At 43.1% G+C, this 47,905-nt stretch carries 49 protein-coding genes; 10 read left to right on the plus strand and 39 right to left on the minus strand.

What is annotated here, in order from left to right; all coding sequences use genetic code 11:
- Nucleotides 1–364: 364 nt before the first annotated feature.
- The 31 genes from prfA to rplC form a co-directional block, all read right to left on the minus strand.
- Complete coding sequence (gene prfA / locus H6G18_RS19210) at nt 365–1,465, minus strand: peptide chain release factor 1 (protein WP_190408703.1); 1,101 nt, start codon at nt 1,463–1,465, stop codon at nt 365–367.
- Nucleotides 1,466–1,567: 102 nt separating this feature from the next.
- Nucleotides 1,568–1,807 (minus strand): 50S ribosomal protein L31, encoded by a 240-nt coding sequence (gene rpmE / locus H6G18_RS19215; RefSeq protein ID WP_190408704.1) that lies wholly within the window; start codon nt 1,805–1,807, stop codon nt 1,568–1,570.
- Nucleotides 1,808–1,909: 102 nt separating this feature from the next.
- The gene (gene rpsI / locus H6G18_RS19220) at nt 1,910–2,326 is read right to left on the minus strand and encodes a 30S ribosomal protein S9 (protein ID WP_190408705.1); all 417 of its coding nucleotides are present in this window, start codon (nt 2,324–2,326) and stop codon (nt 1,910–1,912) included.
- Nucleotides 2,326–2,781: a 50S ribosomal protein L13 gene (gene rplM, locus H6G18_RS19225; RefSeq protein ID WP_190408706.1), complete on the minus strand. Its 456-nt coding sequence runs from the start codon at nt 2,779–2,781 to the stop codon at nt 2,326–2,328. The genes rpsI and rplM overlap by 1 nt, the downstream gene beginning before the upstream one ends.
- A gap of 72 nt (nt 2,782–2,853) precedes the next feature.
- A complete protein-coding gene (truA, locus tag H6G18_RS19230) occupies nt 2,854–3,702 on the minus strand; it encodes a tRNA pseudouridine(38-40) synthase TruA (protein WP_190408707.1) in 849 nt (282 codons plus the stop codon).
- A 70-nt stretch (nt 3,703–3,772) separates the two neighbouring features.
- A complete protein-coding gene (gene rplQ / locus H6G18_RS19235) occupies nt 3,773–4,123 on the minus strand; it encodes a 50S ribosomal protein L17 (RefSeq protein ID WP_190408708.1) in 351 nt (116 codons plus the stop codon).
- Between the two features lie 34 nt (nt 4,124–4,157).
- Nucleotides 4,158–5,105: a DNA-directed RNA polymerase subunit alpha gene (locus tag H6G18_RS19240; RefSeq protein WP_190408746.1), complete on the minus strand. Its 948-nt coding sequence runs from the start codon at nt 5,103–5,105 to the stop codon at nt 4,158–4,160.
- 320 nt (nt 5,106–5,425) lie between these two features.
- Nucleotides 5,426–5,821, minus strand: a complete 396-nt coding sequence (gene rpsK / locus H6G18_RS19245) for a 30S ribosomal protein S11 (protein ID WP_190408709.1) — start codon at nt 5,819–5,821, stop codon at nt 5,426–5,428.
- A 54-nt stretch (nt 5,822–5,875) separates the two neighbouring features.
- The gene (rpsM, locus tag H6G18_RS19250; RefSeq protein ID WP_011317575.1) at nt 5,876–6,256 is read right to left on the minus strand and encodes a 30S ribosomal protein S13; all 381 of its coding nucleotides are present in this window, start codon (nt 6,254–6,256) and stop codon (nt 5,876–5,878) included.
- A gap of 115 nt (nt 6,257–6,371) precedes the next feature.
- Nucleotides 6,372–6,485 carry a 50S ribosomal protein L36 gene (gene rpmJ, locus H6G18_RS19255; RefSeq protein WP_010998333.1) on the minus strand — a complete coding sequence of 38 codons (114 nt, stop codon included), beginning with the start codon at nt 6,483–6,485 and terminating at the stop codon, nt 6,372–6,374.
- Nucleotides 6,486–6,601: 116 nt separating this feature from the next.
- Complete coding sequence (infA, locus tag H6G18_RS19260) at nt 6,602–6,826, minus strand: translation initiation factor IF-1 (protein WP_006276978.1); 225 nt, start codon at nt 6,824–6,826, stop codon at nt 6,602–6,604.
- Between the two features lie 176 nt (nt 6,827–7,002).
- The gene (locus H6G18_RS19265) at nt 7,003–7,557 is read right to left on the minus strand and encodes an adenylate kinase (RefSeq protein ID WP_190408710.1); all 555 of its coding nucleotides are present in this window, start codon (nt 7,555–7,557) and stop codon (nt 7,003–7,005) included.
- Nucleotides 7,557–8,870, minus strand: a complete 1,314-nt coding sequence (gene secY / locus H6G18_RS19270) for a preprotein translocase subunit SecY (protein WP_190408711.1) — start codon at nt 8,868–8,870, stop codon at nt 7,557–7,559. Before secY ends, H6G18_RS19265 begins: the two co-directional genes overlap by 1 nt.
- A gap of 71 nt (nt 8,871–8,941) precedes the next feature.
- Nucleotides 8,942–9,388: a 50S ribosomal protein L15 gene (gene rplO, locus H6G18_RS19275; RefSeq protein ID WP_190408712.1), complete on the minus strand. Its 447-nt coding sequence runs from the start codon at nt 9,386–9,388 to the stop codon at nt 8,942–8,944.
- A gap of 129 nt (nt 9,389–9,517) precedes the next feature.
- A complete protein-coding gene (rpsE, locus tag H6G18_RS19280; protein ID WP_010998337.1) occupies nt 9,518–10,042 on the minus strand; it encodes a 30S ribosomal protein S5 in 525 nt (174 codons plus the stop codon).
- 93 nt (nt 10,043–10,135) lie between these two features.
- Entirely contained in the window at nt 10,136–10,498 is a 363-nt protein-coding gene (gene rplR, locus H6G18_RS19285; RefSeq protein WP_190408713.1) for a 50S ribosomal protein L18, read from the minus strand.
- Between the two features lie 2 nt (nt 10,499–10,500).
- On the minus strand, nt 10,501–11,049 hold the full coding sequence (rplF, locus tag H6G18_RS19290; RefSeq protein ID WP_190408714.1) for a 50S ribosomal protein L6: 549 nt from the start codon (nt 11,047–11,049) through the stop codon (nt 10,501–10,503).
- A gap of 147 nt (nt 11,050–11,196) precedes the next feature.
- Nucleotides 11,197–11,598, minus strand: a complete 402-nt coding sequence (rpsH, locus tag H6G18_RS19295) for a 30S ribosomal protein S8 (protein ID WP_190408715.1) — start codon at nt 11,596–11,598, stop codon at nt 11,197–11,199.
- Between the two features lie 20 nt (nt 11,599–11,618).
- Nucleotides 11,619–12,167: a 50S ribosomal protein L5 gene (rplE, locus tag H6G18_RS19300; protein WP_190408716.1), complete on the minus strand. Its 549-nt coding sequence runs from the start codon at nt 12,165–12,167 to the stop codon at nt 11,619–11,621.
- 103 nt (nt 12,168–12,270) lie between these two features.
- Nucleotides 12,271–12,624: a 50S ribosomal protein L24 gene (gene rplX / locus H6G18_RS19305; RefSeq protein WP_190408717.1), complete on the minus strand. Its 354-nt coding sequence runs from the start codon at nt 12,622–12,624 to the stop codon at nt 12,271–12,273.
- Nucleotides 12,624–12,992: a 50S ribosomal protein L14 gene (gene rplN, locus H6G18_RS19310; protein WP_010998343.1), complete on the minus strand. Its 369-nt coding sequence runs from the start codon at nt 12,990–12,992 to the stop codon at nt 12,624–12,626. The genes rplX and rplN overlap by 1 nt, the downstream gene beginning before the upstream one ends.
- 38 nt (nt 12,993–13,030) lie before the next feature.
- Entirely contained in the window at nt 13,031–13,276 is a 246-nt protein-coding gene (gene rpsQ / locus H6G18_RS19315) for a 30S ribosomal protein S17 (RefSeq protein WP_190408718.1), read from the minus strand.
- Between the two features lie 12 nt (nt 13,277–13,288).
- Nucleotides 13,289–13,513: a 50S ribosomal protein L29 gene (gene rpmC, locus H6G18_RS19320; RefSeq protein WP_190408719.1), complete on the minus strand. Its 225-nt coding sequence runs from the start codon at nt 13,511–13,513 to the stop codon at nt 13,289–13,291.
- 3 nt (nt 13,514–13,516) lie between these two features.
- Nucleotides 13,517–13,945: a 50S ribosomal protein L16 gene (rplP, locus tag H6G18_RS19325; protein ID WP_190408720.1), complete on the minus strand. Its 429-nt coding sequence runs from the start codon at nt 13,943–13,945 to the stop codon at nt 13,517–13,519.
- 104 nt (nt 13,946–14,049) lie between these two features.
- Nucleotides 14,050–14,811, minus strand: coding sequence for a 30S ribosomal protein S3 (gene rpsC / locus H6G18_RS19330; RefSeq protein ID WP_190408721.1), 762 nt, complete (start codon nt 14,809–14,811; stop codon nt 14,050–14,052).
- A 52-nt stretch (nt 14,812–14,863) separates the two neighbouring features.
- Complete coding sequence (gene rplV / locus H6G18_RS19335) at nt 14,864–15,223, minus strand: 50S ribosomal protein L22 (RefSeq protein WP_190408722.1); 360 nt, start codon at nt 15,221–15,223, stop codon at nt 14,864–14,866.
- 84 nt (nt 15,224–15,307) lie between these two features.
- Nucleotides 15,308–15,586, minus strand: coding sequence for a 30S ribosomal protein S19 (gene rpsS / locus H6G18_RS19340; protein WP_190408723.1), 279 nt, complete (start codon nt 15,584–15,586; stop codon nt 15,308–15,310).
- A 117-nt stretch (nt 15,587–15,703) separates the two neighbouring features.
- The gene (gene rplB / locus H6G18_RS19345; RefSeq protein ID WP_190408724.1) at nt 15,704–16,567 is read right to left on the minus strand and encodes a 50S ribosomal protein L2; all 864 of its coding nucleotides are present in this window, start codon (nt 16,565–16,567) and stop codon (nt 15,704–15,706) included.
- Between the two features lie 6 nt (nt 16,568–16,573).
- Nucleotides 16,574–16,888, minus strand: a complete 315-nt coding sequence (locus H6G18_RS19350) for a 50S ribosomal protein L23 (protein WP_190408725.1) — start codon at nt 16,886–16,888, stop codon at nt 16,574–16,576.
- Nucleotides 16,881–17,513, minus strand: a complete 633-nt coding sequence (gene rplD / locus H6G18_RS19355) for a 50S ribosomal protein L4 (RefSeq protein WP_190408726.1) — start codon at nt 17,511–17,513, stop codon at nt 16,881–16,883. Before rplD ends, H6G18_RS19350 begins: the two co-directional genes overlap by 8 nt.
- 64 nt (nt 17,514–17,577) lie before the next feature.
- On the minus strand, nt 17,578–18,213 hold the full coding sequence (gene rplC, locus H6G18_RS19360) for a 50S ribosomal protein L3 (protein ID WP_190408727.1): 636 nt from the start codon (nt 18,211–18,213) through the stop codon (nt 17,578–17,580).
- A gap of 891 nt (nt 18,214–19,104) precedes the next feature.
- On the opposite strand from rplC, the gene ndhN reads away from it, so the two are divergent.
- Nucleotides 19,105–19,593, plus strand: coding sequence for an NAD(P)H-quinone oxidoreductase subunit N (ndhN, locus tag H6G18_RS19365; RefSeq protein ID WP_190408728.1), 489 nt, complete (start codon nt 19,105–19,107; stop codon nt 19,591–19,593).
- 15 nt (nt 19,594–19,608) lie between these two features.
- On the opposite strand, the gene H6G18_RS19370 is transcribed toward ndhN, so the two are convergent.
- From H6G18_RS19370 to H6G18_RS19390, 5 genes are all read right to left on the minus strand, one after another.
- Nucleotides 19,609–20,094: a GNAT family N-acetyltransferase gene (locus H6G18_RS19370; protein WP_190408729.1), complete on the minus strand. Its 486-nt coding sequence runs from the start codon at nt 20,092–20,094 to the stop codon at nt 19,609–19,611.
- 66 nt (nt 20,095–20,160) lie between these two features.
- Complete coding sequence (locus tag H6G18_RS19375; RefSeq protein ID WP_190408730.1) at nt 20,161–20,619, minus strand: hypothetical protein; 459 nt, start codon at nt 20,617–20,619, stop codon at nt 20,161–20,163.
- 141 nt (nt 20,620–20,760) lie between these two features.
- Nucleotides 20,761–21,588 (minus strand): ABC transporter permease, encoded by an 828-nt coding sequence (locus tag H6G18_RS19380; RefSeq protein ID WP_190408731.1) that lies wholly within the window; start codon nt 21,586–21,588, stop codon nt 20,761–20,763.
- Nucleotides 21,589–21,886: 298 nt separating this feature from the next.
- Nucleotides 21,887–22,345 carry a pentapeptide repeat-containing protein gene (locus H6G18_RS19385; RefSeq protein WP_190408732.1) on the minus strand — a complete coding sequence of 153 codons (459 nt, stop codon included), beginning with the start codon at nt 22,343–22,345 and terminating at the stop codon, nt 21,887–21,889.
- Between the two features lie 312 nt (nt 22,346–22,657).
- Entirely contained in the window at nt 22,658–23,521 is an 864-nt protein-coding gene (locus H6G18_RS19390; protein ID WP_190408733.1) for an alpha/beta fold hydrolase, read from the minus strand.
- Between the two features lie 177 nt (nt 23,522–23,698).
- Here H6G18_RS19390 and H6G18_RS19395 point away from each other — a divergent pair, with 177 nt between their 5' ends.
- On the plus strand, nt 23,699–23,998 hold the full coding sequence (locus H6G18_RS19395) for a hypothetical protein (RefSeq protein WP_190408734.1): 300 nt from the start codon (nt 23,699–23,701) through the stop codon (nt 23,996–23,998).
- Between the two features lie 23 nt (nt 23,999–24,021).
- Here the strand turns inward: H6G18_RS19395 and H6G18_RS19400 are convergent, their stop codons facing one another.
- Nucleotides 24,022–25,722 (minus strand): putative bifunctional diguanylate cyclase/phosphodiesterase, encoded by a 1,701-nt coding sequence (locus H6G18_RS19400; RefSeq protein WP_190408735.1) that lies wholly within the window; start codon nt 25,720–25,722, stop codon nt 24,022–24,024.
- A 524-nt stretch (nt 25,723–26,246) separates the two neighbouring features.
- On the opposite strand from H6G18_RS19400, the gene H6G18_RS19405 reads away from it, so the two are divergent.
- Complete coding sequence (locus tag H6G18_RS19405; protein WP_190408736.1) at nt 26,247–26,753, plus strand: DUF2335 domain-containing protein; 507 nt, start codon at nt 26,247–26,249, stop codon at nt 26,751–26,753.
- On the opposite strand, the gene H6G18_RS19410 is transcribed toward H6G18_RS19405, so the two are convergent.
- The gene (locus tag H6G18_RS19410; protein ID WP_190408737.1) at nt 26,750–27,574 is read right to left on the minus strand and encodes a M90 family metallopeptidase; all 825 of its coding nucleotides are present in this window, start codon (nt 27,572–27,574) and stop codon (nt 26,750–26,752) included. The two genes, H6G18_RS19405 and H6G18_RS19410, sit on opposite strands and share 4 nt — an antisense overlap.
- Nucleotides 27,575–27,841: 267 nt before the next feature.
- Between H6G18_RS19410 and ilvA the strand changes: the two genes are divergently transcribed.
- Complete coding sequence (gene ilvA, locus H6G18_RS19415) at nt 27,842–29,353, plus strand: threonine ammonia-lyase, biosynthetic (protein WP_190408738.1); 1,512 nt, start codon at nt 27,842–27,844, stop codon at nt 29,351–29,353.
- Nucleotides 29,354–29,385: 32 nt separating this feature from the next.
- Here the strand turns inward: ilvA and H6G18_RS19420 are convergent, their stop codons facing one another.
- Complete coding sequence (locus tag H6G18_RS19420) at nt 29,386–30,852, minus strand: AAA family ATPase (protein ID WP_190408739.1); 1,467 nt, start codon at nt 30,850–30,852, stop codon at nt 29,386–29,388.
- A gap of 309 nt (nt 30,853–31,161) precedes the next feature.
- Here H6G18_RS19420 and argJ point away from each other — a divergent pair, with 309 nt between their 5' ends.
- The 6 genes from argJ (at nt 31,162) to H6G18_RS19450 (ending at nt 47,683) form a co-directional block, all read left to right on the plus strand.
- A complete protein-coding gene (gene argJ, locus H6G18_RS19425; RefSeq protein ID WP_190408740.1) occupies nt 31,162–32,325 on the plus strand; it encodes a bifunctional glutamate N-acetyltransferase/amino-acid acetyltransferase ArgJ in 1,164 nt (387 codons plus the stop codon).
- A gap of 366 nt (nt 32,326–32,691) precedes the next feature.
- Complete coding sequence (locus H6G18_RS19430) at nt 32,692–35,871, plus strand: 5'-nucleotidase C-terminal domain-containing protein (RefSeq protein WP_190408741.1); 3,180 nt, start codon at nt 32,692–32,694, stop codon at nt 35,869–35,871.
- A gap of 107 nt (nt 35,872–35,978) precedes the next feature.
- The gene (locus tag H6G18_RS19435; protein ID WP_190408742.1) at nt 35,979–41,456 is read left to right on the plus strand and encodes a phytase; all 5,478 of its coding nucleotides are present in this window, start codon (nt 35,979–35,981) and stop codon (nt 41,454–41,456) included.
- 285 nt (nt 41,457–41,741) lie between these two features.
- On the plus strand, nt 41,742–44,753 hold the full coding sequence (locus H6G18_RS19440) for a peptidase domain-containing ABC transporter (RefSeq protein ID WP_190408743.1): 3,012 nt from the start codon (nt 41,742–41,744) through the stop codon (nt 44,751–44,753).
- A 61-nt stretch (nt 44,754–44,814) separates the two neighbouring features.
- Nucleotides 44,815–46,386 carry an HlyD family efflux transporter periplasmic adaptor subunit gene (locus H6G18_RS19445; RefSeq protein ID WP_190408744.1) on the plus strand — a complete coding sequence of 524 codons (1,572 nt, stop codon included), beginning with the start codon at nt 44,815–44,817 and terminating at the stop codon, nt 46,384–46,386.
- A gap of 451 nt (nt 46,387–46,837) precedes the next feature.
- Nucleotides 46,838–47,683 (plus strand): DNA/RNA non-specific endonuclease, encoded by an 846-nt coding sequence (locus H6G18_RS19450; RefSeq protein ID WP_190408745.1) that lies wholly within the window; start codon nt 46,838–46,840, stop codon nt 47,681–47,683.
- Nucleotides 47,684–47,905 lie beyond the last annotated feature (222 nt).

Genomic DNA, 47,905 nt, shown 5'->3' on the forward strand with positions numbered 1-47,905 from the left:
ATTTCCTGCCCTTTAATCAGATATAGGGCTTGTATTCGTTCTTTGCACCGAGACTGTTTTTGATGTCTGAGCCACTCCTCTAGTTCCTCGACACTTTCTTCAATCTCAATATGCGTTACCCCTGCCATCACATACCCTGAATACTACTTCTGTCTATATTTACCATCTGTCGCATTCTTTTTTCAAATTGGTATTACCAATAGTTCTTCTTTGCGTTTCTGCGCGACGGACACTTTGCTCTCTTCGAGACGCTTTGCGAACAAGTCGGGAGACCCGCCCACGCAAGTGTCCTCCTCTGCGTGAAGCAAAACAAAAACCGCCTGTTACTCACAGACGATTTAAACATAATTTATTCAACTAGATATTAGCCAGCCGCGCTAGAAGTTGCTAACTCCGCCAACCGTTCCTGCTGGTCTTGAGAAATACAAGATTGGATGACCGTCTCTAAATCGCCTTCCAAAACAGGATTAAGCGAAAAGTTTTGACCTAAACGGTGGTCAGTCGCACGGCTATCTTTATAATTATAAGTGCGAATTTTTTCTGATCGCGATCCTGTTCCCACTTGCGATCGCCTCATCGAAGTCACTTCTTCTTGTTGTTCTCGTAGTTTGATCTCATACAATTTCGCGCGCAAAATCTGCATCGCCCGTTCTTTGTTTTGCAACTGGCTACGTTCTTCTGTACAGAAAATTCGTATTCCCGTCGGTTTGTGCATTAAGTCAACAGCAGTTTCCACCTTGTTGACGTTTTGTCCACCAGCACCACCAGAACGAGCCGTAGTCATTTCAATATCTTTCGGGTCAATGTGGATTTCTACTTCATCAACTTCTGGCATAATTGCCACTGTCGCCGTTGAAGTATGTACCCTTCCCCCAGCTTCCGTTGCTGGTACACGCTGCACGCGATGAACTCCGGCTTCAAACTTCAGCTTACTGTAAACGCTCTCACCTTGAATTTCCAGGATAACTTCTTTGAAGCCACCCATTTCACCAAGGGACTCACTCACCAACTTCACCCGCCAGCCTTGAGTATCAGCATAGCGAGAATACATCCGCAATAAATCTCCAGCCCAAATACTCGCTTCATCGCCACCAGTACCAGCGCGAATTTCCAACATGATGTTTTTATCATCGTTGGGGTCACGGGGTAGGAGCAACACCTTCAAGCGCGTTTCTAAATACTCTATTTTTTCTTCTAATTCTTTTACTTCCAGAGCTGCCATTTCGTGCATATCTGGATCACCGTTGGCCTCTTTAAGTACCTGACGCGCCCCAATTAATTCTTCTTGGGCGATTTTCCAATTATCATAAGTCTCTACAACTTCTTCTAAAGAAGAACGGGACTTAGCAATCTTTTGATACTCATCGGGGTTTTTAGCCGTGTCAGGGTCGCCCAGGCGACGAGTCAGTTCATTGAAGGTTTGTTCAACGGATTTTAGTTTCTCCAGCAGGTATGATTCAGCCATAATGAGTGCGATCGCTCCTTTAAAAAATAACCAGTTGGCTCGGCAAAAAATGACAATCGACCCAGCAGACGCAGGGTCGTCGTTAACAGCAGAGCCAAACCGCTACTTTTTCTTTTGTTCGCCGGAGCTTTGAGTGCTGCTCATACCGTACTTACGCAAGAAGCGCTCTACTCTACCCTCAGTATCAATAATTTTCTGAGTACCAGTATAAAAAGGGTGGTTGCCAGACCAAACATCAACGTGTAATTCTGGTTTAGTAGAACCAACGGTCATCACAACTTGACCATTGCAATACACTTTTGCGTCTGGATACCACTTGGGATGAATATCAGATTTAGCCATTGTTCCTTTTGTGGTGAATCTATATAAATTATAACTTTTTAGAGGTTATGGGCTAGAGATTAGATAGTTTATAGCCAATCCCCAGCACCTCATCCCCATCTCCTATCGTTTGGAGTATTGAGGAGCTTTCCGGGCTTTGTGCAAACCATACTTTTTCCGTTCTTTTGCCCTGGGATCGCGTGTTAAGTAGCCTTCGGTTTTTAAAGGTGGACGATTTTCGGGGTCTAATTGGCATAAAGCACGGGCAACTCCCAAGCGCACGGAGTCAGCTTGTCCAGTTAAGCCACCGCCTTCTGCTTTTACCAAAATGTCGTATTCGTTTTCTAGCCCCAGGGTTTCCAAGGGGGCTTTGATAACGCCCAAATAATTGGCGTTGAATTGGAAGTACAAGTCTCCGGGCTTGCCATTCACAATCAACTGTCCACTACCGGGAACTAGACGCACCCGTGCTACTGATGATTTTCGGCGACCAGTACCCCAGTACACGGCGCGACCGCTATTCGCTTCTGCTACTACCATTAACTTTCTGCTCCAGGGATTGTATTAATGTTGAGTTCTTTAGGTTTTTGGGCGTCGTGGGGATGAGTAGGCCCAGCGTAGACTTTTAGTTTAGTGAACAACTGCTTACCCAAGCTATTTTTGGGTAGCATACCTTTGACTGCGTGTTCAAGAATTCTTTCTGGTAAGCGTTGTTGTAGTTTGGCGAAGGTTTCTGTCTTCATCCCACCAGGACGGCCAGAGTGCCGACGGTAGAGTTTTTGGGTACGTTTTTTACCTGTAACTGCTACTTTTTCAGCATTTACGACAATAACGAAGTCACCTGTATCCATGTGGGGTGTATAGTGAGCCTTATTTTTGCCTCTTAAAATCATGGCAATTTCGCTGGCAAGGCGACCGAGGCGTTTGTCCGTAGCATCTACTACGTACCAATCACGCTCAAGGGACTCTTGAGGAGGAAGGTATGTTTTACTCATTTTTATTTGTCCTTTGTCATTTTTTTCAGAGTCCATAGTCTATAGTCCATAGTCCATAGCAAAAGCTTTTGACTAATGACTCTTGACTAATGACTCTTGACTAATAACTAACTTTGGCATGGTGTCATACCAAACGTCAGGGGTAAAGGGAAAATCTGGATAGCCGACCCGTAAGAGGCATAAACCTTGTGACGGCGCGGCGTGTTTTACTTCTTCCCGGCGTTGTTCTTTCCAGAGTTCGGTGAAGTTAGTCAGAGTTCTTTGTCCAGAACCTACCTGTGCTAACATTCCTACCAACAGTCGCACCATGCCATATAAAAATCCATCTGCCTGAATTTCAATATGGATAAACGGCCCACTACGATGACACTCTACTGCTTGCACCTCTACCCAAGAATGCGATCGCTTTGAACCTGCACGGTGAAATGCAGCTAGATGATGCTTTCCCATCAGAGGTTCGAGGGCAGCCTGCATGAGAGCTTCATCAAGGGGTGCATAATAATAATGCCAACTGAAGGGTGTCACGAACAAATTCGGTCGATCTTCAGTGTAAATTGTGTAGCGATACCGCCTGTAAGCTGCACTAAAGCGAGCGTGCCAACGGTTTCCTACACTTGCTGAAGCCTTTATTAATATATCCTTGGGCAGATAACTATTGAGAACCGATGCCCACTTGTGTGCAGGAATCAAACCTGTCGCTTCAAAATGGGCTACCTGAGCAGCAGCATGGACTCCGCTATCAGTACGTCCTGCACCATGTAGTGTGACATGATGCCCCAAAATTTTAGCGATCGCTGTCTCAATTTCTTCCTGAACTGTTCGATGCTGCTTTTGTCTTTGCCAGCCATGAAAGTGAGTGCCAAGGTATTGAATTACCAAGGCTACTCGCTGAGTTTGTTTAGGCTGGTGACTATCTAACATAGAATCTTTTACTAAAGGCTGAAGTAGGTGCTATTGAGCAAAGGATTTACCCTTTGGACTTCTGCCTTCTTTAAACCAGCTCAATAATTGCCATCTCAGCATTGTCTCCCCGACGAGGTACAGTATGCAGGATGCGTGTGTATCCACCTTGACGATTACTGTATCGAGAGGGGACTTGCTCAAACAGCGCATGGACTAGCTGTTTATCGTATATGTAGCCCAAAGCTTCCCGACGTGCTGCCAATGAGCCATCTTTTGCTAAGGTGATCATTTTTTCTACTTCGCTTCGCAACACTTTTGCACGAATTAGAGTAGTAGTAATCCGACCATGACGGATTAACTCAGTAGTCAACGCTCGTAACAGGGCGCGGCGCTGATCTGCTGGTTTACCAAGTTTTTTGACCCGATTCCGGTGACGCATAACAATACTACAGTGAACTTTGAACGATTTAAAATTAGCTGTGTTTAGAGCTTCTTTCTTGGGGCAAGGTAATGCCCAAACGTCGCTGTAAAGCTTCAACGACCTCTTCTGCTGACTTCTGACCGAAGTTTTTAATTTCTAACAAGTCTTCTTGGGTGTAATCCAACAAGTCAGCCACAGAATTAACCTGCGCCCGCTTGAGACAGTTGTAGGCTCTTACAGAAAGCTGCAACTCTTCGATAGGAATCTGGGCAGTTGGATCATCTGGAATATCGGAATTTGTATCTGTTGGTTCTAGTGAAATGTCTTTCAACGGGTTGAACAAATCTACTAGAATTCCTGCTGCTGATGATAGTGCTTCTTGAGGAGAAATACTACCATTTGTCCAGACTTCTAACAGTAGTCTGTCTTTGGTGATCGAACCATCTGCTCGTACTTCCTCGACGCTGTAGTTAACTTTTCGCACTGGCATAAATATCGAGTCGATTTGCAAAAAGTCCAAAGATGTAGCTTCTTCGCGTCCTCTTTCTACTGTGCGATATCCTTTGCCCCTCTCAATGCGAAATTCCATTTCCAGTTTGCCGCCCTCAGCAATAGTAGCTACGTACTGAGTAGGATCGATAATTTCTACTTCACTTGGCAAATCAAAATGGGATGCAGTGATTGTTGCTGGCCCGTTAACTAATAATCTGCCAATCTGGGCTTGAGACGAATAGCTCTTGAGGATGACTTCTTTCATCCGCATGATGATTTCTAAAACATCTTCTCGTACGCCCGGAACCGTGGCAAACTCGTGGGAGACACCCGCAATCCGCACTGCTGTGACTGCTGTTCCCTCTAGATTGGACAGTAAAACTCGCCGCAACGCATTGCCGACTGTTGTTCCTTGACCACGTTCTAGAGGTTCTAGGATAAATTTACTGTAATGATTCCGACTTTCCTCTGTATTTGACTCTACACATTCAATTTGAAACTGCGCCACGGAGTAGCCTCCCTTAATTAAGGTGCTGCTAGCAGGCAAAATATTTGCCTCTCGAATTTACTTTATTGCCTTGGGCTGGCTTAGGTGTATCAAACTGCCAACATCTAGTGGTAGTGGGGTTTGACACGCCTATTGAGCTTGCAGGCATTCATTATATTTTGGGTGATTTGGAGTATAACAGCCCTCCCCAATGGAAGAGCTGACACGCTTGTTATCGTCCCAGCCGTTTGAAGTTCTTTTACATTTACTTCACTTGCCAAGCAATCGCATGTGATTTTCTTTGCTAAAACTTCTTGCCCTCACCAGTCAAAGCTGTTGACTTATACGCGACGACGCTTTGGTGGACGGCAACCATTATGAGGAATTGGGGTAATGTCCCGGATCAGGGTAATTTCTAGCCCTGCTCCTTGGATTGCCCGAATCGCAGTTTCTCTACCCGCGCCTGGGCCACTAACCATTACTTCAATTTGGCGCATTCCTTGATCCATAGCTCGTCTGGCTGCACTCTCAGCTGCGGTTTGCGCTGCAAAAGGAGTTCCCTTTTTCGCGCCTTTAAAACCACTAGAACCAGCACTAGCCCAGGAGATCACATCTCCATTTTGATCGGTGATGGTGACAATGCTATTGTTGAAAGTAGACTGGATGTAAGCCATTCCGTTAGGAACGTTCCGTTTCTGCTTCTTACTACCAGATTTTTTTGTTGGTTGTCTCGCCATATTATTTCAGTTAATCTCAGGTAAAACTTGCTATTGGTAGCAAGTAAAGAAATATTACTTGCCAGGAGCCTTCTTCTTACCGGCCACTGTCTGCCTTCTCCCACGACGGGTTCTAGCATTAGTCCGCGTCCTTTGTCCTCTGACTGGTAAGCCCATCCGATGACGACGGCCTCTGTATGTACCAATGTCTACCAGGCGCTTGATGTTCATTGCTTCCAAGCGCCGCAAGTCACCTTCAACTTGATAGTTGCTTTCGACTTCGCCTCGCAGGGCTGCTACATCAGCATCGCTGAGGTCTTTAACGCGGGTATCTGGGTTAACCCCGGTAGCCGCAAGAATTTCTTGCGACCGTGATAGTCCAATTCCGTAGATATAAGTTAGACCAATTTCAACGCGTTTGTCGCGTGGAAGGTCTACACCGGCAATACGTGCCACGATGAGTACTCCCTATTTTTCTCGCAGTTGCTGATCGAAAAACGCGTTTAACCGCGTCTGTTGTGTTTTGGTTGGTGATGATATGGATGCGCGTCACTCTCACCGTTGAGGAATGTTATCCTTGACGTTGCTTATGTTTGGGATTGACACAGATCACCATAACGCGTCCACGACGGCGAATCACGTTACACTTTTCACAAATTTTCTTGACTGAGGCTCTGACTTTCATGCCTTTAAAAATTGACTCCAAATATTAAATTATAGCATTTCTAGAAAATTTTATGCAATTAAGTAAATGGGTAACACCCAAATAAATTGTTTTATGGTAGACTTCCTTACATATATCTACTTCTTCCGCAGTCTGTACGTGATTCTGCCTTTTGTGAGATCGTAGGGAGTCAGTTCAACTTTGACGCGATCGCCAGGCAAAATCTTGATATAGTTACGCCGAATCTTGCCAGATATGTGTGCCAAAACGTTGAAACCGTTATCTAGATCAACGCGAAACATGGCATTAGGCAAAGACTCAGTGACAGTGCCTTCCATTTCAATCAAATCTTGTTTAGACAAGTCTTTTCCTCAATTCAACAACTTTTTGTTCGGTTGCAGCACTCATCTGCAAAAGAACACATTTTAAGAAATATATCAACTGTTTATTAATATATCTTAGCTAAATTTGACAACATCTTGAGTTAAGGAGGGAGTGATGAATATCTTATTCCCTACTCCCTAGGCTTTAGTCTCGGTTATGAACCTAAAGTTTTTTTCAATTCGTGAGTGACATCTTCTTGGGATTGGTCGCCATTGATAGTTAAAAGTTTTTGGCGATCGCTGTAATAATCAATTAGAGGTGCAGTATCATTGCGGTAGATTTCTAGGCGGCGACGGATTACCTCTTCGGTGTCATCTTTCCGGCCTCTGGATAACAAGCGCGTCACCACAACATCATCTGGTGCATCTAAATTGACTACTCTTTCGCCACCTTGACCTATTTTTTGCAGCAATTCTTCCAGAAAAGCGGCTTGTGTAACTTTACGAGGAAAACCATCTAATATCCAGCCAGATTTGGCATCTGATTGATCAAGACGTTCTTCTACTAAGTCTTGCACTAACTGGTCAGGAACCAACTCACCGCTATCAACATAGCCTTGAGCTTTGATTCCTAAAGGAGTTTGCTCTTTCATGGCTTGCCGCAATATATCTCCAGTGGAAATATGCGGAATATGCAAATGCTCTGCCAAAATTTGAGCTTGTGTTCCTTTACCTGCTCCAGGCGGTCCCAAGAAGATTAGTCGGGTCACTATTGTTTCACCATTCCTTCATAACGCTGAGAAATAACATAAGTTTGGACTTGTTTAGCGGTTTCAATCGCCACACCAACCAGAATTAGCAAAGAGGTTGCACCAAGTCCTCTAAAAGTTGGTACTCCTAGAGCTCTTTCCACGGCGGTAGGAATAATTGCCACCAAGCCCAAAAAGATTGCACCCAAGAAAGTTAGTCGGTTAATTACCCGCTCGATATATTCACTAGTTGCTTTACCTGGACGAATACCCGGAATACTAGAACCCATTTTTTTCAGGTTCTGGGCTACATCAACAGGGTTAACAATCAAAGACGAATAGAAGTAGCTAAAGAAAACAATGGAAATTAAGTACACCAACGCATATACCCAAGACCCAGAACCACCGGGACTCAGATAGGTGTTGACTATGTTTGCCAATTCTGGGTTTTTGGTAAAATTAGCAATCAAAAGAGGTAGGCTCAGGATGGCTGCTGCAAAAATGATGGGCATTACACCACCGGAAATGAGGCGTAAGGGTAAGTAGCTACGCTGTTCTGCTAACACGCGACGACCTACTTGACGACGAGCTGAGATGATCGGGATGCGACGGATACCTTCCTGAACAAATACGATACCCACGATTGTTGCCAGGAATACCAACACTAGCACAATTACGCGACCAACGATTTCTCTACCGCCAACTTGCACCAAGTCAATGGTGTCACCCAAGGATTTTGGTAAGGAAGCGACAATGTTGACAAAAATCAACAAAGATGCGCCATTACCAATACCCCGTTCTGTGATCAGTTCCGATGCCCACATGACAAACATAGAACCAGCAGTCAGTGAGATCGCTGTTTCTGCTACAAATATTGGACCTGGCTGTAATGCAAATTGTTGAAGAAACAATGCAGAAAAAGCCACGCTCTGAAAGATTGCCCAGCCAACAGTTACATAGCGAGTAATTTGGGAAATTTTCCGTCTGCCCGCTTCACCCTCATTTTTTTGTAAATTTTCTAAAGATGGTATTGCCGCAGTCAGTAATTGGATGATAATTGACGCATTAATAAAAGGCAAAATCCCTAAAGCGAAGACACCTAAAGTGGAAAGTCCTCGTCCAGAAAATATATCCAATAAACCGAATATGGCATTATTGCTTGAAATGGCTTCGGCAAATCTAGTTCTATCAATTCCTGGTACTGGTAAAAAGATACCCAGGCGAACCAAAATTAAAATACCGACAGTTACAAGCAGCCTGCCTCTCAGCCCAGCCGCTTGTGCCATCTGCATAAAAGTTTCTTGAGCCGTTGGGGCTTTATCTCGACTGATCATAGAGTGCTACCTTTATCATGAACCAGGCGCTGGAAGCGAGTTTGCTAGCTTTCAAGTGCGCTGTTGGGCAATCACCCTAAAACTTCACAACTCCCTCCAGCAGCCTCAATTTTGCTACGAGCTTGACCTGTAAAAGCTGCTGCTTTGACGTTGAGGGCTACGCCTAAATCTCCATTACCCAAAATCTTCAATGGGCCTTTGACAGCAGTCAAAATACCTGCCGTTTTCAAAGATTCCAAAGTTACTTCTGTATTTGCAGGAAGAGAGGCTAGCTTCTCTACATTAATCGTAGTGTAAATTTTCCGATTAACTACAGGAAAGCCCTTCAACTTAGGTATCCGTCGGTACAATGGCTGCTGACCACCTTCAAAACCAGGTCTTGTACCGCTACCAGAACGAGATTTTTGACCTCTCATTCCTAGACCAGCACTAGCACCTTGACCAGCAGAAATACCTCTACCTACACGGCGGCGGCGTTTTTTTGAGCCTTTTTGGGGCTTAACATCGTTGAGTCTCATAATCTTACTCTGTGTTTGTCAGTTGTCAGTTGTCAGTTGTGAGGCAGTGCGTTGGGCGGTTTCCCCGACTTAAAGCAACTGGTGAACCCGTAAAGGTCAGCTGCTTCGGAACTACAAACAAATGACTACTTAAATATAGAGTTTTTCGATGGCAATGCCTCTGTCTTCAGCGACTTCAGCTAAGGTACGTAGTGTAGATAAGGCATTAACAGCCGCTCTGGCGTTGTTGAGTGGGTTGTTAGAGCCGAGTTGCTTGGCTAAAACGTTACGAACTCCTGCCAATTCCAATACTGTACGGACAGCACCACCAGCAATTACACCAGTACCAGGGGCGGCCGGGCGCATCATTACCTTAGCGCCACCACCGACACCATCAATTGGATGAGGGATGGAGTTAGATTTGGTGATGGGGATGTCAATCAGGTGTTTTTTACCGTCAGCTACACCTTTTTTCACAGCACCAATAACATCAGAGGCTTTGCCTACTCCAACTCCAACTTGACCACGTTCGTTACCAACTACCACGATCGCTCGGAAGCTGAGTTTTTTACCACCTTTAACGACCTTGCTCACACGTCGGATTTGAATTACCCGCTCTTGCCAGTTAGTTTCTTCTTTTTTCGTGCGGTTAGCTTTACGACGACCTGTTGCCATAATTTATGCTCTCTTTTTGTCAGTTGTCAGTTGTCAGTTGTCAGTTGTCAGTTGTCAGTTACTACTGACTATTGACCATTGACTACTGACAAATTAGAAATCTAACCCAGCTTCGCGCGCTGCTTCGGCTAGTGCTTTGATTCTACCGTGGTATAAGTTGCCACCGCGATCAAATACGACTTTGGTGATACCTTTTTCCAGTGATCGCACTGCAATCAATTTACCAATTTGTGCTGATGCTTCGCAGTTAGCACCGGAAGCCAAGCTAGATTTTACTTCAGGCTCTACAGTTGATGCTGCAACTAGCGTGTGATGTTGTGTATCATCTATCACTTGGGCATAAATATGCTCATTGGATCGGAATACAGCTAGTCGTGGGCGTTCTGGAGAACCTTGAACTTTTCCACGAACGCGTCTATGGCGACGCTCTTTTGATTCTCTACGAGTAAGTTTCATGTTTACTTCTTACCACCCTTACCAGTCTTACCAGCTTTACGTCTGACCACCTCACCGGCATAGCGAATACCTTTACCCTTATAAGGTTCTGGTGGACGAACGGCACGAATTTTTGCTGCTGTGTTACCTACTATTTCTTTGTCGTAGCCACTGACTATAACGTTAGTGTTATTTTCAACAGCAAATTGAACTCCCTCTGGTGGGTCAATTTGAACTTGATGGCTGTAACCCATGTTTAAGACTAGGTTACGGCCTTGAACTTGGGCCCTATAACCTACACCTTGTATTTCCAAACGGCGTTGGAAACCTTGAGAAACTCCCTCTACCATATTGGCCACAAGAGTCCGGCTTAAACCGTGCAGTTGCCTGGAAGTACGAGTTTCATCTCGACGGGTTACTTGTAAGGTTTCCCCTTCTTGGGTAACTATGACATTAGGGGGTAGATTCCGAGAAAGTTCGCCTTTAGGGCCTTTAACCACAACCTTTGTGCCATCAATGGTGACTTGCACTTTGGCGGGTACAGTAATTGGACGTTTACCAATACGAGACATGAATTTTTTTCCTTTGTCAGTTGTGAGTCAGTGCGTTCTTGGGGGTTTCCCCCATGAGTAACTGACGAACCCACTGGGTCAGTTGCCAGTTGTCAGTTTTCCTTGGTTTTTACCAATGACGAATGACCAATGACCAATGACTAATAACTACCAGACGTAGCAGAGTACTTCACCACCCAAGTTCTGCCGCCGCGCTTCGCGGTCGGTCATGATTCCACTGGATGTAGAGATAATGGCAATACCAATACCGCCTAATACTCTTGGTAATTCTTTTCGGTTGGAGTAAACACGCAAACCGGGTTTACTTACACGCTTGAGAGCAGTAATCAAAGGCTGGCGATTTTTACCCTTATATTTCAGAGCAATCACCAAGTTACGCTTTACACTGTCTCCTTCTTCAGAGAATTCAGCAATAAAACCTTCTTCTTGTAGCACTTTAGCAATGCTACGCGTCATTTTTGTGGCTGGCACTTGTGTAGTTTGATGCCTTGCCATATTGGCATTGCGGATGCGCGTCAGCATATCTGCAATTGTGTCGTTAGCCGCCATCGTTCCCTCTTTAGATGAACTTATTGATCGCGAAAGGGCATTCCAAATTCTTTAAGTAAGGCGCGGCCCTCTTCGTCGTTTTTCGCTGTGGTGATAATAGAAATATCTAGACCACGGATTTGATCGATGCTGTCGTATTCGATTTCTGGAAAGATTAACTGTTCTCTTACGCCTAGAGTATAGTTACCGCGACCATCAAAGCTTTTGGGGCTGATCCCACGGAAGTCTCTAATTCTTGGCAATGACAAGCTAATCAGTCTGTCGAAGAAGGCATACATTCGTTCGCCTCTGAGTGTCACCATGATGCCAACTGGCATACCTTGACGAATTTTAAAGCCAGCGATCGCTTTTTTCGCCCGTGTGACCACTGGCTTTTGACCAGTAATAGTGGCAATTTCGCTTAAAGAAGCTTCTAGGGATTTAGCATTTTGAGCCGCTTCTCCCAAACCTCTGTTCACAGTAATTTTCACCAATTTTGGTACTTGATGAACGTTAGAGTACTGAAACTGTTGAGTTAATTTGGGGACGATTGTCTCTTGATATAAGGTTTTGAGTCTTGTTGTCGCCATAGTTTTTTCCTGATGCTCCCTGGGCTTTGTCAGGGAAACTTTAATTTCCGATTTTAGACTGTCAATTTAATTCCACATCTAAAATCTCAAGTCGGCTCATTCTCTAGCTATCGAGAATCTCACCAGTTTTCTTGAGTTTCCTTACTTTCTTACCTTCTGGTGTGAAAGTGTAGCAGACACGACTAGCAACGTTTTGCTTTGTCGAATAAAGCATGACGTTGGAACTGTGAATCGGTGCTTCTTGAGTCACAATCCGTCCCGATTCCCCTTCTTGTTGGGGTTTGACGTGCTTAGTCTTAATATTGACACCTTTAACAATGACTTTGCTCAGTTGGGGCAGTGCTTTAATTACTTCACCAACTTTGCCTTTGTCTTTGCCAGCGATTACTTGTACTGTATCGCCAGTTTTAACGTGCATTTTATGGAAAGTGGGTGTTGTGTCCTTTTTACTCGGCATTACAGCACCTCCGGAGCCAAAGAAACTATTTTGGTGAAGTTTTTGTCACGCAATTCCCGTGCTACAGGGCCAAATACCCGTGTGCCTCTGGGGTTACCATCTTTGTTGATGATGACGGCGGCGTTATCGTCAAAGCGAATGGTCATACCGCTATCTCGACGGATGTGATGGCGGGTGCGGACAATTACAGCTTCCACAACATCAGATTTTTTTACAGCCATGTTGGGTGTGGCATCTTTGACGACAGCAATAATTTTGTCGCCGATGAAACCATAACGACTGTTACCCGCACCTAAGACACGGATACACATCAATTTACGAGCGCCGCTATTATCTGCGACATTGAGATAGGTTTGGGGTTGAATCACAATTGGTCTCCCTTATAAAGTTGTTATAAAAATAACAACTAAGCTTTGGTGTTGAGAATTTCTGCAACTTGCCAGCGCTTGGTTTTACTCAAGGGTCTGGTTTCCTGAATCCGCACGCGATCGCCTACTTTGCATTTATTCTCTTCGTCGTGAGCTTTATAGCGGCGGGTTTTAACTACAATCTTGCCGTACTTGGGGTGAGGAGCGCGGTTTTCTATGGCGACTACCACAGTTTTCTGCATCTTATCGCTCACTACCAAGCCAACGCGTTCTTTGATTGCCATAATCTCCTACTTTTATTCTTGAGGCGGTTGACTTGCTGCTGCCCGTTTCCGCTCTCCTTCTACTGTTAACAATTGGGCTAGACGATGGCGGGCATGACGGAATTGGTGAGGTTTATCTAGTTGTCTGGTGGCTTTTTGCAAGCGCAACTGAAAAAGTTGCTTTTTGACGGCAGTAATTTCCTCAACCAGTCTTTCGTCACTTAGTTCTCTGGCTTCTGAAATTTTGGGAAGTGGCATAACCTACTCCTGTTCCTCTACAACTTGAGGACGCACAATAAACTTGGTTTTAATTGGTAGCTTATAAGCTGCTAGACGCATCGCTTCACGGGCAATTTCTTCTGTAACTCCAGCGATTTCAAATAAAATCCGACCTGGTTTGACTACAGCTACCCAAAATTCTGGATTACCTTTACCGGAACCCATCCGGGTTTCTGCCGGGCGCATGGTTACTGGCTTATCTGGAAATATCCGAATCCAAATTTTGCCACCCCGGCGGATATAACGAGTCATTGCCCGACGGGAAGCTTCGATTTGCCGAGAGGTAATCCAAGCTGGTTCTTGGGCTTGGAGTGCAAATTCTCCAAAGTTGAGGGTACTACCCCGGTGGGCTAACCCCCCCATCCGCCCGCGCTGTTGTTTGCGGAATTTAGTTCTTCTTGGACTTAACATGGTTTGTCAAAAGTCAATAGTCAATGGTCAATAGTCAATGGTCAATAGTCAATGGTCAATAGTCAAACAATTTGGACTATGGACTATGGACTTTGAACTCTTGACTATCCTTCGTTGGAACGGTCTTCAAATTGCTGGCGGCGGCGTTGTTGTTGACGGCGACGCGGTTCACGTTCACGTTCACGGGATGAAGGTTGCGGCGTAGCAACTTCTTGTCCAGGGATGATTTCGCCTTTAAATACCCAAACTTTGATGCCAAGAATGCCGTAAACAGTTTTGGCTGTGCAGTAAGAGTAGTCAATATCAGCCCGTAGCGTGTGTAGAGGTACTCTACCTTCCCGTGTCCATTCTGTTCGGGCAATTTCTGCACCGTTGAGACGACCGCTAACTTGAACTTTGATCCCTTGAATGCCAGCTTTTTGGGCGCGTTGAATTGCTTGGCGTACTACCCGACGGAAGGAGACACGACGTTCCAACTGTTGAGCAATAAATTCGGCAATCAGGTAAGCATCGGCATCAACCCGTTGTACTTCGACTACGTTGATGCGAATTTGACGATTTCCACCTAACAGTGTTTGTAGTCCGGTACGTAAGGCTTCAATGCCTTGTCCGCCGCGACCTACAACTACACCAGGGCGAGCTGTACGTACTTCTAAATCGATTTGGTCGGCTTTCCGCTCAATCCGTACTTCGGAAATACCAGCGTTATTTTGTGCGAGTCTACCCAGCTTTTGTTCTATATATTGACGTAGTTTGTGGTCTTCTTGTAGAAGTTCTGGATAGCGGCTAGGTTCGGCAAACCAACGCGATTGGTGTTCTTGGGTAATTCCCAGGCGAAAGCCAACTGGATGAATTTTTTGTCCCACAAATGCTTCCTCTAAAATTTCTGACTTTAACGCAATTTTTTGTGTCTAGGACTTACTTAGCATCGGCGTTAGCAGCCACAGCCAAGGTGATATGACACGTCGGCTTGCGAATTTGGTAAGCTCTACCTTGCGCTCTAGGTTGGAAACGTTTCAATACTGGGCCTTGGTCAGCATAAGCCTGGGTAATCACTAACTCGGTGCGGTCTAATCCTGCATTATGTTCAGCGTTAGCAGCCGCACTTCGCAGCAGTGTTAACACTGGCTCAGTGGCTCGATAGGGCATAAATTCTAGGATAATCAGCGCTTCCCGGTAAGAACGTCCCCGAATTTGGTCAAGTACGCGCCGTACTTTATAGGGAGACATTCTAATAAATCGGGCGATCGCTTTTACTTCAGTAGTATCAGTAGCCATAATTTTCTCCATTTGTCAATAATCAACAGTCAATAGTCAGTAGCCAATAGTTTTTACTTTTGACTCTTGACTCTTGACTCTTGACTACCTACCTGCTTTTTTGTCAGATTTACCATGGCCTCTGTAGGTACGTGTAGGAGCGAATTCTCCCAACTTATGTCCCACCATCTGCTCGCTGATAAAAACTGGAACGTGTTGACGGCCGTTGTGAACGGCTATAGTATGACCTACCATTAGGGGCAAAATTGTTGAAGCTCTCGACCAAGTTTTAATCACTTGTTTTTCATTTCTGTCATTTAGCTTTTCAATTTTGCTTAATAAATGATCGGCTACGAAAGGACCTTTTTTAAGAGAACGACCCATACTGCAATTTTGGATTTTGGATTTTGGATTTTGGACTTAGAATTTTAAACTTTGAGTAATTAGGTGTGTCTCATCAAACGAAAAGTAACCCCAATCTAAAATCTAAAATCTAAAATTCTAGGACTCACGACCACCACGACCGCGTTTAGAAGACTTACGACGACGGCGCACAATCAACTTGCTGCTGGCTTTCTTGGGTTTACGTGTTTTCGCACCCAAGGTAGGTTTACCCCAAGGAGTTACAGGGCCGGATCTACCAATAGGCGCTCTACCCTCACCACCACCATGTGGGTGATCCACTGGGTTCATGACGCTACCTCTGACTTTGGGACGGCGACCTTTCCAGCGATTTCTCCCGGCTTTACCAGCGCTTAAGTTTCTCGCGTCGGTGTTACCTACTTGCCCAAGGGTGGCGTAACATTCCCGTCGAATCAAGCGGACTTCTCCCGAAGGTAACTTGAGAGTAACGTAATTACCTTCTTTAGCGACCACTTGAGCTGTAGCACCAGCAGAGCGAACAATTTGACCGCCTTTACCTGCTTTTAATTCAACGTTGTGGACGCTTGAACCCAGAGGTATGTTCGCTAAGGGTAAAGCGTTCCCATCTTCAATGGGAGATTCTGGCCCAGCAATAATAGTTGTCCCAACTTTTAAGTTATTGGGATGGAGGATGTACCGCTTTTCCCCATCTTCATAGGAAACTAGGGCAATCCGAGCGTTACGGTTGGGGTCATATTCAATTGCTATGACTGTGGCAGGAATACCACGTTTGTCCCGCTTAAAGTCGATGATCCGATAGAGTCTTTTGTGTCCACCACCACGGCGACGGCTGGTAATCCGACCTTGGTTGTTGCGACCTTTTGCCCGATGTTTGTATACCGTCAGTGACTTTTCTGGCTCGGTTTTGGTGATTTCCGCAAAGTCGGAAATTGTAACCTGGCGAGTACTGGGGGTATAAGGGCGATAAGAACGAGTACCCATGACAGTTTATACCTCTGGGAATAGAACTTGTCTGATTTTCTCTACATCCCCAGGTGCGACTGTGACGATCGCTTTTTTATATTGGGGCTTAAAGCCAATAAATTTACCTACACGTTTTTTTCTCCGTGGTGGTAATGCTGTATTGACTTTGACAACTTTGACCTGAAATAGGTCTTCAATTGCGGCTCTGATTTGTGGCTTGCTAGCCTTAGGAGTCACTTCAAAAGTGTATTTGTTCTGCTCCATCATGATGGTCGCTTTTTCTGTCAAGATGGGGCGACGCACTAAATCAGGCAGGTTGCGGGGGTCAAACTTAGCCATTGTAGACCTCCTGAAGTTTGTCTAATGCCGACGTGGTGATAACAATTTTGTCAGCGTGCAGCAAGTCATAAACGTTAAGTTGGTCAGCCGCAATGAGTTTCAGGTTCTCAATATTACGGGCGGACAAATAGACGTTTTCTGGAAAATCCGACAAAATTAACAATATTTTGCTTTCCGGTTCTGCACCCCAACGAGTGAATGCTGCCACTAAATCTTTTGTTTTGGGACGGGATAGCTCGTTGCTAAATTCTTCTACTACAATCAAATCGTCTACACGGCTGACAAATGCTGTCCGCAGTGCTAAACGCCGCTCTTTGCGGTTCATTTTTAAATCAAAATCTCTTGGTTTGGGGCCAAAGATCACACCACCACCACGCCATAATGGTGAACGAATGGAACCTGCTCGAGCGCGACCAGTTCCTTTTTGCCGCCAGGGTTTGCGGCCACCGCCTCGGACTTCAGCACGGGTTTTGGTGCTGGCGGTTCCTTGACGAGCGTTGGTTTGTTGTCTGACTAGGGCGCGGTGTACAATGTGCGCCGCCGTTGTTTCTTTGGCAACTCGCAACTCGAACGTTTGCTGTCCGATTTGCTCACCTTGCCAATTTTTTACTACACTCTCTACCATCGTTTTGTCCTTTATTAGTTGTTTAGTTGTCAATTGTCAGTAACTTTTTAGTATTGACTTGTGACTACTTTCCAACTTTTTTAGCAGGTACAATATTTAATAAGGCTCCTGGTTTGCCAGGAACGGCTCCTTTAATTAGCAGCAGGTTACGTTCTGCATCAACCCGTACTATGGTCAATTTGCGAATGGTGACGCGTGTGCCACCTAAACGACCAGCCATGCGTTTACCTGGATAAACGCGTCCTGGTGTTGTACCTGCACCGATGGAACCGGGCGCTCTATGGTTTTTAGAACCGTGAGACATCGGCCCACGACCAAAGTTATTACGTTTTTGGTTGCCTGCAAAACCGCGACCAATACTTGTACCAACTACGTCTACAAGTTCACCTGCACTAAAAATATCTGCTGTAATTTGTTGTCCTAAGGCGTAGTCGCTAGAACCATCAGTATGATACTCATGCAAATGCCGTAACGGTGGGGCAGATGATTTAGCTAAATGACCTAACAAAGGTTTGTTCAATGCCTTTGGTTTAACTTCGCCATAACCAACTTGAATGGCTGCGTAACCATCGGTTTGTTTACTTTTTACTTGCGTAACAACGCATGGCCCCACTTGCACGACTGTGACAGGAATTGCGGCTCCTGCTTCGTCAAATATTTGGGTCATGCCCAGTTTGGTGCCGAGAATCCCTACTGACACAGTTACTGGCTCTCCTTTCTACGAAATCGGGTTTTCTAGACACACTGTGTGGATTCCGGTGATGAACGGACGAAATTATGAATTTGTAAGCAGTTAATTCCACTTCAAATTCTTCCGGACACATCAGGCGGTGTCTTTATCTGCTAAATATATCTAGTTGCACTCACTCAATTACCAGAACAGCCACAAGCACCTTCCCTTAAGAAGGAATAGCTCCTGGTATTAAGGCAAGCCTTTACAGCTTTGCACTTTGTGCAGCAACGCTTTCGTCCGAGCTGTTGCTTAGGCACTTTCTGGCGGCAGTACTATGATTGGGTCTCCCGATCTTAGGCGCCTGCCCTGTCGTAGTGGACTTAAGTAGCTTGTCTACTCAGTATCCTTTAACTGAAACTTGTATAATGCTATGAAGCCAATATCACTGTTCAGTTTCTACTTCACTAAACAAATTTAACCTTTATTTAAGGTTTTGCTTGTTTTCTTCCGACTACAGAGTGTGTGTAGCCTGGGGATGATGAACTTTATTATTTAGTCATCAACTTTTGGTTTGACCTAAAAGCTTTTCTAGTGTATCAGTCTTTGATCAATTCTGGCTAGTTTATTCCTTTAAGAAATAGACTTTTTAGCTTTCGGTGCTAAGACCAGATTCGGTATGAGCATGACATGGCACTCTGACAGAAAAGTTTGGTCACAATCTAATAATATAAACTATCCAATGATTATTGTCCAGAAAATTTATAGATTAATTTTTTTGGATGCTTCCTGCACAGGCAGCTTGACACGATTGAGTATAGCTAAATCTAAAGTATAAGCTTCTTGATCTACCTTAATTTCTCACTTCACAGTAAATAATAGAGATATCGAAGTGGGATAGGACAAAACCTCAAAAAACTTATGGCACTAATTACCACTGGTAACGGTTTAATTCGGGATCTGGAGAAATTTGGATCTGTAGGTGTTTATGTACCCTTGGAAGGGGGTTTTGAAGGGCGGTATCGGCGGCGGTTGCGTGCGACTGGCTATACAACTCTAGTCTTTACTGCTAGGGGACTGGGCGACGTAGCAGCTTACCTCACAGGAGTTCACGGAGTACGACCTCCCCACCTTGGCAAGAAAAGCTCTGGTAGTGGTGCAGCAGTAGGTAATGTATATTATCTGCCGCCAATTGTTGGTTATCAGCTAGAACAATTGCCACCCAAGTCTAAGGGTTTGGTGTTGTGGATCATTGAAGGGCATATTCTTTCTGATCAAGAGGTTGAGTTTTTGACCAATTTACCGAGTTTGGAACCAAGAGTGAAGGTAGTCGTTGAGAGAGGAGGCGATCGCGCTTTCCGTTGGAAGGCTCTTAAGGATACATTCTCTGCTACCTATCAGGCTGTTTAGTTTTTAGGGGACAGGTTACAGGTTCTGTTCCTTGTCCCCTGTTATGAGCATTTCTATTATGCTGACCCGAAAACCGCAGGATGCAAAGAACTTTCTGGCTCCTTCGTTGATGGCTGCGGTATCTAAGCGAATTTGCTCTACTCCCATTTGCCGGAAGCGTTCAATAGTTAGTTCTACTATTTGCTTTGCAATGCCTTGTTGACGATACTCAGGCTCAACCCAGAGATCATGAATGAATCCAAATTCTTTTGTCCGATAAACGGGGATCTCTTGTTCAACTGTCGCCGCTACAAAAGCCACCAGTTGTCCTTGGTTGTCGGCTACCAGAAACACGCTACGTTCTTGATTTGCTAACTTTGTCAACCATTTTTCATAACGCTTTTCTGGTTGTGGTAAATAACCGTACTTGGCAGCATCCCAAGATTCATGTAAGGCACAAATCTTGACAACCATCGGCAAAACAGCAGGGACATCAGCTGGTGTTGCAGGGCGAATTAGCATAAGTTCTGAGAGGGGCTACAAGCTAGAGTAGTGGATTCTATCCATTAGAAAAGCCCTAGAAACTCTTCAAAAACTGACTGGGTAGATGAGATCAAATTCTCGATAAAGGGTAATCTGAGAGGAGTTATCTAGGGTGTCTAAGACTTTATAATCTAAGCCACCTGTAATTTGTGTGACCGGCCGCTTTAAAGGTTTCTCAAATTGATGCCACTCACGGTTACTCCATTCATAAATTGCTGCATCTACATCGTTTTGTAATTCAGAAGCTAACAATAATAGTTCCAGTTTATCTTCTGTGTTACCAGTCAGGACAAATTTTAGAGAAACCGACTGAGTAATTGCTGGTCTAGGTTCGTTGGCTGCTAGGGTTTTGCAGTCTCCAAGCTGGATATCATAAGGCTGCAATTGCAGATTTTCTTGCTGTTTTAGAATCTGTTCGATATCGTTTAAGCGTTGATCTAAATAAGGCAGCAGTCCTAGTTTGGCATCAGCCAGCAACTTGCGAATATTGGATGTTTGGGTCATTGTTGTTTTTTCCCTTTACCCAGTCAGATTAACGTTTTGTTGACTTAGCAGGAGAGAAACTTTGAAAAACTTTTTTTGCTTTTGGTAGTTGGCTGAACCAGCATGATTGGGTATGAGTAGGGGTGGGAACGTTTGAATTGTTTAGTCTTGTTGGTGAGCAAATTTATAACTACCCCAAAGAGACAGGGCGATCGCCATGACTAACAAGACAGGTATGCTGTACCAAGGGAACTGAGATAAGGGTAAATTAGCTGCTGCACGTAGCCCAGTACTGGTATAGGTCAGTGGTAATAAATACACTACAACTTGGAATGCTGTTGGTAAGGTACTGGGGTCGAAGAAGGTTGCGCCCAAGAAAGACATGGGGATAATGACAAAGTTATTGTATAGTCCTACCGATTCGAGCGATCGCACTGATAATCCCACAATTACGCCTAAACCTGCAAAGACGGCACAATTCAACACCAACAACAGCAAAAATAAGGGATTGAGAAAGTTCCAGTTTCTCGTTATGATCAGCGCCACCAAAATCACCGAACCGGAGGTCATCAAACCCCGCACAATTCCCGCCAGCATCTTACCCAGGTGCAGCGCTAATGGATGTATGGGTGTGAGTAATAATTCTTCAAAGGTTTTGGTAAACAGTCTATCTCCACAAATGGAGAATGTTGTTCCACCAAAGCTAATGGTCATGGATGATAAGGCTACCATGCCGGGCAATAGGAATTCTAGATAGTTATCATAATTGCCACTGATGCCGGAACCTGGTCTAATCGAGTTACCCAGCCCTAAACCAAAAGCTAAAATATATATAAGTGGTGATATTAAACCAGACGCAGCTACTTGTGTTAAACGCACACGTAAATCTAACCAGTCTCCCCAAAAGATAGTTAAGCTATCTACTAACAGGATTTGTAATTGTGAAGTCTTAAACTTCTTGCCCCAGATTAAAGCTCTTTGAGATGCCACTTTTTTCAGTTAGGTGTCAAATTCGTTGTAAATATTACTTTACATTTTTTGGCATCTCACTTGCTCAAGGAGCAACTAGTATTTTATCAAGTCAGTTCTCTGGATTTTTACTCAAAAGACGCAGTAACATTGCCACTGCGTCTCACTACCAATTGTATATTTTTTGCTAGATCACACTGTTAAACGCCAGTGCGTATTAATCTTAATTTTCATATTCTTGTAAGGGTGGGTGATAACACCCAACTTGAACTTACCCACCCCATTCTGTCTTTTTTAAAGCCAGCTGAATTAGTTCAACCTAATCCCAATCAGGAATATTTTGAGCTTCTTCACCACCTATACCGATCGCTGTATTATAAATTTCTGCATCGGTGATGGTGAGGTCATCCATTGATGCACCATATACGTTGGAATCGATCACATGGGCGCGAGTCAAGTTTGCCCCATTAAGATTAGCTTGCTTGAAATTGACGTTGGTTAGGTAGGCTGAAGTTAAGTTAGCTTTTTTTAAGTTGGCGTTGGTTAAGTCAGCACCTTCGAGGTTAGCACCTTCGAGGTTAGCACCAGCTAGATTTGCGCCTCGTAAGTCGGCTCCAATTAAATGAGCGTTACTGAGGTTCATGCCTGTTAGATTACACCCGTTACATTCCCCAGTTGATAATAACCTTTGTAGGTCTTGCGGATTCCCGGCTGTGACTGAGTTAGCCAAAAATAGGGGAGCTGCTAAGGCTAGAGCCGCGAATAGCTTAAGTTTCATATATTTTCCCCTTTCTAGTTAATTTGTGTCCGTTCTTTACCTCACATTTCTATTATCTCACTAAAATTCAGGATAATGTTGATTTAAAGCACAACTTGCTTATAATCTATACAAAGTTTGATTGTCTTGCTAGACATAAGATTGAATCTGACTTTCAGCCATTTCTATCTAAAGAATTAAGCATAAATACTTGAATTAATTTAGTGTTAAATATTTTTAAGCTGTTGCACCATTTAGTAAATGTTTCTTATTAAAAGTTTTCAGTATTTTCCTATTACTAAATAATACATAGTAAAAAATATATTTAGTAATTTAAATTACTAAATAGTCTCGAATATACTGGTTGACTAATTCTGGCTGTTCTTGCTGTACCCAATGTCCACAAGCGTGAATATACTTAATTTGTAGGTTTTTGACATAGGTTGAAGTGTTATAAGTAAGTTCCTTGCCAAGAGCCGTATCATTTTCTCCCCAAATCATCAGTGTTGGTACGTTTAAAATACCCCAATCTCTATTAAAGAAGGAGCTAGAAAAAATATTGCGATAATAATTCAACATTGCTGTGATAGCACCTGGTTTTGCAGCTGCATCTTTATAGATATTCAGGTCAGTTTGAGTAAAGGCATTTTTATTAACTGCTGTGCCTTGAATAGTACTTGAGATTGCTTGATAATTGGTAGATTGGAGGAGTAATTCAGGCAGTCCTGGGAGTTGAAATAAAAAGATATACCAGCTACGTAATAACTGTTGAGGACTATAGAGACCTTGGGCAAATTTGGCTGGGTGGGGTAAATTGAGGATGATTAACTGCTCTAACATACTGGGGTGAGCATAAGCGAATGACCAAGCGATCGCACCACCCCAATCATGACCAACTAAAATACACTTCTCATGTCCTAGTCCTTTGATGAGTCCCGCGACATCTTTGATAAACTCATCCATGACATAAGCTGATTGCTCCTTCGGCTTGTCACTATCGTTATACCCACGCAAGTCAACAGCCACAACTTGAAAATATTGAGCAAATTCTGGTATTTGGTGTCGCCAGGAATACCAACATTCAGGGAACCCATGTAACATCAGCATCAATGGCCCAGTTCCTTGGGTGACGTAGTGTAGTTTCACTCCATTGGTAGTGATATATTCATGTTTCCATGTATCTTGCGCGACGGGCATAGGCTGTATTTCTTGTAAGGATCAGATTGCTGATTATTTACATAATGTCAATTATTGCCAAGTTCAACATCTGTTGATAGACAGGTTAGGGGAAAAAATATATGGCGAATGGAGGAGATTCCAGACCACGGAATTTGTACTTGATTTTTGAAATGTATGTAGGGTAGGCATTGCCAGATGAATATAAAGCAAAAACTAGTCTCAATTATCAAAGTTATATCTACAGTTCTCATCACTAGTGCTATTGGCTTAGAAGCGTGGAATGTTTATGCTGTAATCACTAAAAGCAATATTTCCAGCATTTTAAACCCCATTTTTTGGGTTGAGCGTTTTGCCGTTACGTGCCACTTAGTTGAAGGAATCATCGCCGCTTTTTATGCTCCTACCAAAAAAAAGATGCCAATTAAATATGGCATCTACACTTTTTTTGTGGGTACAGTTGGTTTATTAGAATTATTTGGCAAGGAGTCTGAATAGATATGTGATATGGCTGTAAAACCTTATACAGCGATCGCCTCTTTTTCTTGCATTAGTTCCCTTATCTTGTTGGCAGGTGCAGGGATACCAAAGTAATATCCCTGACCTTCATGACATCCCCGCTTTTGTAGATAATTAAGTTGTTGTTGGGTTTCTATCCCCTCGGCGGTGATCTTCAATTGCAGGCTTTTGGCTAAGGCAATAATGGCATTAGTCACAGCAGCACTATCGGGATTAGAGACTACATCCTGCACAAATGACCGATCAATTTTTAGCATATTTACAGGAAAGCGCTTCAGATAGTTGAGAGAAGAATAACCAGTACCGAAGTCATCTAAAGCTAACCATACGCCTAACTCTTGTAATTGTTTCAAGATGTTTACAGAACGCTGAACATCTGTCATTAAAGAACTTTCAGTGACCTCCAGTTCCAGATAAGATGGATGCAAACCACTCTCTTGCATAATTTGACTGACAAGTTCTACCAGATTTGATTGTTCAAATTGTCTAGCTGATAGATTTACCGACATCCGTATTGGTGGAAGTCCAGCCAGTTGCCAAGCACGATTTTGCAGACAAGCAGTTCGCAACACCCATTCGCCAATTTCCACAATCGATCCGTTGGCTTCGGCGATGGGAATAAACTTGGCAGGAGATACTAAACCCCGTGTGGGATGTTGCCAGCGTACCAACGCTTCAACGGCTGTTATTTGTCCAGTGTACAAATCAATAATGGGTTGATAATAAACGATGATTTCATTTCGTTCTAAGGCCCCACGCAGTTCATTCTCTAACACCAATCGTTCTTGTAGTTGAGCGTTAATCTCTGGCGAATAAAACTGGTGTTGGCTCCTTCCCTGTTGTTTAGCTTGATACAAGGCTATATGAGCTTGCTGCAATAACTGATCTATATCGTGAAGATTATCTGGTTCATTAATTGTGATGCCGATGCTAGCTGTGATGTGAATCTGGTTGCCTTGGATAGTAAATGGTTTATTTATAATACTCAGCAGCATTTGAGAAAGGTTAACGATACTTTCAATCGAAGGAATTTCTATGCGAGCGATCGCAAATTCATCTCCACTCATATGAGCTAAAATATCTGCCTGGGCTAGGCAACTTGTCAAGCGCTGGGCTACTGCTCTTAATAGTAAATTTGATTGCTCATGTTCTAGTGCATGACTCACCCCAGTAAAATCATCAATCCCCAACACCATTACAGCTACCATTTTTTGGCTGTGCTGCGATTGAGACATAATCTGATTAACACGTTCTCGCAATAAGTCCCGATTGGGCAAGCCAGTGAGTTCGTCATAATTGCTGATATAGTCAATCAACTCGTCTAATTTGCGGAGAGTTTGTGATGTATCTGCCATTAGCGTTCCGGCTTCATCAACAAATTCTGTAGGCAGACTAGGTAAGGCTTTATTATTGAGATAGTCTCGGAGTGTGGCAGATGTCAAGTTGACTGGAAGGAGCAAATGGTGAAGTGCATAGAGGGTAGCGGCTGTACCAATTAAGGTAGCTAATAAAGCAATAACCAGAACTCGAATTGTCATCTCCCAAGAATAGGAATTGGAGATGACGAAACTGAATAATAAAGTCAAAAGCGGGATGTGAGTACCTAAAAACGCCACTGACATGATTTTGGCGGTGTAACTTTTGTTGAGCAATTTAAAATTATCTAGGGCTGAGTATAAATAGAGCTTTTGATTCAATTGCATAGATCCTTTGTGGCGTTTGAAGATTGGCAAATTGTTGCTTAGGTGTCTTGGTTATTCTGATTCACCAGCCAGTGAAAACAAACCAATATGATGTTATTTATTATGCTGCCCTAAATAACGATCAAATGTATAGATATTTATTTATAGTTTCTGTAAATATTAGAGTTGGGGAATTTATCGAAAATTATAATTCTAGTGTTTTTACTGATAAATATATAAAAAATAGTAATATTTTTAAATAAAAATGTTATAAATGTAATCGTCTCCGCCTGACTGGATATAATCACTTACGGCAGATCGTCATATCATCATACTTGTGTGATCTAAGCGAAACCTGCTATAGATTAGAGATGAAGTGAAGGGGTAGGATTAATAGGAGCGATCGCTGTAGGAATTGCTTTAGCCCTAGAATGACAAGTAAAGCTCTGAGGACAATTTAATATTAATATTAAAGATTTTTATATTAGTTAGCTTGAGTTGATTTGTTTTTACCTATTTACATATATAAGAATATTCATTAGAAAATGAATGAATCAAATTCCGACAAAAAAACTGAAAATACTAATGTCGAGGCTCAAGCTCATGATAGCGATTTGAAACAAATAAATGTAGAACTTAGTCACTGTATCGAAGCTAGCATTGAATTTATGGGTAAACTTCCACCACCGATGGTTCTTCAGCAATATAACACTATCCATCCCAATACATCCGACCGGATTATTTCTATGGTTGAAAGAGAGCAAGAACACAAGCATAAAATGCGAGAAAAGCTGATAGATACTCAAATATTAGATATGAAACAAAAAAGTAATGAAAGGCAATTAGAACAAATTTTCGGATTTTCTATTGGGGTGATATCAATTATATCTGGTTCAATTATAGCAATTTGCAAGTCTCCTCTAGCTGGTAGTTTTATCAGTTCAACAGGATTAATTTGTTTAGCGTTTATTTTCTTATTTGTTCATAAGAAGCAGCAAAAAAACAACTATCAATCAGAACTACCAAATACCAATTCGGCAGATAAGATTTAAACCCATAAGATAGAGTCTATCTGATAATATACTTGCATCAACTTATAAAGTGTCTGATGTTTATCCATTAATTTCTGCGGTTTTTCAAAGAATGTTTCGGTTGCCACAGCAAAAAATTCTGCGGGATTAGTTGCACCGTAGCTATCAATTACAGTTTCTCTTTCTTGCTGAATATCATTGCAAAGTTGTTTATATTCTGCGGTCATCACCTTCGACCAAATAGTATAATCTGACTTTCTATGCAAAATAGGTACACCTTCAGCTTGACCATCTTCTTGATCTAATTGGTGAGCAAATTCATGTAAGACAACGTTACGTCCATCTCTCCAGTTGTCAATATCATATTTTACCTGTTCCCAAGATAATATAACTTGGTCTTTAGTCCATGATTCTCCTAACCTGGCATCACGTCTTTCTTCTACAATATAATTATCAACAGCGACGGTTTGAGTTACAAAATAAGTTCTGGGATAAATTAAAATTGAACGCAGTTTAGGAAAGTACTGTCCTCGCTCATTGAGTAAGAGTAAACAGGCTATAGCTGCAATTGTCAATTTCATTTCTTCTGTTACCTGCAAGCCTCTACAGCCAATAAATTGTTTCTCTACTAAAAAAACTTGAATATGCCCTTGCAGTCGTCGGCGTTCGTCAGGGGAAAGGCGCAGATAAATAGGTAAATTATTTTCTATAATGGCATTCCAAAGTGGGGGGAATGGACGTTGTTTAATAAGGTATCTGCGTTTTCTTATCAGCAGGGGACTGAGCAAAATTAGCGCAATGATCAGCCCAATAATTAGAAAAATAATTGTTGATTTAAGCATTTGGCACGCTGAGAAGTCTTTTTACTTTGTATCTTCAGCTTAATCAAATTTTGAAAATAGCAAGTGGGGAGGGCAGGAAGAACCTTTTTTCGTGTTTTGAGTAGTTGACGTAAAAATATTGAACCACAGAGACACAAGGAGAAAAAGGCAGTTTGTGATGACTGCTTACGAGTGATTTGTTAGCGATCGCCAATAACCACCAAAGTATGGGGACAAACTTAACGTAAAATTAGTCTTTATCCAGCCCTTGCTCATTCCATCTACCCCATGTTTTGCGACTACTTAGTACAAATTCTGACTGCTCGTGTGTACGATGTTGCCCAGGAATCACCTCTGGAGTATGCCTCGAATCTTTCTACCAGACTGAATAATAAACTCCTGTTGAAGCGCGAGGATATGCAGTCTGTGTTTTCTTTTAAACTGCGGGGTGCTTACAACAAGATGGTGAATCTAACCCCTGATTTACTGGCACAGGGTGTAATTGCAGCATCGGCAGGGAATCATGCCCAAGGTGTGGCATTGGGGGCAAAACAGCTAGGAACGAGGGCAATTATTGTCATGCCCGTGACTACTCCCCAAGTGAAGGTAGATGCAGTTAAGGCAAGAGGTGGAGAGGTGGTATTGCATGGGGATACTTATGATGATGCCTATGCCTACGCGCGGCAATTGGAGGCAGAGAAGGGTTTAACATTTATTCACCCCTTTGATGATCCTCATGTGATTGCTGGACAGGGAACTATTGGCATGGAAATTCTCCGCCAATACCAGCAACCAATTCATGCAATTTTTGTTGCTATTGGCGGTGGGGGTTTGATTTCTGGAATTGCAGCTTATGTGAAACGCTTGCGTCCAGAAATTAAGATTATTGGGGTTGAGCCTGTTGATGCTGATGCGATGAACCAATCGTTGAAGGCTGGGTATCGGGTGCGGTTGTCACAGGTGGGTTTATTTGCTGACGGTGTAGCAGTCAGGGAAGTGGGAGAGGAGACTTTTCGCCTGTGTCAGGAATATGTAGACGAAATTATTTTGGTGGATACAGATGATACTTGTGCAGCCATTAAGGATGTATTTGAAGATACCCGTTCTATTTTAGAACCGGCAGGGGCGTTGGCGATCGCCGGTGCTAAAGCCTATGTAGAACGTGAACAAATCCAAGGACAAACCTTAGTTGCTGTTGCCTGCGGTGCAAATATGAATTTTGATCGGTTGCGTTTTGTGGCGGAACGGGCAGAATTTGGTGAACGCCGGGAAGCTATATTTGCAGTCACCATTCCTGAAGCGTCGGGTAGTCTGCGGAAGTTTTGCGAATGTATTGGTAGACGCAATTTGACAGAGTTTAACTACCGCATCGCTGATGAGAAAATTGCCCACATTTTCATTGGTATGCAGATTCAAAACCGCACTGATAAAGCCAAAATAGTGCAGACATTTGAAGAATGCGGTTTTCAAACCCTGGATTTAACAGATGATGAACTGACAAAACTACATTTACGCCACATGGTTGGTGGACACTCTCCCCTAGCCCATAATGAATTACTCTACCGTTTTGAATTTCCCGAACGTCCTGGGGCATTGATGAAGTTTGTCGCCTCTATGAGTCCCAACTGGAATATTAGTATGTTCCACTACCGCAACAACGGCTCAGATTACGGACGCATTGTTGTAGGAATGCAAGTCCCTCCCCAAGAAATGGAGGAATGGCAAGCATTTCTCGATTCCCTTGGCTACCAGTATTGGGATGAAAGCCAGAACCCAGCATATAAGTTGTTTTTGGGATGAGAGGGGATTAATTTCAAGTCCCCAGTCCCCAGTCAGTACATACAGGATAAATCTTCAGCAATAATCAAGTTAATTTGGTAATCATCTAACTCTTGTAAATGAGTAACGATGCGATTTGCTTGTTGTTCAATGCTGCGTTCAAATAACGCCCTGGCAAAGCGTCCATTACCAAAACTCTTGTCACGTGTGGCGTAGGCAACTTCAAAGGTGGCTTGCAATACAATAATGGCTGAGGGATCTAAAATATAACCACTGTCTTGGCAGAACTTCTTGAAAATTAATAACAGCTCATTAGGAGTGTAGTGATCCAGATAAAATAACCGATTCAAACGTGATTTGAATCCAGGATTTAACTCTAACAAACGATCCATTTCATCAGTGTAGCCGGCGACGACTACCGCCATGCGATCGCGAAAATCTTCCATCCGTTTAATTAATATCTGCAATGCTTCTTTACCAAAGTCATTAGGCGTATCTTCGGGTGCTAAAGCATGAGCTTCATCAATGAACAATACACCACCAATGGATTGCTGTACGGCACTTTCCATTCGCAGGGCAGTTTGTCCAATATAACCACCAATGATACCAGCGCGATCGGTTTCTACAACGTGTCCCCGTGGGAAGAATCCCAATTGTTTATATAAACGTCCCACTAAGCGGGCGATGGTTGTTTTACCTGTACCTGGGGGGCCGTAAAGCATGAGGTGTAGTGAAGTGTCTACTATTTTTAATCCTCGCTGTCGCCGTTCGGTTTGTACTTTCAGGTAGTTGGCTAAGGAAAAAAGTTGATGCTTAGTTTGCTCATGTCCTACCAATGCTTTTAAATCTGCAAATACTGCCTCTAGGGTATCCTTGTCTGGGGGATCATGCTCAACGAAGGAGGCTCTGGTTTCCGGTTTGGAATTATGAATATCGTTATTACTCTCAACTGAGTCCTTTTCTGTATCAGGAGCGCTGACAATCAAGCTATGGACTTTCATTTTGATTTTGTCATGAATCACAAAACCAAAATTTTTCCCTGATACATCCATTAACTTATCGGCGGGGAACTTGTCTACCAGAGTGCTGTTGATATAGAACTCCACGAAATTTCCGACGCGTATAATTTCCAATAGATTCACCGAGTCACTGCGGTGAATGCGATCGCATCGTTTCCAATCTGTGTAATTAATAAAGCTACCATCTTTGATTTCAGTGATGCGATAGTGACCATTTCCAGAAATCAGGAATTCAAAGAAATTGCTAACATCTGACAGTCCCCACACAAAACCATAACCATGATCATCCACACCAGCAGCTTTTTCTAGCACTATATGAATATGAAAATTGGTTCTCTCATAAAAAAACTCGGCTGAGTTCCACGATAGCCAATATGTATCACCTGCACGTTTATGGTCAAATACATAATGACTCACTTCCATGCAAAGGCTGCATTCGTCGCTCTCCCGTGTTACCCAGCTACAGCGATTGTCTTGAAAATGCTCCTCAAAAATTAGCATTGCGTTCCTCTGTAGCTCTCTGGTGTGTGTAGAATCAGCTGCTAGCTATTTCATTCTAAACACGGCTAATCAGTCTTTTTCTCTAATAAAAGTGCGGCAAATTATCTATCGTAAGGGGTTGAGCCTCTATTGCAAATTTTCTTTTTTCAGAAAAATTAGGGATTGGGGACTGAAAAATCTAAAATTTAAAATATTCTGTTGCATCCGCTACACTAAGACAAATCCAACATTCAAGGAAGACTGAGAACGGGGAATTGGGCTGGTATTATTTACTCAACACTCATTACTCCCTACTCTTCACAGATAAAAATGTCACTAACTGCATCTTCCACACCTCAAGGATTTAGTACATTTATTACTAATTTGGGTATCCGCGATACTACCGAAGATTTTGTATTTTTGCAATCGGATGTACCCTGTGTTGCTGATGGCGTTTTTACTCAAAGCCTTTTCGCTGGCCCTAGTGTGACTATTAGTCGTCAAAATTTACAAGATAGTCAGGTGCAAGGGATTATTGTGATTTCCAAAAATGCCAACGTGGCGAATGGTGCTGTTGGTCTTGCTGATGCTCAAGAAATTATACAACTGGTGGCGCAAGAAACTGGGATTGCAGGTGAAAATCTGGCGATCGCTTCCACCGGGGTAATTGGTAGACGTTACCCGATAGAAAAAATTCGCACCGGCTTGTTAGGTATGGGTCAAAAATTGACGGCTGCTGATTTTGATTTAGCTGCACGGGGTATTATGACCACTGACACTGTACCTAAAATAGCTGCGCGGCAAGTTGGTAATGCCAAGGTGGTAGGTATTGCTAAAGGTGTAGGTATGATTGAGCCGAATATGGCGACAATGTTAGCTTTCTTTTTTACCGATGCCGCAATTCCTGCAAATAAACTGCGGGAAATTTTTCGTTCTACTATAAATAAAACATTTAACTGTTTAAGTATAGACACTGATACTTCTACTAGTGACAGTGCTGTGATTTTGGCAAATGGTTTAGCAGGTGAAGTTCCCGAAGCCGAATTCGCTAGTGCATTGCAAGAAATCGCCCATGATTTAGTGTTAAAGATTGCCCGTGATGGCGAAGGTGCGACTAAGGTAATTGAGGTGACAGTAGACTCAGCCGCTAACTATACCCAAGCTAAACGAGTAGCCAAAGCCATTGTCAATTCCCCACTAGTGAAGACTGCTGTGTACGGTGCAGATCCCAATTGGGGAAGAGTAGCGATGGCGATAGGTAAGTGTGAAGACGAGCGTGATATTAATCCAGATCAGGTGGTAATTAGGTTTGATGAGGTGCAAGTATATCCGAATACCTTCCAATCGGAGAACTTGGAAAAGTTAAAACAAATTATGTCCCAAGAGAAAGTCGATATTCACGTTAGCCTCAACATTGGCGCAGCAGTTGCAACTGTATGGGGTTGCGACCTCACAGAAGGTTATGTAGAAATTAATGGTAAGTACTCCACTTAGGAGAAATAAAGTCTTGTTTGTAGTGAGCGATTTATCGCTCATTTACTGGGTTTTAAAGGGCTATTCGCATAGCGTTCCCGTAGGGTAGCCCTGAGAACCTTTATTTTCTGAACTAGTCATAAATCTTTTGGTTTACAAATCAAATAGTATTGCTATATCTCGGTAAGAATCTGTTTTTTAACCTTTTGCTAGGAGTTTCTTAATCTAGCCAGGATAGTTTGATTTTTGTACAACCGAATTAATACGAATTAAGCTATGTCACAAAATCATGGTGTATATCCTGATTTTCAGTGGCATTATCATAGCTCACCGCAGTTATCCCCTGCGGTAAATTTTGCTGTTAATGTTGTTTAACTATCCAGAATAATGACATTTACTCTCCAGATTCTCCACGCTTCTGACTTTGAAGGTGGCATCAATGCTGCCGGTACTAGTCCTCAGACTTCTGATGCTGTTCGATTTTCAGCCGTGCTGAACCGTCTACGAACTAATACCGATGTAGATACGTTTGGAGTTCCATCTAATGTATTAGCTAATACTTTAACTCTATCTTCTGGGGATAACTATATTCCTGGGGTATTTTTAAATGCTTCCAGTGACACCAGCCTTAATGGTGTAGGAGGTTTAGGAAGTTCCACCGCCCCTGTGATTGGTAGGGGTGACATTGGGATTCTCAACGCTTTGGGTATTCAAGCTTCAGTTTTGGGAAACCACGAGTTTGACTTGGGTGTAAGACAAGTCCGTGATATTCTCCGTAGTGGTGCTGGGAATCCAGGGACTAACTTTCCTTACCTGAGTGCGAACTTAGACTTTACACCGGAAATTGCTGGTGCGACAAATCCTGATGGTGGTATTGGTGCATCAGATTTAGCTACTAATCAAGATACTGCTGAAGCTAGTACCATCCCTCGGCGAATAGCTAGAAGTACAGTGATTACTCTACCTGGTGCTGACGGGATATTGGGTAATGCAGATGATGAGCGTATCGGGATTGTGGGTGCAACTACACCATTGTTACCGACAATTTCTAGTCCTGGGCGTGTAGGTGTTTCCCCCAGCAATCCTGTTGACTATGACGCTTTGGCGGGAGCAATTCAAGGACAAGTTGATATATTGACGGGGACGGGGATTAACAAGGTAGTTCTGCTGGCGCATATGCAGCAGTTAGATATTGAAGCTAATCAACTAGCCCCTCGTTTAAGAGATGTTGATGTAATTGTTGCCGGTGGTTCCCACACTTTATTAGCTGATGGCAATGATTCCTTACGTGCAGGTGATACTTCAGGGAGTGTTTATCCCCTAATTAGAAATTCTGCCAGCAATCAGCCTGTATTAGTAGTGAATACAGAAGCTAATTATCAGTACGTCGGGCGCTTAGTAGCTACATTCGATGATGCTGGTATCATCCAGACTAACACTTTAGATCCTAATATCAACGGTGCTTATGCCACAGACCAAGTAGGTGTAGATCGGGTTTATGGTGTAAGTAATTTTGATCCAGCAGGTGACATTACTACTTTTACCAATGCTACGGCAAATACACAACATCAAAACATAGTAGCGATTACCGATGGTATTCGTAATGTGATTGGTAGTAAAGACAACTTGATTGTTGGTAGTTCAACTGTCTTTCTTAACGGCACTCGCAACGATGTACGGACACAGGAAACCAACTTTGGCAGTTTAACTGCTGATGCTAACTTGTGGCAAGCTCGACAAGTTGATCCGACAGTAGTCATTTCCCTGAAAAATGGTGGCGGGATTCGAGATAACATTGGTGCGATTGACGGTTCAGGAGGTGCGGTTGATGCTTCTGGCACTCGTCGATTACCTACTCAACCTAGTGCTTTAGCACCAGATAAGCAAGAAGGCGATATTTCCCAATTAGATATAGAAAATTCCCTCAGGTTTAACAATAGTTTGACCTTAATTACAGTCACAGCCCAGCAACTCAAGTGGTTACTAGAACATGGAGTAGCAGCCACAGCACCAGGACGCACACCAGGGCAGTTTCCGCAAGTAGCAGGGATTAATTTTAGTTTTGATGCAACCAGGAATGCGATCGCTTTTGATAATAACGGTAATATTACCCGACAAGGCGATCGCATCCGCAGTTTAACCGTACTCAATGAAGATGGTACTCCCCGTGATGTGTTGGTGCAGGATGGTCGATTAATTGGTGATGCCAACCGCACCTTCCGCATGGTGACATTGAACTTCCTCGCGGGAACTGCCATTTCTTCAACTACACCGGGCTTAGGTGGTGACAGCTATCCATTCCCCCGCTTTGTGTTAGATAACCCCACCCTGGCTAATCGGGTAGACTTACGGGGGGAAACGGCTGATGTCAATGGTAATGGTGTGATTGATGCGCCAGTTGCTTTAGCACCAGGAAACTTTACATTTGCCGCCGCAGGTACAGAGCAAGATGCCCTTGCTGAATATATGCAGGCGACCTATGGAGAGACACCTTACCAAATAAGCGATCGCGGTTTCCGTCCTGACAGTCCCCGGATTATCAACCTCGGTGCAGGTGAAACTGGCCTTAACACTGACAATAGTTTGACAGTAGCCGCCAACACCAACCTGCGTGTCAGCCTCTCAGGAGTCAACAGCACAGGCGTGAACGAAATCGGCTTTTTTGTCGTTGACGATGAACAAAACACCATCAACGGCATTACACCGGGTAGCCAAGGCTATGTGCAAGCTGCCTTGAGTCGAGGACAAGTCATATTTTCTGCCATTGCCAATAACCCCCAAGGTTACGACCCCTTGCAACGTTCGCGCATCTTGTCAGGGTTAAATAATGGCTCTCGTGTAGTCTTTTATTTGGTAGAAAATAGTACAACTGATGCGGTGTTAGCTGGTAGAAATGCCAACGTATTATTTGGTACAGCAAATAATAATGCTGCGCAGGTTGCCGATTTGGGAGGCGATCGCTACCAAATTGCCTGGAGAAACCAGCAAAATAACCAAACTTTCAATAACCTCATAGTCACCGTTGAAAGAACCACCGCCACCGAAACCCCCGGAACTAGACTACAAGGGCAAGAACAAAGAGAACTAATAGACTTACGTGGTTTCACAGGTCAACAGATAGGGGCAGAATTTATCGTCAATCGGGAAGCTGCCTTCAACAATATTGTAGGTTTCTATCGAGTTATTGATGTTGATGGTGGCATTGATACTAACGGTGATGGTAATGCTGATTTGCTGCCAGGACAAACTGGTTATGCTCAAGCAGCAGTTAGAAGCAGGGTTCCAGATATCAACTTAGCAGTTCCCAACCAAGGTACTGCCAACTTTGCATCACAGTTAGCCGGCGGAGGGATTTATGCGCCATTCATCATCAGTAACAGCACGGTAGATCGAGTTCTCAGTGGGCAAACCAACCAAGTTTATTTTCCCTTCTTAGGAGCCAACCCCAATCAAATAGACCACATCCGCCTCCTGGGAGACAACACCTTCGGTTTTGAAGATTTACCCAATGGAGGTGACTTTGACTATAACGACGTGATTGTTCGCGTCAATTTGAGCATTCCATAAGGCGCAGGAATTGGGCAGAGAGGAGGGACATTCTCTAAGTTTCTCGCTCTCTGCTCCCATGCCTTCTGCGCCCCTTCATCTCTGATTCCCAAAACATACATAATCCTATGCCAACTAATCAAACAGTCCGCTTTTCTCAGTTCAATGCTTCTCTCAACCGCAACGCCGAAGGTCAGCTTGTCAGTGATCTTGCAACACCTAATAATGCCCAAGCAAAAGCTGTAGCGGAAATTATCCAGCGCAATAACCCAGATGTGCTGTTAATCAATGAATTTGATTATGTTGAAGGCAATCCCTTAGAGCCAGTCCAATTCCTTCTAGAAAATTATCTAGGCGTTAGCCAAAACGGTGCAAACCCGGTTAATTATCCCTACATTTATATTGCTCCCTCCAACACGGGTATTGCTTCTGGATTTGATTTAAATAATAACGGTGTAGCAGTCACTACCCCAGGCACACCAGGATATGGTGATGATGCTTTTGGTTTTGGGAATTTTCCTGGTCAATTCGGGATGGTGCTTTTATCTAAATACCCAATTGATACCGCCAATGTCCGCACCTTCCAGAATTTCTTGTGGAAGGATATGCCAGATTCTTTGTTACCCACTATTCAAACTCCTGGTGCTGATACACCTTGGTATTCACCAGAAGAACAAGAAATTTTACGGCTTTCTTCTAAAAGTCACTGGGATGTACCCATCTTAGTGAATGGACAAACCATTCATGTCCTAGTTAGCCACCCCACACCCCCAGTTTTCGATGGTGCAGAAGACCGCAACGGCAAACGCAACCATGATGAAATTCGTTTTTGGGCAGATTATGTTACCCCTGGTGAGGGTGGTTATATATATGATGACCAAGGCAGAACAGGGGGTCTAAATGCTGGTTCCAGTTTTGTAATTATGGGTGATCAAAATGCTGATCCCTACGATGGTGATAGCTTTGATAACGCGATTCTCCAACTGTTACAAAATCCTGGTATCAATACTAATTCTGTTCCCAGCAGTCCGGGGGGAGCGCAACAGTCAGCCTTGCAAGGTGGGGCAAATATTAACCATTCGGGCAATCCTGCTTTTGATACTGCCGATTTTAATGATAATAGTTCGGGTAACTTGCGGGCAGATTATGTCCTACCCTCCAGTGACTTGCAAATCGTCAACTCCGAAGTTTTTTGGCCTGTAGACACTGACCAGGCATTTGCGCCAGTAGGGACTTTTCCTTTCCCCAGTTCTGACCATCGTTTAGTGTTCGTAGACGTGCAAGTGGGAGCAACTGAACCAGGGAAAACGATCATTGAAGTAGATTTTCAGGGACAAACAATCCTTCCCACTGGCTTTATACCTACTGGTGCGGCTGGCACAGTGAATGGAGAATCAGCTCCACTAGGTGGTTTATCTGGTGTCGCATATAATGCAGATAACGATCGCTACTATGCCATATCAGACGATCGCTCGCAATTTGCACCTGCCCGTTTTTATACATTCACAAATAATGGAGAGGTGACATTTACGGATGTAGTCACCCTCAAAGATAGTGATGGTAATACTTTTCCTTTATTCAGCCTTGACCCAGAAGGTATTGCTTTAACTAATAATGGGACGGTGTTTATTTCCTCCGAAGGTGAAGCGAATCCTGGTGCTGGTCGTGTGGGTGACCCCTTTATTAGAGAGTTTTCCTTAACAACAGGGGAACAAGTGCGATCGCTCCTTGTGCCTACTAAGTTTTTACCAGTTGTAGAAGACACCAACAATAACGGGATTGTGGATGCGGGTGATACGCAAATCTCAGGGGTACGGAATAACCTCGCCTTTGAAAGTCTCACCATCACCCCGGACCAACGAACCCTCTACACAGCTACCGAAAACGCTCTACTTCAAGATGGTGCAGTGGCTTCTGTTAGTGCTGGTACTCCTTCTCGCATCCTCCAATACAACCTCATCAGTGGTCAGCCAGAAAAAGAATATTTGTACATCACCGACCCTGTGGCTGAGGCTCCTAACCCAGTAGGTGGATTTAATACCAATGGGTTGGTAGAATTACTGGCGATTGATAACCGAGGGACATTACTGGCCTTGGAACGTTCCTTTTCTGCTGGATTATCCGGTACAGGTAACACCATCAAACTGTATGAAATCACCCTCCAAGGTGCAACAGATATCAGTACTATCGACTCACTCAACAGCCTGAGTCCCGAACAATTAGCCGCTATCGAACCAGCCCAAAAGCGCCTGATCTTAAACCTCAATGACTTAGACTTACCCACTGGACTAGATAACGTAGAAGGTCTAGCCTTTGGCCCTAGACTAGCTGATGGTCGTCAGTCGATTGTGTTAGTGAGTGATAACAACTTTAGCGGTACTCAATTTACGCAAATCCTGACCTTGAGTGCAGAGGTAGTTCCCACAGTTGCACCGATTGTCGAAACTCGTCCTGACCTACTCGACAATGATAGTCCTAGCATCCCTGTAATTGATCAGAATGCTGATGCTGATGACCCAGCTATTTATGTAAATGCGACAAACTCAGCCGATAGCTTAGTTGTCACCGCCGTAAAAAACGCCGGCTTACGAGTCTACGACTTGTCAGGAAACTTGTTACAGAGTATTAACCCTGGTGATGTCCGCTACAACAACGTAGATATACAATATGGGTTTAGCTTGGGTGGCGAATCTATCGATATAGCCGTAGCCAGCGATCGCCAAAATGATCAACTAGTAATCTTCAAAATCAACCCCAACCCCAGCACCCCCGGTCAATACCTAGAAGATATCACCGACAGCAGTATTAGTACAGTCTTCCAAGGCGCACCTTTTGCACCGCCCTATTCCTCATCTTCTAGTAGCACTTACGGTCTAGCTTTATACCGTAGCCCCATCACTAACGATTACTACGCCTTTGTCAATCGCCGCGAAACCGGAGATATCGCCCAGTTAAGGCTAATAGACCAAGGTAATGGCACAATTGGCACCCAACTAGTACGCAACTTTACTATCCCTACAAATGCGGGACTCGACCCCCAAACCGAGGGGATGGTAGTAGACCAAGAAACTGGTTTTCTCTATATTGGACAAGAGAATGTGGGTATTTGGAAGTATGAAGCAGAACCCAATCGTGGTAATACAGGTAGACTCATTGACACAATTAGAGACTTGGGTGGTTCCTATCTAATTGACGATGTAGAAGGCTTGACTATTTATTATGGCAGCAACGGTACAGGCTATCTCCTCGCATCTAGCCAAGGTAATAATTCCTTTATTGCTTACACCAGAGAGGGTAACAACGAATATGTAGGGACTTTTGCTGTCGGTAATAATGGAGCGATCGACAGTGTACAAGAGTCGGATGGTGCCGATGTGATTAACTTACCATTAGGCCCCAATTTCCCCTTTGGTGTGTTTGTTACCCAAGATGGCAATAATTTACCTGCCACAATTGTTGATGATGAAAACGTCAATGCCAACTTCAAGTTAGTACCTTGGGAAAATATCGCCAATGCTTTCTCTCAACCACTAGCCATTGACACCACTAGTTACGATCCTCGTAATCCCGTTCCCCAAGCTAGACTGACTATCTACGATTTTGGTGAGTTACCCCCATTAGGTACAGCTTTAGATGGTCAAGAAATTCTCCTTGGTGGTTTCTCTGGGCTTTACTTCCAAGGTATTGCTGCTAATGGTAACTTGAAATTTGTCGCCCACACCGATCGCGGCCCCAATGGCGAAAACATCGGTGCAAATAGACCATTTGTTTTACCCGATTTCCAACCGGAAATAGTCGCCTTTGAACTGAATCGCAACACAGGTGAGATTGCTGTTACCCAAAGAATAGGGTTATTCCGTCAAGACGGAACCACACCATTAACAGGACTACCAAACCTACAAGCCGGAGCAAGGAATACCGCCTACACAGATGAAATCCCTGTGGACTTGCAAAATCAAGTCTTACCAAACGACCCCTTGGGTGCAGATTTGGAAGGGATTGTTGTTGATAGAAATGGCAATTACTGGTTAGTTGATGAGTACCGACCAGCCATTTACCAGTTTGATAGTAACGGTACACTAATTGAGCGTTTTATCCCCAGAGGAACTGCAACTGCACCCAATCCCGACCAACCAGCCGGCACTTTTGGCACGGAAGTGTTACCCGAAGTTTACGCTCAACGCCGCAATAATCGGGGATTTGAAGCGGTGGCGCTGGAAGGTAACAAACTCTACGCCTTTATTCAGAGTCCCATTGATAACCCTGACAATGGTGGTGATACCGTTTCTCGCAATTCTCGCAACCTGAGAATTTTGGAATTTGACGTTGTTAGTCAACAGGTAACAGCCGAATATCTCTATCTCTTGGAAGGTCTACCAAATACTGACAAAATTGGTGATGCTGTTTCCTTGGGTAACGGGAGATTTGCGGTAGTGGAGCGTGATGATGATGAAACCTCCGCCGCTAATAAATTGATCTTCTTGATTGATTTGGCGGGAGCTACCAATATCAATAATCCCGCTAACTATAGTTTGCCAGTTGGCAGAACCATTGAACAACTGACACCTGATGAGTTAACAGCCGCTCATATTAACCCTGTCAATAAGAGTCTCATTGCGAATGCGGCTCAACTTGGTTACATTGGCGTGGGTAAACTGGAAGGACTCGCACTCGTTGCACCGAATACTCTCGCCCTACTCAATGACAACGATTTCGGTGTCACTGGAACTACTGTCAATCCTGACGGGACAATTAGCGTCACAGTTGCTCCCCTATCTAGCAGATTGGCTCTTTTAGAACTGCCAAATAATTTACCAATCACCCAGCCATTAGATATTCAATTTGGTTCTCCTGCAAATGATGAGATTACGGCTGAACCAGGGCAAATCTTATTCACTGGTGATGGTGCAGATACAGTAGATTCCCTGGGAAGTAACACCATTTTCACTGGCAACGGTGATGATATTGTGTTTGTGGGTAGTGATGCTTCCGTGTCTACTGGAAATAGTGATGATCAGGTCTTCATCGGTGTGGATGGCCCTGCTAGCAATACCACTGTTAATGGTGGTAATGGTGATGATGAAATCACTGTAGTGGAAGCAGGCGGGACTAATAACCTATTTGGTGCAGCCGGGGATGACAGCCTGCAAATCATTGAAGGTTCTCGTCAATTAGTATTCGGTGGTTCTGGTAACGACACCCTCATGAGTAACGGTAGCTATAACCGTCTCTACGGTGGTTCAGGTGATGACTTACTGTTCTCCAATGTCAATGACTCTTTGTTTGGTGGCGATGGTGATGATGTACTATTCGCTGGACAAGGTGGTAATAACCGTCTGAGTGGTGGTACTGGTGCTGACCAGTTCTGGGTTGCTAATGGTAGTTTACCTACTAGCAAGAATACTATTACTGATTTTGTTGTAGGTATGGACAAAATTGGTTTGGGGGGAATTGGGGTAACTCAATTTAGTGGTTTGAGCTTGGTACAGCAAGGTGGTGATACTTTGGTGAAGCTAGGCACAACTGAATTGGTTGCTTTACAAGGAATTACCTCAACTAGTCTGACTGCTGCTGATTTTGTTTTCTCTGTTAGTGTAGTCGCCTAGTAAAAACTCTGTGTGTGTCTTTGTGGTTAATAATTTTTTAACCACAGAGGCACAAAGACACCGACACAAAGTTAAGTATTTTAGCTACAGTAATCCTGGGAAATCAAAATCATGATAATTTAAGTTCGGGTATATACCCTTAAATATTTTGGTTAATTTATATGGAGGAATATTAGTATAGCTAAATCTTGAAGTATATTCACTGAATTTAAGATTTGATAAATTGTACAAAATTAAGAGTGAATTTCTCAGTTAAATTATTTAACCATAGATAAATATTTAGACATGACTTATATTAAAAGCGCTTTTCAAGAATTTCTTTTAACCCTTGGGGGTTTTGACCAGTTACCAAGTGCAGAACTTGGTAACCTCTTAGAGAATTTACAGCCATTTCGCTATCGTATCGGTCAGAAAATCATTGGTAAAGAAAGAACGCCAGAACGAGTAACAATTATTTATGAAGGACAAGTGCGTCTGTTGGGATTTGATCCACAAACGCAAGTCCCCCATACCATCAAATTACTGAAACCAGGGGAAATCATTGGTGAGATAGGATTATTGCGGGATGTGGCTTGTGAAACTGCGATCGCCTCTACCGATGAAGTGATAGGTTTAACTTTAAATGCCGCACATTATTTAGGTCTGTTGGAATCCTACCCGGCTTTTGCTCATGCACGCCAAAACCAAAGTTACATCATAGAAGTTTTCGATGTTTTGGGTTCCCAGTTAGCCAAGCAAGCGAATGTCATTAACAACCTTGATGAACTGGCTACACAAGCTTTACAAAATGCCAAAATAGATTACCTTCCACCTGGAAGAAATTTCCTCCATCAATTAGATAGTGACAGTATTTGGTTTGTTAGTGGCGGTACAGTCACGAATTACCCTATTGGTTCTCGCCTAGAACCCAGTGATGGTAATCGGGTAATTGAGGTGAGGGGAGAAAGTCCGGCGCGATTGATTGGTTTAGCACCGTCAGATTTATTATTCTTAGATAACGACTATCGTCAACCTGGACAACTTACTGTTCATGATAGCCAATCGGCGATTGCAGAAGTTCTAGATATCCCTTACGCCACCGAGGAAGAAATTCCCCAGTCAGATTCCTCATCTAACCACGGTAAACAAAAACAAAAATTCCCCTTTGTCCGGGGTAAGGGAGAATTAAATTCTACCTTTGCTTGTTTTCAAATGCTTACCAAGCACCTGCAAATTCCCTTCCGCAAAGAAGTGGTGCGCCGCATTTTAAATGAGCAAATCAAACGCCAAGGTAGTATCTCTTTTCCCGCCTGCGCTTATCTATCAGAATTAATCGGACTCAAAGCCAATCTTGTAGATTTACCTGCGGCGGCTATTACTCGTGTTCCTACCCCAGCATTGGTAAAATATGGTGATGGTTATGCCGTTTTATATGCAGCCGATACTAATAATGTAGTTTTAGGTGTACCATCCCAAGGCATAGTAAGTTGCAAACCTGCACAGATAGTTGAGCATTTAGAAATTGTCGAAAACAGTTACCCACCACAAATCAGGGTATTACTGCTGTCCTCCACCAAAGAGACACCAAAAGAACGTTTCGGTTTGCGGTGGTTTCTCCCCTACTTATCTCGCCATCGCCGAGTTCTCATAGAAGTTTTTATTGCTTCCTTCTTTGTCCAATTAGCAGCGTTAGCCAATCCCCTAGTTATTCAGCTAATTATTGATAAAGTCATTGTCCAGAACAGTATCAGTACGCTGAATGTTTTGGGCGTTTTGTTGTTGGCTGTGGGAATATTTGAAGCAGTCCTCACCACATTAAGGACTTACTTATTTGTCGATACGACCAACCGCATCGACATGGGTTTGGGTTCAGAAATTATTGACCACCTATTACGGCTACCACTACGTTACTTTGAAAAGCGACCTGTGGGTGAACTGGCTACCCGTATCAATGAATTAGAAAATATTCGTCAGTTTCTCACCGGGACGGCGTTGACAGTAGGATTAGATGCGGTTTTCTCAGTGGTGTATATCATTGTCATGCTATTTTATAGCTGGCAACTCACCCTAGTTGGTTTAGGGACGATTCCCATATTTATTGTTATCACCTTAATTGCATCGCCTACCGTCAGTAGACAATTACGTTCCAAAGCCGAACGCAACTCAGAAACTCAATCCTATTTAGTTGAGGTGATGTCTGGGATTCAGACGGTGAAGGCGCAAAATATCGAACTGCGATCGCGCTTTTCCTGGCAAGAGCGATATGCTCGATATGTAGCATCCGGTTTTAAAACTGTCATCACATCAACACTCGCTAACTCTACAAGTCAATTCCTCAACAAACTCAGTAGTTTACTTGTGTTGTGGGTGGGTGCTTATCTGGTACTCCAAGGCGAATTAACTTTAGGGGAATTAATCGCTTTTAGAATTATCTCCGGTTATGTCACCAGCCCGATTTTACGCCTAGCTCAACTCTGGCAAAGCTTCCAAGAAACAGCATTATCCCTAGAACGGTTGAGCGATATCGTTGATACACCCCAAGAAGCCGAAGTTGACCGCTATAATATTCCCTTACCTGAGATTTACGGGTCTGTTAAATACGAGAATATTTCCTTCCGTTTCGCACCCAGTGGCCCTTTACAACTTTCCAACGTTAATTTGGAAATCCCGGCTGGGAAATTTATCGGCATCGTGGGTCAAAGCGGTTCTGGTAAAAGTACGATGATGAAGTTACTGCTGCGCTTGTATGACGTAGAGTCCGGCAGAATTTTGATTGATGGTTACGATATTTCCAAAGTAGAACTGTACTCACTGCGTCGCCAAGTTGGTGTTGTACCCCAAGAAACCCTGTTGTTTGACGGAACAGTACAAGAAAATATTGCTTTGACAAATCCCGATGCTAGCACCGAAGAAATCATCGAAGCGGCGCGAGTAGCAGTCGCCCACGAGTTTATTATGAGCTTACCCAACGGTTACAATACTCGTGTCGGCGAACGGGGTGCGGGACTTTCTGGGGGACAAAGACAGAGAATTGCGATCGCTCGTTCTGTTCTCCAACGACCGAAACTATTAGTATTAGATGAAGCTACCAGTGCTTTAGACTATCCCACAGAACGACAAGTTTGCCTCAACTTAGCTAAATCCTTTCGCGGTAGCACAGTATTCTTTATCACCCACCGACTCAACACCGTTAGTCATGCAGACATGATTGTCGTCATGGATGCAGGGAAAGTCATAGAACAAGGAAGTCACCAACAATTAATGGCGGCTAAAGGTCATTATTCTTACCTGTATCAACAACAGGAAGTGAATTTGTAATTGTCATTAGTCATTAGTCCAGAGTTCTTTTCTCCATTCCCTTTTTAACAATTAAACTACTATGACTCAACTTAATAGCGATCGCCTTAACGGTAATAATGGTAATGGGAAGCACGACCAGACTTTCAAGATTGAGAGTCAAGCTTCACCAGAGTCTAGCAAGGCTTTAGTTAACTTTAATCAAAATGAATTTGAGCAATCCGTAGTTCTTCGTCAATCTCCTATTTGGTCACGTACAATTATGCTTACCCTAATAGGTTTAGCCTGCGTGGGTATTGCTTGGGCATATTTTGCCAAAATTGAACAGGTAGTACCTGCTACTGGTCAATTAAAGCCAGAAGGTACTGTTAAAGAAGTGCAAGCACCTGTGAGTGGTGTTGTGAGAGAGGTTTTTGTCAGAGATGGAGAAACCGTTAATAAAGGCGATTTGTTACTTACTTTTGATACAATTGCCACTGTTGCTCAATTAAATTCATTAGAAAAAATTCGGCTGGCATTAATTCAAGAGAATCAGACCTATCGCCGTTTAATGAGATCAACTTCTGGTGTTGCTTCTGAACTAGAATTTATCCGCAGTCAACTACCACAAGAAGCAGCTTTTTTGTTAAGAAATCGAGCAGTCTTAGTTGCAGAAAATGAATTATTACGTACTCAATTAAATAATTCTACAACAGGTATAGGCTTAGATAGCGATGAACAAAAACAGCTACAAGTTGCCAAAACAGAATTAGATTCTCGTGCAGCAGCAGCAGGACTAGAAGTTTCTAAAACCCGGAAACAACTAAGTCAAACAACAGTTAAGCTGCAAGATACTCAAGCAAGTTTAGGTATACAAAGGAATATTTTAGATAATTTAAAAATATTATCTGAAGAAGGGGGAATTTCTCGGTTACAGTATCTCAATCAACAACAACAGGTGCAAAATCTAGCAGCAGAAGTAGCTCAATTAATTGAAGAGCAAAAGCGCCTGCAATTTGAAATTGAAAGAGGTCAACAGCAGCTAACTAACACAGTTGCTAATTCTGATAAAAATATTTTAGAAAGAATTGGTGACAATAAAAAACGCATTGCAGAAATTGATAGCCAATTTATGAGAATTGTTCTAGAAAATGAACGTAATTTAGCAGATATCAACAGCAAAATATCTCAAGCTCAACAGAATCTTAAATATCAAGAATTACGCGCTCCTGCTTCTGGAACAATTTTTGATTTGCAAGCAAATAATACTGGATTTGTCGCTAATCCTACTCAAAAATTACTACAAATTGTACCAAATGAAAACTTTATTGCTGAAGTTTTCATTACCAATAAAGATATTGGTTTTGTACGGAAAGGTATGAAAGTAGATGTTAGAATTGAATCCTTCCCTTTCAGTCAATTTGGTGATATCAAAGGCGAAATAATTGATATAGGATCAGATGCTTTACAACCAGATGAAATATATAAGTTTTATCGGTTTCCTGCCAGAGTCAAATTAGACAGACAATACTTGCAAATTCAAGATAAACAAATTTCCTTACAGTCAGGAATGTCAATCACTGCCAATATCAAAGTCAGAGAAGAACGAACTGTCATGAGTCTCTTTACTGAGATGTTTACCAAGCAAATTGATAGTTTAAAAGAAGTGCGTTGACACAGTTAATCACCGTAGAGATGCGTCATAATGCGTCTCTACAAAACTAAATATTATGACTCATAATGTGTGCTTATAAGAAAGAGTCTCCTAATTTACCGAATTACTGAACACTTTACGAATCAAATCAGGTAACGCTCCCCTTTCCTCTGCGCCTTCCTCCGCGCCCCTCCCTTCTCTACGAGAGGCTGCGCCAACGGGTTCACCAGTCGCCTGCGGTTCGCGTAAGCGTCTCGTAAGAGAGGGAAACCCTCCCGCAGCGCTGGTTCACCGCGTTTAAAAAAATGATTTCTGTAACTCACTTAACCAGGAATCATCATATTTTTATGTGAATTTAAATTTTATAAAAACTTAATACATTGTTTATATATTTTTTACCGCTTCTTATTGAATCCAACATATATAACTTGCAGAGAAGTATCTCTGTCTTTGAACAAATCAATAGTAAAACATGAAAAAGCCTAAATTCTTCAGAAGTATCCTACTTATTGCCATACCAGCAATACCGATAATTCTGTTTAGCTATCTGCAAAATCCCCTAACAGCCCAAACCTCAAGCGTTCATCTAACGATGGGGAATCCCAGTAATGCTGGTAGTAGTTACAGCAATCGTTTGTTGAACAAGCCACAGTATGCAGTTTCTTACAATTGCTTTCGAGGAACACCAAATTGGGTTAGTTGGCAGTTAAATAGATCATGGTTAGGTAGCGCACCTCGCCAAGATGATTTCCGTGCAGATACCACCATACCTTCAGACTGCTATCGAGTCACTTCTTCGGATTATACTGGTAGTGGTTTTGACCGTGGTCACATGGCTCCTTCCGCAGATAGAACCAACACAGTAGCCAACAACTCTGCTACTTTTTTAATGACAAACATCATACCCCAAGCACCAGACAATAATCAGGGTGTATGGGCAAGTTTAGAAAGTTATTGTAGAGATTTGGTGGTGAATCAAGGTAAAGAACTCTATATTATTTCGGGTTCTTATGGTACTGGTGGTACGGGTTCTAATGGTACAAGAACCACAATTGCCAATGGTAGAGTAACTGTCCCGGCAAGAACATGGAAGGTGATTGTAGTCCTAAATGCTGTCAACTCTGGTGTTAACAGCGTTAGTACTGGCACTAGAGTCATTGCTGTAGATATACCTAATACACAAGGTGTTCGGAACGCGAGTTGGAGAAATTATAGAGTTACTGTTGATACTCTAGAATCTAGAACTGGATACAACTTTCTTTCCAATGTTCCTGTGTCTACTCAAAGTGTAATTGAGTCGAGAATTGATAATTTGTAAGCATATTTAGCTTACTTAAATCATCAGTCTGTAAATACGAACAGACTGATGATTTAATTAGTTAAGTTTCCAATACTTGTCGGTTAAGTTCAAGACAGTCGCTACTAAAATCCTTATACCAATTTAATATGAAGCTGCATAGAAAAGAGCTTCTAAAATAAAGTTATAAGAGGAGATAGACATTACCTGCTCAAATGTTAATTGCTCGAATAGTTGTTGTAT

Origin of the sequence: Anabaena subtropica FACHB-260 (assembly GCF_014697105.1) — a bacterium.
GTDB classification, from domain to species: domain Bacteria; phylum Cyanobacteriota; class Cyanobacteriia; order Cyanobacteriales; family Nostocaceae; genus Trichormus; species Trichormus subtropicus.

What these genes read in the sequence shown, in the direction of transcription:
- H6G18_RS19385 (WP_190408732.1), bottom strand. Translation starts at nt 22,345, where the DNA reads ATGAAACTTAAGCTATTCGCGGCTCTAGCCTTAGCAGCTCCCCTATTT.
- rplM (WP_190408706.1), bottom strand. Translation starts at nt 2,781, where the DNA reads ATGAGTAAAACATACCTTCCTCCTCAAGAGTCCCTTGAGCGTGATTGG.
- rpsE (WP_010998337.1), bottom strand. Translation starts at nt 10,042, where the DNA reads ATGGCAACAGGTCGTCGTAAAGCTAACCGCACGAAAAAAGAAGAAACT.
- truA (WP_190408707.1), bottom strand. Translation starts at nt 3,702, where the DNA reads ATGTTAGATAGTCACCAGCCTAAACAAACTCAGCGAGTAGCCTTGGTA.
- rplQ (WP_190408708.1), bottom strand. Translation starts at nt 4,123, where the DNA reads ATGCGTCACCGGAATCGGGTCAAAAAACTTGGTAAACCAGCAGATCAG.
- rplP (WP_190408720.1), bottom strand. Translation starts at nt 13,945, where the DNA reads ATGTTAAGTCCAAGAAGAACTAAATTCCGCAAACAACAGCGCGGGCGG.
- rpsI (WP_190408705.1), bottom strand. Translation starts at nt 2,326, where the DNA reads ATGGTAGTAGCAGAAGCGAATAGCGGTCGCGCCGTGTACTGGGGTACT.
- H6G18_RS19400 (WP_190408735.1), bottom strand. Translation starts at nt 25,722, where the DNA reads ATGCAATTGAATCAAAAGCTCTATTTATACTCAGCCCTAGATAATTTT.
- rplB (WP_190408724.1), bottom strand. Translation starts at nt 16,567, where the DNA reads ATGGGTACTCGTTCTTATCGCCCTTATACCCCCAGTACTCGCCAGGTT.
- H6G18_RS19440 (WP_190408743.1), top strand. Translation starts at nt 41,742, where the DNA reads ATGACTTATATTAAAAGCGCTTTTCAAGAATTTCTTTTAACCCTTGGG.
- H6G18_RS19370 (WP_190408729.1), bottom strand. Translation starts at nt 20,094, where the DNA reads ATGCTAATTCGCCCTGCAACACCAGCTGATGTCCCTGCTGTTTTGCCG.
- rpsS (WP_190408723.1), bottom strand. Translation starts at nt 15,586, where the DNA reads ATGGGTCGTTCTCTTAAAAAAGGTCCTTTCGTAGCCGATCATTTATTA.
- rpsH (WP_190408715.1), bottom strand. Translation starts at nt 11,598, where the DNA reads ATGGCGGCTAACGACACAATTGCAGATATGCTGACGCGCATCCGCAAT.
- rpmC (WP_190408719.1), bottom strand. Translation starts at nt 13,513, where the DNA reads ATGCCACTTCCCAAAATTTCAGAAGCCAGAGAACTAAGTGACGAAAGA.
- rplV (WP_190408722.1), bottom strand. Translation starts at nt 15,223, where the DNA reads ATGGCTACTGATACTACTGAAGTAAAAGCGATCGCCCGATTTATTAGA.
- rpsK (WP_190408709.1), bottom strand. Translation starts at nt 5,821, where the DNA reads ATGGCGAGACAACCAACAAAAAAATCTGGTAGTAAGAAGCAGAAACGG.
- rplF (WP_190408714.1), bottom strand. Translation starts at nt 11,049, where the DNA reads ATGTCTCGTATTGGTAAACGTCCAATTACTGTACCCGCCAAAGTGCAA.
- rplR (WP_190408713.1), bottom strand. Translation starts at nt 10,498, where the DNA reads ATGAAACTTACTCGTAGAGAATCAAAAGAGCGTCGCCATAGACGCGTT.
- argJ (WP_190408740.1), top strand. Translation starts at nt 31,162, where the DNA reads ATGTCACTAACTGCATCTTCCACACCTCAAGGATTTAGTACATTTATT.
- H6G18_RS19435 (WP_190408742.1), top strand. Translation starts at nt 35,979, where the DNA reads ATGCCAACTAATCAAACAGTCCGCTTTTCTCAGTTCAATGCTTCTCTC.
- rpsQ (WP_190408718.1), bottom strand. Translation starts at nt 13,276, where the DNA reads ATGGCAATCAAAGAACGCGTTGGCTTGGTAGTGAGCGATAAGATGCAG.
- prfA (WP_190408703.1), bottom strand. Translation starts at nt 1,465, where the DNA reads ATGGCTGAATCATACCTGCTGGAGAAACTAAAATCCGTTGAACAAACC.
- H6G18_RS19390 (WP_190408733.1), bottom strand. Translation starts at nt 23,521, where the DNA reads ATGCCCGTCGCGCAAGATACATGGAAACATGAATATATCACTACCAAT.
- H6G18_RS19410 (WP_190408737.1), bottom strand. Translation starts at nt 27,574, where the DNA reads ATGCTTAAATCAACAATTATTTTTCTAATTATTGGGCTGATCATTGCG.
- H6G18_RS19445 (WP_190408744.1), top strand. Translation starts at nt 44,815, where the DNA reads ATGACTCAACTTAATAGCGATCGCCTTAACGGTAATAATGGTAATGGG.
- H6G18_RS19420 (WP_190408739.1), bottom strand. Translation starts at nt 30,852, where the DNA reads ATGCTAATTTTTGAGGAGCATTTTCAAGACAATCGCTGTAGCTGGGTA.
- H6G18_RS19350 (WP_190408725.1), bottom strand. Translation starts at nt 16,888, where the DNA reads ATGGCTAAGTTTGACCCCCGCAACCTGCCTGATTTAGTGCGTCGCCCC.
- H6G18_RS19405 (WP_190408736.1), top strand. Translation starts at nt 26,247, where the DNA reads ATGAATGAATCAAATTCCGACAAAAAAACTGAAAATACTAATGTCGAG.
- rplD (WP_190408726.1), bottom strand. Translation starts at nt 17,513, where the DNA reads ATGGTAGAGAGTGTAGTAAAAAATTGGCAAGGTGAGCAAATCGGACAG.
- rpmE (WP_190408704.1), bottom strand. Translation starts at nt 1,807, where the DNA reads ATGGCTAAATCTGATATTCATCCCAAGTGGTATCCAGACGCAAAAGTG.
- H6G18_RS19450 (WP_190408745.1), top strand. Translation starts at nt 46,838, where the DNA reads ATGAAAAAGCCTAAATTCTTCAGAAGTATCCTACTTATTGCCATACCA.
- H6G18_RS19430 (WP_190408741.1), top strand. Translation starts at nt 32,692, where the DNA reads ATGACATTTACTCTCCAGATTCTCCACGCTTCTGACTTTGAAGGTGGC.
- rpmJ (WP_010998333.1), bottom strand. Translation starts at nt 6,485, where the DNA reads ATGAAAGTCAGAGCCTCAGTCAAGAAAATTTGTGAAAAGTGTAACGTG.
- rplX (WP_190408717.1), bottom strand. Translation starts at nt 12,624, where the DNA reads ATGCCGAGTAAAAAGGACACAACACCCACTTTCCATAAAATGCACGTT.
- secY (WP_190408711.1), bottom strand. Translation starts at nt 8,870, where the DNA reads ATGATCAGTCGAGATAAAGCCCCAACGGCTCAAGAAACTTTTATGCAG.
- H6G18_RS19395 (WP_190408734.1), top strand. Translation starts at nt 23,699, where the DNA reads ATGAATATAAAGCAAAAACTAGTCTCAATTATCAAAGTTATATCTACA.
- H6G18_RS19375 (WP_190408730.1), bottom strand. Translation starts at nt 20,619, where the DNA reads ATGACCCAAACATCCAATATTCGCAAGTTGCTGGCTGATGCCAAACTA.
- ilvA (WP_190408738.1), top strand. Translation starts at nt 27,842, where the DNA reads ATGTTTTGCGACTACTTAGTACAAATTCTGACTGCTCGTGTGTACGAT.
- ndhN (WP_190408728.1), top strand. Translation starts at nt 19,105, where the DNA reads ATGGCACTAATTACCACTGGTAACGGTTTAATTCGGGATCTGGAGAAA.
- rplO (WP_190408712.1), bottom strand. Translation starts at nt 9,388, where the DNA reads ATGAGACTCAACGATGTTAAGCCCCAAAAAGGCTCAAAAAAACGCCGC.
- rplE (WP_190408716.1), bottom strand. Translation starts at nt 12,167, where the DNA reads ATGGCGACAACAAGACTCAAAACCTTATATCAAGAGACAATCGTCCCC.